Source organism: Streptomyces sp. 11x1 (assembly GCF_032598905.1).
In the GTDB taxonomy this organism is placed as follows: Bacteria; Actinomycetota; Actinomycetes; order Streptomycetales; family Streptomycetaceae; genus Streptomyces.
The window spans coordinates 907993-965096 of the sequence record NZ_CP122458.1 but is presented as its reverse complement, the minus strand read 5'-3'; the positions used below and the strand labels follow the sequence as shown (position 1 = coordinate 965096).

Genomic DNA, 57104 nt, shown 5'->3' with positions numbered 1-57104 from the left:
TTCGCGGCGTCCCCGATGTGCTTGACGGCCAGGCGCTGCACCGCCTGTTCGCCGTTGGGGTTGTCCGAGAACAGGTCGCCGAGGCGGTCGAGCAGGCCGCGCTCCTTGGAGACGGCGTAGGAGTGCTCGGTGTCGAGGGCGGGTTTGCCGAGCTGGGCGTGCGGGAGGTCGATGGTGGCCGAGGTGCGGTCCTCGTTCATCTTCACGTCGTTCTCGCCGACCTTGCCGAGGTCGACATAGGCGTCCACGGTGCCCGCGCCCACGTACAGCGTGCGGGTACCGCGGATCGCGTCCGGCAGGTACTTGGCGTCCTTCTCCAGGTCGACGACCACCTGGAAGTTGCCCGAGGCGGCGTCGTAACGGCTCATGTCCTGGATGGACTTCAGGAGCGTCGGTCCCGAGCGGTCGTGCTCCTCGGTGCCGAACACGTCGTCCAGCCCTCCGAAGACCAGCATCCGCAGCGCGGCCAGCAGCACCACGATGAGGATGACCACGGCGGCGAGCAGCTTGGCCCAGCCGGGCACACGCGTGCGTTTGATGGACGTCGTCATGTCGACGGCCCTCCTTCCTCTTTCAACGAATGCCCTCAAAGACCGTGGAGGAACGCCCAGTTGGTGTTTGTTCGCCTAGCATGAGCCGCGCAACCCGTAATGATCATGTTCATGCGAGGAGCCGACCGTGCGTGACATCGCCGTCTTCACCGGCAGCGCCCACCCCGAACTCGCGGAGGAGGTCTGCGCGCACCTCGGGGTGCCGCTGAGTCCGTCCCGGGTGAGCCGGTTCGCCAACGACTGTCTGGAGGTGCAGCTCCAGGCCAACTGCCGGGAGAAGGACGTCTTTCTGGTCCAGCCGCTGGTCACGCCGGTGCAGGAGCACCTCGTCGAGCTGTTGCTGATGTGCGACGCGGCGCGCGGGGCCTCGGCCGGCCGGATCACCGTGGTCATGCCGCACTACTCGTACGCCCGCTCGGACAAGAAGGACGCGCCGCGGATCTCCATCGGCGGCCGGCTGGTCGCCGATCTGATGGTGTCGGCGGGCGCGGGCCGGGTGCTCGCCATGACGCTGCACTCGCCGCAGGTGCACGGCTTCTTCTCGGTGCCGGTCGATCATCTGCACGCGTTGCGTGAACTGGCCGCGCACTTCCGGCGCTACGACCTGACGCGTACGACGGTGGTCTCCCCGGACCTGGGCAACGCCAAGGAGGCGGCGGCGTTCGCGCGGATGATCGGCGCGCAGGTCGCGGCGGGTGCCAAACAGCGGTTCGCCGACGACCGGGTGAGCATCAGCTCGGTGATCGGCGAGGTCGCCGGACGGGATGTGATCGTCCTGGACGACGAGATCGCCAAGGGCAGTACCGTCCTGGAACTCCTGCAGCGGCTCAGGGAGTTGGGGCCGCGCTCGATCCGGGTGGCCTGCACCCACGGGCTGTTCGCTGCGGGCGCTCTGAAGCGGCTGAGCGAGCAGCCCGACGTGCTGGAGATCGTCTGCACCAACACCGTGCCGGTCCCTGTGGAGGAGCGCACCGACAAGCTGAAGGTGCTCTCCATCGCCCCCGCGCTCGCGGAGGCCGTCCGCCGTATCCACAACGGCGAGTCCGTCAGCGCCCTGTTCGACGCGCCCGTGGGAGGCGAGGGCTGACGGCCGGAGCGGGGTCATAACGTGCCGGACGTGGCCTCCGGCTGTCCCAGGGCCGCGTCCAGGGACGAGGCGGGCGGCAGCAGCCGGGCCAGGCCGGTGACCTTGAGGACGCGCAGGGTGAGCGGATGGGTGCAGACCAGGCGCAGTTCGCCGTCGCGGTCGAGTACCCGCTGCCGAGCCCGGTAGAGCAGTCGCAGCCCGGAGCAGTCGAAGAACTCGACGTGCCGGAGGTCGATCACGATCCGGGCGCCGGGGCGGCCGGTCTCCGTGTCGAGATGCGGAATGATCTCCACGGCCGCCGCGATGTCGATCTCACCGTGCAGTTCGAGCACGCTGTGGCCGCGGTCCGTGCGAACGCGCAGGTACCCGGTCGCGGGCGGTGTGGGGTCGCTCGACACGACGGCATCGCCTCCTACCGGACTCTGTGAGGGTGTGAGGGCAAAACCCTTCCCCGCCCTGCAAGTTACCCTCGTCAGAGTGAATTTCAGCATGTTCGATTGACATATGTCTTCGATTTCTTCGGCATGAAGTCCGGAGTTTTGCGCAGTGCCCCCTACGACAGCGCGTGCCATGCTTTGGACAGTGCCTGCCGGAGCTGGTCGGCCTGGTGCGGGGTGAGGTCGCTGATCATGCGTTCCTCCAGGTCGCGCACGGGCCCCGCGACGCGGGCGAGCAGCTCGCGCCCCTCGTCGGTCAGCAGGATGAGCAGCTCGCGCCGGTTGCGTGGATTGCGCTCCCGGCGCACGAGCCCCCGGTTCTCCAGGCTGCGGACGAGATCCGCGACGGACTGGGCCGTGACGAACGAGTCGCGGGCGAGCTGGGCGGCCGAGAGCCCGTCGTGGCGCTGGAGGACCGTGAGCGAGGTGTACTGCAGCGCCGTGATCCCGGCCGGCTTCACCAGATCGTCCAGGCGGGAGCGGACAACGAGCTCGACCTGCTTGACCATGTAGAGGAGCGAAGGAGGTGCCTTGGTGCCGACCATGCGGTCAGCGTAAAGCATTGACAGGAATCCTGGGCGTGGTGAAACTGCGAACCAACAGGATTCCTGTTGGTTGAAGATTTAGCGATCAAGGCTGGACCAAAGCTGAGGAGTGGGCAATGACGACCACCTTCGAGAGCGAGCCCGGGCGGCTGTTCATCGGTGGGCAGTGGGTCGAGGCGAGTGACGGGGCGCGGACCGACGTGATCGACCCGTCCACGGGCCAGGTGGTCACGACCGTCGCGGAGGCGGGCGCCGCCGACGTGGACGCCGCGGTGCGCGCCGCCCGCGAGGCCTTCGACAGCGGCGGCTGGTCCGGGCTGAGCGGCCGTGAGCGCGGCCGGATCCTGAACCGCGTGGCCCAGCTCATCAGGGAGAACGCCGACGAGATCGCGGCGATCGAGAGCCGCGACGTCGGCAAGCCCATCACGCTGGCCCACGCCGTCGACGTGACGAACGCGGCCAACGACTACGAGTACTACGCCTCCCTCGCCTGGACCCTGGACGGCTCCGCCCGCGACGTCCCGAACAACCGCCTCGCCTACACGAGGCGCGGCCCGATCGGTGTGGTCGGCGCGATCACCCCCTTCAACTTCCCGCTGATCCTGGCCGGTTCGAAGATCGCCCCCGCGCTCGCGGCCGGCAACACGGTCGTCCACAAGCCGGCCGAGGAGACCCCGCTCAGCGCCCTCTACATGGCGGGCCTCCTCAAGGAGGCCGGCGTCCCCGACGGCGTCTACAACGTCGTCACGGGTACGGGCCCGGTCGCGGGCGAGGCGCTGCTGCGCAACCCCGGCGTCGACAAGATCGCCTTCACCGGCTCCACCGCCACCGGCCGGCACGCGGCGAGCGTCGCCGGCGAGGGGCTGAAGCAGGTCACCATGGAGCTGGGCGGCAACGCGGCGCACGTCGTCTTCGAGGACGCCGACATCGAGAAGGCCATCGGCGCCATCATCAAGGGCTTCGTCTTCAACACCGGCCAGTTCTGCATGGGCGGCCCCCGGCTGCTGGTCGCCCGTCCCGTCTACGAGACCGTCCTCGGCATCCTCGCCGACGCGGTGCCCGGCGTGCCCCTCGGCGACCCCCGGCAGCCGGAGACCGTCATCGGCCCGATGGCGGGCGAGCGGCACCTGAAGAAGGTCGAGGAGTACGTCGAGCTGGCCCGCAAGGAGGGCGGCCGCATCGTGTGCGGCGGCGAGCGCCTGGACCTCGACGGCGGCTACTACTACAAGCCGACCGTCATCGCCGACCTCGCCAACGACTCCCGGGTCGTCCAGGAGGAGGTCTTCGGGCCGGTCCTCACCGTGCAGCCCTTCGACTCCGAGGACGAGGCCGTCGAACTGGCCAACTCCACGCCGTACGGCCTGGCCTCCGGCATCCAGACCACGAACCTCACCCGCGCACACAGGGTGGCCGACCGCCTCCAGGCGGGCATCGTCTGGGTCAACGACTGGCCGATGCTCGACCCCGCCGTGCCCTTCGGCGGAGTGAAGGCCTCCGGCTTCGGCCGTGAGTACGGCCCCGAGGCCCTGGAGTCCTACACCAAGGTCAAGTCCGTCGTCGTCTCGCTCGACTGAGCACCTTCCCCGGGATCCCCGGTGAGCCGCGGGACCGATCCGGTGGCTCACCGACGAACAAGGAGTTCATGAGCATGTCCACCACCACACGTGCGGCCGTGGTCGAGTCCGGGGGCGCGCCCTTCACCCTCTCCGAGGTCGTCCTCGACCAGCCCGCGCAGGGCGAGGTCCTGGTCCGGATGGTCGCGGCCGGGCTGTGCCACACCGACCTGGGGGTCGCCAGCGGCGGGCTGCCCTTCCCACTGCCCGGCGTGCTGGGCCACGAGGGCGCCGGTGTCGTCGAGGCCGTCGGCCCGGGCGTCACCGCCGTAGCCCCGGGCGACCACGTCGTCCTGTCCTTCACCTCCTGCGGCGGCTGTCAGAACTGCCGCGACGGTCACCCGGCGTACTGCGCCACCTGGCTGCCGCTGAACCTGCTCGGCGGCCGGCGTGCCGACGGCACCAGCACCATCAGCCGTGACGGCCAGGACCTCGGCGGCCACTTCTTCGGCCAGTCCTCCTTCGCCGAGCGCGCCCTGGTCGACGAGCGCGGCCTCGTCAAGGTCGACCCGGACGTCCCGCTGGACTCCATCGCTCCGCTCGGCTGCGGCGTCCAGACGGGCGTCGGCGCCGTCTGGAACGTGATGGAGCCCCGCCCGGGCAGCGCCGTCGTCGTCCTCGGCGCCGGAGCCGTGGGCCTGTCCGCCGTGATGGCGGCGAACCTGACCCCGGCGACCACGGTCGTCGCCGTGGACAAGGTCGGCGAGCGCCTGGAACTGGCGAAGGAGCTGGGCGCCACCCACACGGTGAACGCCGGCGACGTCGCCGACATCACCGAGGCGATCATGGAGATCACCGGCGGCCGGGGCGCCGACGGCATCGTGGAGACCACCGGCAGCGTCGCCGTGCTCCGCAAGGGCGTCGACGCCCTCGCCGCGCGCGGCACCCTGGTCATCGTGGGCGCCCCGCCGTTCGGCACGGAGGTCTCCCTCGACGTCAACGGCATGCTCGGCGGCAAGCGCGTCGTCGGCCTCACCCTCGGCGACAACGAGATCCAGACCGCCATCCCGGTCCTCGTTCAGCTCGTCAAGGAGGGCAAGCTGCCGCTCGACCGGATGATCAGCCGGTACGAGTTCGAGGACATCGACCGGGCGGTCGCGGACATGAGCGGCGGCCGGAGCATCAAGCCGGTGCTGACCTTCTGACCCGTGGGCCCGCCGGGCGTCCCGACGCCCGCGAGCCCGCCCACCGCCTCCGACAACCGAGAAGCCATCTCCCGCCGGGGCACGTTCTCCCCGCGTGACCTCGGCCCTGTGGGTGACCTGCACGCCAGGTCACCCACAGGGCTGTCGGGGGCATGAGGCATCGGAGCGAGAGAGGGCGGCGTACGCCCGGGGGCGCTCAGCGGCTGCGGTGCAGCGCGACCAGCAGCTGCCACGCCTGGTCGGCGATCTCCCGCGGGGTGCCGTCCAGCAGACCGTGCAGCCAGTCCGCGAGGACCCCCGCGAAGGTGGCCGCCACGGCGGAGGCCACCAGCGGCGCGTCCGCGGCCCCCGCGAGCTCGCGTTCACGCAGGCTGTAGGCGCGCAGGTCCCGGTGCAACACCCGGCCGAGCGGTCCACCGCCGCCGGGCGCGAGCAGCGCGCGGTACAGCGCGGCGTGCGGGGCGAGACCGGCGAAGAACTCCGGCAGGGCGTCCGGCGCCCGCACCGGGTCGGGGCGCCCGCGCCAGGCGTGCAGCGCCTCCACGGCCTCCCGTACGACATCGGCGCAGGCGTCGACCGCCAGCGCCTCCAGGTCCGGGTAGTGCACGTAGAACGTGGCCCGGCCGACCCCCGCCCGGCGGACCAGCGCCGCCACGCTGACCTCGTGCAGGGGGTGCCGGGCGCACTCGTCGAGGAGGGCCTCCCGCAGCCTGGCCCGGGTGCGGGAGGCCCGGGGGTCCTCCGTGCCCCGGGGCTCCTCGGGGGTCATCCGGCGGCGAGGACGGCGGCCAGGGCCAGGGCGCCGGGCAGAGCCTGGGCGACGAGGATGCGGCGGTTGGCGGTGGCGGCGCCGTACACGCCCGCGACGATCACACAGGACAGGAAGAAGACCTGTGCCCGGAAGCCGGTCGGGTCGTCGGCGATCAGGCCCCAGACCAGACCGGCGGCGAGGAAGCCGTTGTAGAGGCCCTGGTTGGCGGCGAGGGAGGCCGTCCGCCGCGCCATCTCGGCGTCCATCCCGTGGAAGGACATCCCCGGCTTCTTCTGCCACAGGAACATCTCCATCACCAGGATGTACGCGTGCAGCAGGGCCACCAGCGCGACCAGCACGTTCGCCAGGATCTCCATGGTCAACAGACTCCGTCGTTCACTCGATGTTTCCCGAACTTCTTGGACAGGTGCCCACTATAGCTGGACGACTGTCCAGGAAGGCCAGTCGGGGAGGCGTCGGCGTCGACCGGTGCCGACGGATTGTCAGAGCCGACCGCTAGGTTCCGGTCCATGAGTGCGCAAGAGGTGATCGTGCGGCGTGCCCGCGCCGAGGACGTACCGGGGATCGTCGTCTCCAGCTCCCTGCTGTTCGCCGAGGACGGCGGGGAGCGGGACCCCGGCCTGAACGTGGACTGGCCGCGCCTGCACGGCGCCGAGGCCTTCACGGCCGCCCTGAAGGACCCCGCCAGGCTGCTGCTGGCCGCCGTGCGCGACGGCGAGGTCGTCGGTCATCTGTCGGGATCGATGTCCGGCCCCACCACCATGCGGCCGGTCGCATCGGCGACCCTCATGGCGCTGTACGTCCGGCCCGAGCACCGGCGTTCCCGGGTCGGGGCCCGCATGGTCGACACCTTCCTGGCGTGGGCGCGGGAGCGGGGCGTGGCGCACGCGGAGGTGACCGCCTCGGCCGCCAACGCCGACGCCATCCGGTTCTACGAGCGCGAGGAGTTCCGTCCCCAGGCGCTCACCCTGCGGCTGAACCTGTAGCCGGCGGGTACCCGGGGAGCGTATGGGCGGCGGCGGACCGTCCCCCGCGCCCGGGATCCCGTACGGAGGAGACATGGCACTGGTACAGGCGGGCCTCGCGGTGCTGGACTGCGCCGAGCCGGAGAAGCCCGCGGTGTTCTACAAGGCACTGCTGGACGCGCGGGAGACGGACGCGACCGCCAACCGCGTCGAGATCGAGGGCGCCTGCGGTGCCCGGATGGCGTTCCGCCGCGACGTCAACGCCACCCCGCCCAGCTGGCCCCGGCCCGAGAACTCCCTCCAGGCCCATCTCGACTTCTACGTCGAGGACCTGGACGAGGCCGAGCGGCTGATCGTCTCCCTGGGCGGGCGCCCGGTCGACACCAAGGAGGCGAGCGGACCCTTCGAGGAGCGCGGCTACTCCGACCCCGCCGGCCACTCCTTCACACTGCGCCGCGAACACCCCACGGCCCCCAAGCAGGGCTAGGCAGGGTCAAGGGCCCGGAAGGAGCTCGGGTGGCCCGTGCGCGGGCCACCCGACCTCTTTGGGAACGTCAGTCCCGGCCCCCCTTCTGGTCGGCCGGCCACACCCCGGTGGACCGCTCGATGGCCTTGGCGCCCGTGCGGTCCACCGCGCTGCGCACGACCGCGAAGATCGCACCCTGGACGGCCGCCGCCAGCAGGATCTCGCCCCAGCCCCGGTCCCGGTCGAGCGCGTCGGGCGCGTCGTCCTCGTGCCGGATCAGCTTCCAGGTCTTGCGGAACGCGGCCGAGGCCACCGCACCGCTCACCCAGCCCAGCGCGAAGCCGAGCGGCTTGTAGGCGACAGGCAGCTTCTTCTTCTTGGACATCTGGTCCTCCTCCTTCGCGTGCGGATGGTCGTGCGGCGACGGCGTCCGGTCAGGGACGACCCCGCGGGGCCACGACCTCGGCGGCGGGCACCGGCCCCGGCGGCGTGCCGTCGCCGAACGGGCTGCCGCCCAGGTCCTCCCGCCCGTGGGGGGCGAGCCAGCCCGCGAGATCGGGCCCCAGCGGCACCACGGCGGTCGGGTTGATGCCCGTGTGCACCTGGTAGTAATGCCGCTTGATGTGGTCGAAGTCGACGGTGTCCCCGAACCCGGGGGTCTGGAAGAGGTCACGGGCGTAGGCCCACAGCACCGGGTCCTCCGCCAGCTTCCAGCGGTTGCACTTGAAGTGACCGTGGTAGACGGGGTCGAAACGCACCAGCGTGGTGAAGAGCCGGATGTCCGCCTCCGTGATCGTCCCGCCGACGAGATAACGCTGCCCCGCCAGCCGCTCCGACAGCGCCTCCAGCCGCCGGAACACCCCGGCGCAGGCCTCCTCGTACTCCTCCTGCCCGGTGGCGAAGCCCGCCCGGTACACGCCGTTGTTGACGTCCTCGTAGACCTCGGCCATCACCGTGTCGATCTCCTCGCGCAGGGCCTCGGGGTACAGGTCGGGCGCGCCCGCGCGGTGCAGATCAGTCCACTCGGTGGCGAGGTCGAGGGTGATCCGCTGGTAGTCGTTGGTGACCAGTTCGCCGCTCGGCACGTCCACGACCGCGGGAACGCTGACCCCGCCCGGGTAGTCGCTCTCCCGGGCGTCGTACGCCTCCTTCAGGAAGCGGATGCCCAGCACCGGATCGCGGCCGCCGGGGTCCAGCGTGAACCGCCAGCTCCGGTCGTCCTGGATCGGGTCGACGACGGCCATCGGCAGGGCGTCCTCCAGCCCCAGCAGCCGCCGGGAGATCACCGCCCGGCTCGCCCACGGGCAGGCACGGCTGACCACCAGCCGGTAGCGGCCCGCCTCCACCGGCCAGCCGTCGCGGCCGTCGGCGGTGATCCGGTCCGCGAAGTGGCTCCTGGACCTTTTGAACGCCTTCCGCCCGTACGCCTCGTTGCCCTCACCGACACTCATGCCGTCCGTCCTCCCGGCCATGTCCGGATACGTCTGCCCTGAGAGGAGTTCCCCGATTTCCGCGCCCCCCACGGTGTGAGCGCGACCGGTCGGGGCAAGCGGCGAAAGTGACCCGGACACCACAAGACACCGAGACGAAGGACGAGCGGGGCGGGGCGGTTCTCGAAGGACCGGGGACCCGGGAACAGAGCGGGACACGGCAACAGGGAGAGACACGGGCCGATCGCAGGACCAGGATCACCGTCCTCGTCGCCCTCGGCGCCAACCTCCTGATCGCCGTGGCCAAGACCGTCGGCGGACTCCTCGCCGGCTCGCCCGCGCTGTTGTCGGAGGCCGCGCACTCGGTCGCCGACAGCCTGAACGAGGTCTTCCTCCTCGCCGCGCTGCGCCGCAGCCGCCGTCCCGCCGACGCCCGGCACCCCTTCGGCTACGGCAAGGAGCGCTTCTTCTGGTCCCTGCTGGCCGCCGTCGGCATCTTCGTGATGGGCGGCTGCTTCTCCTTCTACCAGGCGGTCCACGCCCTGACGGGCGAGAGCACGGACTCCTACGGCGGCTACGTCGCCGGAATCGCCGTGCTCGGCGTGGCCCTCGTCTCCGAGGGCGCCTCACTGCTGAGGGCCCTGCACCAGGTGCGGCGGGAGGGCGGCGTCGACGGACTGCGGGACCCGGCACTGCGCACGGTGGTCGCCGAGGACGGCACGGCGGTCCTCGGGGTGACCCTCGCGATCGCCGGGATGGCCCTGCACATGGTGACCGGCGAGGTGATCTGGGAGGCGTCCGCCTCCTTCGCGATCGGGGCCCTGCTCGTGTACGTCGCCTACTGGCTCGGCCGGGACGCCCGCGAACAGCTCATCGGGGTCGCCGCCGACCCCGAACCCAGCCGGAAGATCCGCTCCCTGCTGGAGGTACAGCCCGAGATCGACACCGTCGAGGCCCTGCTCACCATGCAACTCGGCCTGGAATCGACCCTGGTGGCCGCCCGCGTCGACCTCGTCCCCGGCCTGGACAGCGAGGAGGTCGAGCTGGTCGCCGTCCGTATCAAACGCTCCATCGCCCATGTCGTCCCCGAGGCCGACCAGATCTTCCTCGACGTGACGGAGAAGACGGGCCCCGGAGAGCGGGCAGGAGAAAACCCCGCCGCGACGGGGGAACGCGGCGGGGCCTGAGACACGGGTGCCCGGCCCTTCGGGGAACATGCGTGGCCGGGTGAAGTTTTTGTTTGTCGGGCGCGGGTCCGGTGGGGGCTTCTCGCGCGGTTCCCACCGGACCCGAGAAAGCAGGGCCGCAGCCCCGCTTTCTCGGGTTCCGAAGAGCACGGGGCGCAGCCCCTGCTCTTCAGGGGCGCGGGGAACTGCGCGACCAGCCCCCACCGGACCCGCACCCGCCGACGTGCTCCCCTCACCGCCGACCGGGAACGGTCACCCCTCCACCGGCTCCAGCACGAACACGGGAATCTCCCGGTCCGTCTTCTTCTGGTAGTCCTCGTACGGCGGATACGCCGCGACCGCCCGGTCCCACCACTCGGCCTTCTCGTCCCCGGTGACCTCACGCGCGGTCAGGTCCTGCCGCTTGGGCCCGTCCTGGAGTTCCACCAGCGGGTCGGACTTGATGTTGTGGTACCAGACGGGGTGCTTGGGCGCTCCGCCCTGCGAGGCCACGACCGCGTACCGCCCCTCGTGCTCCACCCGCATCAGCGGGGTCTTGCGGATCTTCCCGCTCTTCGCGCCGCGCGTCGTGAGCACGATGACCGGCAGCCCGGTGTCCAGCAGCGTCGTCCCCTGCGTGCCGCCCGAGCTCTCGTACAACTCGACCTGCTCGCGCACCCATTGGGTGGGGCTGGGCACGTACTCGCCCTCAAGAGGCATGGCAATCGTCCCTTGCTGTCGCGTACAGACTCTTCCCCGCATTCAACACCGGCCCCTCGCGGAATCATCCTCATCGGGCCACGTCCGCACGGGGCTTGTGCGAACGCGGCCCGCCAGGGCGACGGCTATGGCATCAGCACCGCCAGTCCCGCGATCACGGCACTCGACACGAGGCCGGTGAGCAGCCGCCCCCGGTGTCCGGTCAGCGCCCGGCCCAGCAGGGCGCCGCCGCCCGCGAGCAGCAGCTGCCAGCTCGCCGAGGCGAGGAACGCGGCGAGCACGAACACCGCCTGTTCCAGGGCGCTCACGGCCTGTGTGGCGCGGCTGCCGAGCACCAGCGCGGCGAAGTACACCACCGTCGTGGGGTTCAGCAGGGTGATCCCCAGGAGGGCGACGTAGGCGCGCGCGGGTCCGACCGGATTCCGCTGGTCACGGGTGGGCAGGCGCCGGGCGCGGTACTGGCGCACGGCCCCGGTCGCGCCGCGTGCCGCCAGCGCGAGGAGCACCAGGGCGGAGGCCCAGCGCAGCGGTGTCAGCACGGGGTGCAGGGCGTTCGCGAGGGCCGTACCGCCGAGGGCGGCGAACAGGGCGTACAGCCCGTCGGCCGTCGCGACGCCGAGCGCGGCGCACGCTCCGGTCCGGAGGGACGTACGGGCGGTGAGGGAGACGAGGTAGGTCGCGACCGCTCCGACCGGGATGGCGATGCCATAGCCGGCGAGGAGCCCCGCGACGAGCGCGGCCGTCACGACCGGGGCGGTGCCGGCTCCCACGGTCGGCCCGGCTGCTGCTGCCCCCGCACCGGCGAGGCGGTGGCGAAGGACGGCGTCAGGGAGGCGTGATGGCTGAACATGCGCAGATCCTGGGGCCCGGCGCTCCGCCCCCGCAAGCGAATTAGGGCGATGAGGGGCGCCGTGCGCGAGTGATTCGCCGGCGGCCCTTGGTCATGGATTCGACGCCCGCCTGCCTTGTTTGCGCCCAAACGGTGGAGAGGGTGCCGGGGTGGACGGACGGGCGCGTCCGACGCGGAGCCGTCACGCCTTCGGGCGGCGGCCACTGCGCCGGGGCGCGGGCTCAGCGCCGTTCAGCAGGGTGCGGCGGCGCTCCTCGCCGTGCTCCTCGACCTGGAGCACGACACTGCGCAGCCCCTCCGCGAGGCTGCGGCACTCCGCGTCGCTGAGCTGCCCGGTGACGAAGGCCTCCTCTTCGTTGAAGGCCGGGAACACCCGCCGCATCAGTTCCTCGCCCTCGTCGGTGAGGGCCAGCAGCACCAGCCGTCCGTCCGTCGGGTGGTCCGCCCGCCGCACCAGCCCCCGCGACTCCAGCGTCCGGGCGACCCCCGTGAGCGTGCCCTTGGAGATGCCCGCCTCCTCGGCGACGTGCCGGGTCTCGGACTCGCCCCACACCCACACCACCCACAGCACCACGAAGGCCGTCCAGGTCAGGTCGGAACCGCGCAGCACGGAGTTCTCCAGGTGCTGCCGCACCGCCGAGGCGGCCCGGTAGATGTTCGCCACCGCCGTCATCTGGTCCCGGCGGATCGAGAAGTCCCCCAGCTTCGCCGCGGCGAGCTTCTCGACTTCGGTGATGGATCGCTGGCCGGGCACGGGTGCTCCTCTGATCGGTCGCTCGGTCATTCGGGATCAAATTGTACGGAGCAGAGCGAATCCACGATGAGTCCCCCATGAGTACCCCCCCGGCATGCCTCTGGTCCTCAGCGAGACTGGACCCTCACCGGCGACCGGGCCGACCTGCCCGCCGCCGTACGGTGGGCACGCGAGGCCGAGGACGCCGGCTTCGACTCCGTCATGGTCGGCGAACACATCGTGCCCGGCCCCGACGCCGCCGACGGCATCATGGGCACCCCCGCGACTACGCACTCCCCGGCGACCAGGACCCGTACACCCCCTGGCCCCATTTCCTGCTCCTGCTCGCCTCCATCGCGTCCGTCACCGAGCGCCTGCGCTCGGCCGCAGCGGCCCTCCTCGCCCCGCTGCGTCACCCCCGGCTGATGGCCAGGGAACTCGGCACCCCCGACCTGCTCAGCCAGCGGCCAAGCAGCAGCTTCTGCTGGTTGCCGCCGGAGAACGCGGAGGCGGGCAGCCCCCGGCCGCGCGGGTCGCAGCCCGACCGCCTCGGCGAGCGCGCGGAACACCCCCGCTCCGCGCCGAGGCCCCCCGTGCCGGGCGAGCGTCCGCACGCTCGGCAGCAGCACGTTGTCCTGCGCGCTCAGCCCTGCGAACAGGCCCTGCGCGCGCCGTCCCCGCCGGCACCGCGCGATCCCGGCGGGGAGGGCGTCGGCGGGGCGGGCCGGGGAGACGGGACGCTCCCCGGCTTCCCTGCTGTCCGCCCCGAGCGTCCTCGCCGCCCCAAGTCCCGCCCAACTTGACCACCTCGCCTGAGGCTTAACTACGCGGCATTGGTTCTAGCGCCGGGTAGTTGACTAGGGTCGACAGGTGACTGCGACTGCGAACACCGCCGGAGACCGGTCGGGGCGAGGCGGGCCCGGCCGGGGCGAAAGGCCCTTCCTCTACGTCGTCGTCTGCGCGGCCGGCGTCGCCGCCGGGGTCAGCAAGCTCGTCACCGCCGCCCAGGAGCGCGACTGGGAGGTCGGGGTCATCGCGACGCCCGTCGCCATGGGCGGATTCTTCGACACGGCCGCCGTCGAGGCGCAGACCGGGCGCCCGATCCGTTCCGCCTGGCGGCGACCGGGCGACGCCCGCCCCTTCCCGCCGCCGGACGCCGTGGTGGTCGCGCCCGCCACCTTCAACACCGTCAACAAGTGGGCCGCCGGACTGGCCGACACCCTCGCGGTCGGCACGTTGTGCGAGGCATGCGGCCTGGGCGTCCCGATCGCCGTGCTGCCCTGCGTCGCCGACGCCCTCGCCGCCCACCCCGCGTACCGCGCGAGCCTGGAACGCCTGCGCGGCATGGGCGTGAAGTTCGGCGACCCGTATACCGGTGAGGCCGAGGGGGAGGACGGCGGACGCGCCGAGTTCCTGTGGGAACGGGCGCTGGACCTGCTGGAGTCGGACGACGAGGGAGAGGCCCTCACACGCTGAGCTCCGTCGCCGTCCCCATCGACAGCGTCTGCCGCAAGCTCGGCACCGAGAACGGGGCGAGCACGGTCTCCGAGGCGGTCGGGCGCGGGCTGCTCAGACTGTGCTGAGACCCCTGGCCCCGGTCAGTGGGCTCCCACCGGTTCGAACTCCGTGCCGCACGGGCCCGCTCCCTCGCTCTCCGCGAGGGCCACGGGGGCGCCGCTCATCGTCAGCGTCTCGTAGTAGCGGCCGATGCGTTCGGCGGAGCGGCCCACGTAGTGGCCGATGAAGGAACGGCGGAAGCGATCGGCGGTGTGGTTGGGCTGGGAGCCGTGGACCAGGCTGCCGTTGAAGAAGAGGACGTCACCCGGGGACATGTCGACGGGCACGGGGGTCAGACCGGGCGGCGGTGCGACGTACTCGCGGGCGAAGGACACCTCCGAGTCCGCCACCTCCGGACAGAACAGATCCATGCGGTGCGTCCCCGGCACGACCTCCAGACCTCCGTTGTCCCGGTCGATCACGTCGCAGGCGATCCACGCGGCCACACAGGTCCCCGGTTCGACCCGCAGATAGAAGTTGTCCTGGTGCAGCGCCTGCCCCCGGGCCCCCGGCGGCTTGAAGTAGAACATGCTCTGCGCGGCCAGCACCTCCTCGCCGAGCAGGCCCTCCAGGATCTCCCGCAGCCGGGTGTCGAGGAGAACCCGCAGCGACATATCGTCGATGCGGTGCGGATGCATCACCCGGGGGTAGACACGCAGGGGGTCCGCCGGCCCGTCCGCCGGGACCGGGCGCGGTTGGAAGTGACCCGGGACGGGGCCGCCGGCCTGCAGCGCCGCGAACCGGTAGCACAGCTGCTCGATCTCGGTCGGCGAGAACAGCCCCCGCACCACCACATAGCCGTTCTCCTCGAACTCCGTGTTGTCCGTGACTGGCATCCGTGGCACCCCTCTTCGGCGTCGTCCGTGTACTCCAAGCTAGGCACAAGCGCTCTTCCGGAGGATGCCTGTGCGTGCTGACGACCTGCCCGAGACTGCTGCGCCCGTCAATCCGTCTCCGGGCCAGGTGATCATCGGACGCTTCGACCAGCGGCCGCCCTACGCCATGCACCGGGCGCGCGGCGCGGACAGCTGGCTGTTCACCTGGACCACGGGCGGCGGAGGACTGCTGCGGCAGGGCGGCACGCGGGTCCCGGCCGGCCCGGGTGACCTCGTGGTCCTCGGCCCGGGGGTGCCGCAGCACTACACGGTCCGGCCCGGTGCCGGGCACTGGGCGTTCTGGTGGGTGCACTGCCAGGCGCGCCCGTCCTGGACCGCCTGGCTGCGCCCGTACGAGACCGCCGACCGTGTGTACGCCGTGCCCTCGGCCCCCGACGGCATCCGCGAACGGGTCGACGCGGCCTTTTGCCGCATGCTCGCGGACGCCCGCTGGACCGGCGAGGGCTCCCCGCCCGCCCCGCGCACCGACGCCGAGTCGTCGCGGGGAGGCGGCACCTTGTCGACGCCCGGGGCTCTCGCACCCCGTGACGAGGTCGCCGTCGCGCACGGCACGGCGGCCCGTGAACTCGCCCTGTGCTCACTGGAGGAGGTGGTGCTGCTCACCGTCGCCAGGGCCGAGCCGCGCCGGTCGGGGGTGGATCCGAGGATCAGGCGGGCGCAGGACCTGATCACCGCCGACCCCGGCGCCCCGCACACCGTCCGCTCCTTCGCCGAGCGGGTCTCCCTCTCCCCGTCCCGCTTCGCGCACCTGTTCACCGAGCAGCTCGGCCACTCCCCGATGCGGGCCCTCAGCCAGGCCCGCCTGCTGCACGCCGCCCGTCTCCTGGAGGCCACCGAGCTCCCCGTGGAACGGGTCGCAGCCGCCTCCGGGTTCGGCAGCCCGTTCCACTTCAGCCGGGTGTTCCGGCAGCGCTACGGGGTGCCGCCGGGGGAGTACCGGCAGGGGCTCCGGGACCGCGACTGAACGGTCTCGCCCCCGCCGTCACACCGGTCGCGCCAACGACGGCGGCTGGACGGCGGGCCGCCTCAGCCGCCGAAGGCCAGCAGTGACAGCCACAGCGCCACCACCGACGACACCAGGGCCGCCGGGACGGTGAGGAGGCCGAGGCGGGTGAACTCGCCGAGGTCCACGCCGTGGTCGTGCTGGTGGACGATGCGCCGCCACAGCAGGGTGGCCAGGGAACCGGCGTACGTCAGGTTCGGGCCGATGTTGACCCCCAGCAGCACGGCGAGGACGGCGCCCGTGCCCAGCGGGGCGGCCAGCGGGACCAGCACCAGAACCGCGGGCAGGTTGTTGATGACGTTGGAGAGGACGGCGGCCAGGGCGGCGACGCCGAGCAGGGCGAGCAGACCGGTGCCGGACGGCATCACCCGGCCCAGCGCGTCGGCGAGCCCGTTGTCGACCACCGCGCGCACCACGACCCCGAGCGCCAGCACGAAGGCGAGGAAGGGCAGGGAAAGGGAGTGGAAGAGCGCGGCCGGGGACGTGGTCCGGCGGACCAGCGCACGGACCGAGAGCACCAGGGCCCCGGCCAGCGCCGCCCACACCGGCTCGATCCCGAGCACGGACGTCAACACGAACCCGGCGAGCGTGCACACGACCGTGGCCAGCGCGAACATCGGCAGCTCGGGCGCCTCGACGGCCTCTTCGGGCGCGGGTGCCGCCGCGTCCAGATCGGCCGCGAAGAACCGCCGGAACACCAGGTACTCGGCGGCCACGGCCACCGCCCACGGGGCCGCCATCAGCAGCGCGAACCGGGTGAAGGTCAGCCCGCTGGCGGTGAACGCCAGCAGGTTGGTGAGGTTGGACACGGGCAGCAGCAGCGAGGCCGTGTTCGACAGGTGCGCGGTGGCGTACAGATGAGGTTTGGGGCGGGCGCCCAGCCGGGCCACGGTCGCGAACACCACCGGAGTCAGCAGCACGACCGTCGCGTCCAGGCTGAGCACCGCCGTGATGCCGGAGGCCAGCGCGAACGTCGCCCCCAGCAGCCGACGGGGCCGGCCCGCCGACGCGCGCGCCATCCACGCCCCGCAGGCCTGGAAGAGCCCCTCGTCGTCGCAGAGCTTGGCCAGCACGAGCACGGCGGCCAGGAACCCGAGCACCGGGCCCAGCAGCTCGGCCTCGGCGCGGGCGTGGTCCAGGGAGACGGCACCGACGGCCACGGCGATCCCGGCGGCCGGTACGGCGACCACCGCTTCAGGCAGTCCGAAGGGGCGGGCGACCGCACAGCCGAGGACGACGACGAGCAGGACTACGGACAGGACCTCGGCGGGGGCGGTGTTCACGGCAGGGTTTTCGGGGCGTTCTTCGGCGGGGGGGGGAGGGGGAGCCAGGGCGCTCGACGGCGCCGAGACTGGTGCACCCTACAGCTGCCCGGCGACACTCGACGAACACACGTGTGACCGTGAGGTGAGATCCGGCTCACCTCAACGAGGCCGTGCTCACTCCTCCGACAGGGCCAGGTCCGCCCAGATCGTCTTGCCGTCCTCGGTGTGCCGGCTGCCCCAGCGCTGCGTCAGCTGGGCCACCAGCAGCAGACCGCGTCCCCCCTCGTCGAAGGTCTTGGCCCGGCGCAGATGCGGGGCGGTGCCACTGCCGTCCGACACCTCGCAGATGAGGGTGGTGTCGTCGTGGATCAGGCGCAGCTGGATGGGCGGGGCGCCGTGCCGGATGGCGTTGGTCACCAGCTCGCTCACCACCAGCTCCGCCGTGAACGCCGACTCGCTGATGCCCCACAGCGCCATCTGCGTCAGCACGTACTGACGGGTCCGGGCGACGAACGCGGGGTCGGCGGGTATCGACCAGGTCGCCACCCGCTCCGCCCGGAGCCCCCTGGTGCGGGCCAGCAGCAACGCCACGTCGTCGGGGGCGCCGTTCGCGGGGAGCAGGGACTGCACGACGTCCTGGCAGATGTCGTCCAGCGAGCCCTTGCGGCCGGACAGCGCCTCCGCCAGCAGCTCCTGACCGGTGTCGATGTCCCGGTCCCGGGTCTCGATCAGGCCGTCGGTGTAGAGGGCGATGACCGTGCCCTCGGGCAGTTCGAGTTCGGCGGACTCGAAGGGCAGTCCGCCGAGGCCCAGGGGCTGTCCCGACGGCACTTCGACCTCCATGGGCCGTCCGTCCGGGTCCAGCACCACCGGCGGTGGGTGCCCGGCACGGGCGAAGGTGCAGCGCCGGGTCACCGGGTCGTAGACGGCGTACAGACAGGTGGCGCCCACCTCACCGGTGACCCCTTCGCTGCCGGCCTCGGCGGACAGCCGTACGACGAGGTCGTCGAGGTGGGTGAGCAGCTCGTCGGGGGCGAGGTCGACATCGGCCAGGGTGCGTACGGCGGTCCGCAGGCGGCCCATGGTTGCGGAGGCCTGGACGCCGTGGCCGACGACGTCGCCGACGACCATGGCCACCCGCATCCCGGACAGCGGGATGACGTCGAACCAGTCTCCGCCGACCCCGGCCTGCGCTGCCGGGAGGTAGCGGGAGGCGGCCTCCAGGGCGGGCATGCACGGGAGGGTCTGGGGGAGGAGGCTGCGCTGGAGGGCGAGGGCGGTCTCGCGTTCGCGGGAGTACCGGCGGGCGTTGTCGATGCAGACGGCGGCGCGGGCCGTCACCTCCTCCGCCAGCAGCTCGTCGTCGGGGGTGAACGGGTCGAGCCGCTTGAAGCGGGTCAGGACGGCCACGCCGAGGGTGGTGCCGCGGGCCCGGATCGGCACCGACATCGTGGTGTGGACGCCCAGTTCCTTGACCCGCTGGCTGCGCACCGGGTCCCAGGCGAGCCAGTCCGAGAGGGTGTTGGCGGGGTCCGTCGCCACGATGGTGTGGCCGACGGAGAGGGACGCCGCCTGCGGGGAGGTGGCCGGGTACACATCGGTGTGGCCCACCTCGACCACCGCCTCGGGGCAGCCGGGGGTCACCGACTGGTGGGCGGCGCGGCGCAGCGTGAAGGGCGCGGACAGCGGGCCCTCGTGGGGTTCGTCGCCGTGGTCGAGGGACTGCATGAGGTCGACGCTGACGAAGTCGGCGAGGACGGGGACGCACACGTCGGCCAGCTCCTGGGCGGTCCGCCGCACGTCGAGGGTGGTGCCGATGCGGATGCTCGCCTCGTTGACCAGCTGCAGCCGCTGCCGCGCCAGGTACTGCTCGGTGATGTCGTGCCCGGTGACACAGACCCCGATCGGCACCCCCGAATCGTCGGCCAGCGGGGCGATCGCCGCCGACCAGGCGTGGGCCCGGTCCTCGTCGGCCGCCCGGAGGAAGGTCTGCACGTCCTTGCGGCGGCCCAGGGCCAGCACCTCGCGCAGGTGCTGCTCCAGCTTCTCGCCCTGGCGGCCGCCGAGGATCTCGGACATGTGCAGACCCCGGAGGTTGTCCTCGGGCATCCCCACGGCGTCCGCCATCACCTCGTTGATGCCGCGCAGTCGGAGGCGGTCGTCGAAGACGGCCATGGCGCACGGCGACTGGAACATGACGGCCGCCGCGAGCGGATCGTCCCGCACGAGCGGACCGGGATCGTCCAGCGGACAGAGAACCAGCCAGCTGCCGTTGCCGTCGGCACTCCGCAGGCCCCGGTGGTGGGCGAGCAGCCACGCCGTCACCGTGCGCCCGTCGCGGTGACGCAGCGCGAGCGTGCCGTTCCAGCTGCGGCTGCCCGGAGGGGGCGGCATGAAGGAACCCCCGGGGGCCAGCAACTCCTCTGCGGGACGGCCTACGATCTCCGTCGCGTGCCAGCCCAGCAGACGCCTGGCGCCCTCGTTCCACTCGACGATCGTGCCGTCGCCGTCCATGGCCGCCCGCGCGGTGGCGGCACCGTCCAGGGCATACGCAGGGGTGTCACCGTGCGTAACCTTGCGGCTCCTCATCGTCGCGTGTTCCATTCCGCCGGACCGAACGGGCTTACGGGCGAATTCCAGCCTATGCGCTCCGCCGGGAAAGCGGACGGGAAACCGTACCCCCGCGCGATTTGCTGAACCCGTGTTCGCCCAGTGGTGCGAGGGGCTCTGGACGTCCCTGGGGGCGGGTCGTCAGATTTTGTTCGGTCACGATCTGTTCGGTCGCGATCGCCCGTGATGGCTTGTGGGGCCTTGCGCTCCACCGGCTCCCCCGGAACGTTCCCGCGCACCGGAAGGTGACGTGCGGGCCACCCCGTAGCGCGGCAGGTCGACGCCCCGGCTGCCGCGTTCGAGCCCGACCGCCCGGCCGCTGTCATCCACCCGCACACCGACGCCGGTTGCTCCGGCCGCCCCGGCGACCTGCCCGTCGGCGTCGGGGTCGAGGTGTGGGGCGGCGGACGGTACGTCCCTGTGGAGGGGCCACGATCGACTGGGCCGCCGCCTCCGACGCCCCACGGCGACCACGTTCACCCCGGTGCGCGGCTCCCACGTGCGGAGCCGCCGCTTCGGTCCGGACGGAAAACCAGTCCTGTCCGGACCGTTGACGGGCTGTCATGTCTCTAACAGCATGGCCGGTGTCCGCATCTGGGAGCGCTCCCACGCGCTTACCCGTCCCCGTGCCACCCGTCACCGACTGCGCCCCCACCTCCCCCGAGGAGCCCAGACGTGAAACGACGCAGAACCACCCTGCTCGCCCTGACGACCCTCCTCGCGGCCGCGCTCACCGCGCTGCCCGGCGGCCCCGCCCAGGCCGACGAGGTCGAACAGGTCAAGAACGGCACCTTCGACACCACCACCGCCCCCTGGTGGACGACCGCCAACGTCACCGCCGGCCTCACCGACGGCCGCCTCTGCGCCGAGATCCCCGGCGGCACCACCAACCGCTGGGACGCCGCCGTCGGCCAGAACGACATCACCCTGGTCAAGGGCGAGTCGTACCGCTTCAGCTTCTCCGCCTCCGGCACGCCCCAGGGCAACGTCCTGCGGGCCATCGTCGGCCTGTCGGCGGCCCCCTACGACACCTACTTCGAGGTCAGCCCGCAGCTGAACGTCTCGGGCGACCGCTACTCGTACACCTTCACCTCGCCCGTCGACACCACACAGGGCCAGGTGGGCTTCCAGGTCGGCGGCAACGCGGACCCGTTCACCTTCTGCATGGACGACGTGTCGCTGCTCGGCGGGGTGCCGCCGGAGGTGTACGAGCCCGACACCGGGCCCCGGGTGCGGGTCAACCAGGTCGCCTATCTGCCCGCCGGACCGAAGAACGCCACCCTGGTGACCGACGCCGCCGCGAAGCTGCCCTGGCAGTTGAAGAACGCCTCGGGCGCCGTGGTCGCCCACGGGCAGAGCACCCCGCGCGGCCTCGACGCCTCCTCCGGGCAGCGCGTCCACTCGATCGACTTCGGCGCCTACCGCAAGCGCGGCACCGGCTTCACCCTGGTCGTCGACGGCGAGACCAGCCGCCCGTTCGACATCGACCCGGCCGCCTACGAACGCCTGCGCCTGGACTCGTTGAAGTACTACTACACGCAGCGCAGCGGCACCCCGATCCGCGACGACCTGCGCCCCGGCTACGGCCGCGCCGCCGGCCACGTCGACGTGGCGCCCAACCAGGGCGACGGCGACGTGCCCTGCCAGCCGGGTGTCTGCGACTACCGGCTCGACGTCACCGGCGGCTGGTACGACGCCGGCGACCACGGCAAGTACGTCGTCAACGGCGGCATCTCCACCTGGGAGGTGCTGAGCACCTACGAACGCGCGCTGCACGCCCGTACGGGTAAGGCCGGCAAGCTCGGCGACGGCTCGCTGAACATCCCGGAGAGCGGCAACAAGGTGCCCGACCTGCTGGACGAGGTCCGCTGGGAGCTGGACTTCCTGCTCAAGATGCAGGTGCCGAAGGGCAAGCCCCTCGCGGGCATGGCCCACCACAAGATCCACGACGAGCAGTGGACCGGTCTGCCGCTGATGCCCGCCGACGACCCGCAGAAGCGCGAACTGCATCCGCCGAGCACCGCCGCGACCCTGAACCTGGCGGCCACCGCCGCACAGGCGGCCCGCCTGTACCGCCCCTATGACCCCGCGTTCGCGGCCAGGGCGCTGAGGGCGGCCCGCACGGCGTGGACGGCGGCCCTGGAGCACCCGGCCGTGTACGCCTCCGAGAGCGACGGCATCGGCGGGGGCACCTACGCCGACAACAACGTCACCGACGAGTTCTACTGGGCGGCCGCCCAGTTGTACCTCACCACCGGTGAGAAGGCGTTCCGGGACCACGTCCTCGCCTCACCCGTGCACACCGCCGACATCTTCGGACCCATCGGCTTCGACTGGGCCCGCACGGCCGCCGCGGGCCGCCTCGACCTCGCGACCGTGCCGAACAGGCTGCCGGGCCGTGACAAGGTCCGCCAGTCCGTTCTCAAGGCCGCCGACCGCTACCTGGCCACACTGAAGGCCCACCCGTACGGCATGCCGTACGCGCCGGAGAACAACCTCTACGACTGGGGCTCCAACCACCAGATCCTCAACAACGCGGTCGTCGTCGCCACGGCCTACGACATCAGCGGTGCGTCCAAGTACCGTGAGGGCGCGCTCCAGAGCATGGACTACCTCTTCGGCCGCAACGCCCTCAACATCTCCTACATCACCGGTTACGGCGAGGTCGACGCCCGCAACCAGCACAGCCGCTGGTACGCCCATCAGCTCGACCCGGACCAGCCCAACCCGCCGGCCGGCACCCTCGCGGGCGGCCCGAACTCGGGCATCCAGGACCCCTTCGCGCAGAGCAAACTCCAGGGTTGCGTCGGCCAGTTCTGCTACATCGACGACATCCAGTCCTGGTCGACCAACGAACACACGATCAACTGGAACGCGGCGCTGGCCCGTATGGCGTCGTTCGTCGCAGACCAGGTCTGAACCCTCGCACCACCCTTCGGTACCGCGCGGAAGCGCCCGTGAGCTGCGGTTATTTACGGGTAAGTACCCGCGCGGTACCGTGGGCGCATGCCAGCTCTGAATGTGGAGTTCAGCGACCGCGAGCTAGAGGACCTGCGGCAGATGGCCAAGGAACGCGGTACGTCGATGAAGGCGCTCGTGCGCGAGGCGGCCGCGGCTGACATCGTGCGGCACCGGGCGCTGAAGGAGGGCGCGGAGGCCTTCCGGGAGTTCTTCACCGCGCACGCCGCCGAGTTCGCCGCCGCCTTCCCGGACGACGAACCCGCCGCCGAGGCGAAGGGACGGGTCGGCTGACCGATGGCCCCCGTCATCCACATCGATGTGCCCTGGCTGCTCCAGCGACACGAAGAGGTCATGCCCGAGCAGCCCACCGTCAACGACTTCTCGGCGCTCGTCGCCGCCGTGGCCCGGCACCGCGTCGACCCGCCCCGCCTCGGTGTGGACTCCGACCCGGCCTGGCGGGCCGCCGCGCTGCTGCACACCCTCGCCGTGCTCAAGCCCCTGCCCGCCGCCAACGCCCGTTTCGCCTGTGCGACGGCCTTGGCCTACATGTTCGTCAGCGGCGTCGGCATCGACCCGCCCTACGGGGCCCTGGTGGATCTCGCGCGTGACCTGATCTCCGGGAAGACCGATGTCTACGGGGCGGCGGACCGGCTGCGGTCCTGGCAGATCTGAGCGGGCGAAGACCTCGTCGAGCCGGTGCGGGAGGGATACGCGCCGCTTCCCCCGGGGCCGCCGACCGAGGGCGGGAGGATCAAGGTCGGCGGCCGTTTCGCGCGGGAGAGCCGCCGTTCCGCGCGGGGCCTTCCGAGGTGGCCGGGTCCAGTGAACAACGAACCATCGGCGCGCCGGGAGCGTGCGCGGACCACCGGGGTGTGCGTACGGTTCACACGGGGTGCTTGAATCCTCGAGTGAATTGGAAGCGGAAGGGTTCGTTCTGTGAAGCGGAAGCATCGGGGCCGGTCATCTGACCTGCTTTTAGTGATGCGGATGTTGCACGAGTGCCTTGTTAGCCATGAGTAACTTGTGCAAGGGTGACCTTCCCGCGCAGGGCAATGGCCCGGCCGGAAAGGCCACTTGACTTTCCCGGTAGCCCAAGGGCCCAAAAGGCTCAAGGGGGACGGCTGTCGTGTGGCTCGTTTCCGGCCGCTCTCCCGGCGCCCGCCAAAAAGGTACGCACCAATCCAGGGCCCTTTTCGGCGGTCACAACTCCGTGTGCCATCTTCTGCCTTGGAAGGAACCCGCTCTGTGCACACCCCCCACCCTCCCCGCCCCACTTTTCCGCCCGCGCCCGGCCCGGTGCCCGGAGAGTCCGACGAGACCCTCGCCGCCCGGCTGAGGGGATGGCCGGAGGGCGGCACCGGCGATCCCGTCGCCCTGCTGATGGCGCGGCACTGGCAGTCGACCCACGACTACGCGGCGATCTGTCTCGCCACCCCGTCGCAGGTCGCCTCGATGGTCACCGCGACCGCCTTCCACCGGGTGCTCGACGGGCTGATGCGGGGCGAGTCGGGTGTGGCCCTGCGGCCGCGGCTGTTGGTGGCGGCCCGCGACACCGTCAAGGAATGGTCCGCGGAAGGGGGTGTCTCCGGCGCGCTGTCGGATCTGCGCAAGCCCGCCGGCGGGCGCGGTATGCGGGCGGCGAAGTCCATGACGCCGGAAAACCGCAAGCTCATCGAGCGCTCATTCCAGGCCCTCCCGGCGGTCGCCCAGTGCCTGCTGTGGCACACTGAGGTAGAAGCTGAAACGATAACCATACCCACTGGTCTGCTGGGGCTGGACGCCGACAGCGCGGAGGCCACCCTGGAGCAGGCCCGCGACAAATTCCGTGAGGGCTGTGTCCGCGCTCACCGGGAACTCGCGCCGTCCAAGGACTGCCGCTTCTACAACCGGCTGCTGGACGTGCCCATTCGCCGCGGTGGCGCTCTGCTGCCGGACGTCCAGCAGCATCTGCTGGAGTGCCGCTACTGCCGTTACGCGGCCGAACAACTCAGCCATTTCGAGGGCGGACTCGGCGGGGTCATCGCCGAAGCCGTACTCGGCTGGGGTGCCCGGCGCTACCTCGACTCCCGGCCCGGCCGGATGCCGCAGAAGGGCGCGTCGAGACGTCCGGGGAGCGGCGGACGCCACCGACTGCTCTCCCAGATCCCCGCGCAGCGCCGCCGCCTCACCTCCGGAGCGCGCAACCCCCGGGCCCTGATCACCGTCGGCGTCTCCTCCGGCGCCCTGCTCGCGGCCGTCCTGGGTGCCGCGTTCCTCTCGGACGACGGCAGCGGCGCGGACCCCACCGCCTCGACCAGCGCCACCGGGGGCGTCGCCACCGCGCCGGACACCGGCAACGAGGCCACCAGGGGCGGCGCTTCGCCGACCTCGCCGTCCTCGGCCGGACAGCCCACGGCCCCCCAGCAGACCCGGCTGCGCAACCAGGCCGCCGACCTGTGCCTCGACATCCAGGGCGGCAAGGCGGTCAAGGGCGCCTCGACCGAACTCGCGGTGTGCGACTCGGGCTGGACCCAGAAGTGGTCCTACGAGGAGGACGGGCTGCTGCGCAGTGTCGCCAACCCCGAACTCTGCCTGGACTCCCAGGTGGACGCCGGTGTCGTCGTCCTCGGCAACTGCGCGGACGAGGACTCCGGGCGGGCCGACGACGTGCGCTACGACTTCAGTGTCCAGGGCGAGTTGCTGCCCCGCTGGGGCGAGGGGCTCGCCATGGCCCCCATCGCCACCGAGCCCAAGGCGGACATCGTCGTCAAGGTCCGGGACGGCTCCACCACACAGCGCTGGCTCACCGACGGGGTGACCGCCAGCCCCGAGTCCCTCTCGGTCTCCGGCTCCGAGGCACCCACGCCCGAGACCGAGCCGGTCTCCGAGGAACCGGACACGGCCGCCTCCCCGGTCCCGGAATCGAAGAAGTCCGACACACCGTCGCCGTACACGCCGCCGGAGGCCGAGGCGGAGCAGGGCGGTTCGATCATGTCGGTGGGCGACGACGGGAACGCGGACGGTTCGGAGCCGGGGGCGCAGTTGACGTCCGCGGACGTCCCGGCGCTTCTGACCGGCCTCGGCCTGTAGGAAGGGGCTGGGGGCTTCTCGCGCAGTTCCCCGCGCCCCTGAAAAGCAGGGGCTGAGCCCCGTACTTTTCGCCCCTGAGTGGCCGCAGGCCCTCAAGGGGCGCGGGGAACTGCGCGAGAAGCCCCACCGGAGGGACGCGTGGGGGTCGAAGGGGCGCAGCCCCTTCGTGGGGGCACCTCCCGCTCAAGCGAAGCCGAGAGTGGGGAGGGGACGGGTAGGGGCGGCGGGGGCGAGAAAGCCGTCAGGCACCCCCGGCGAGGCTGTCGCGCCCCACAGACCCCGGCCCCCGATGCCCGGCCAACGCCAACGTCAGATCGAACTCGGCGAGCAGACACCGAATGACATGCTCCACCCCCACCTGCCCGTCGAGCGCCAACCCGTACACATACGGCCGCCCCACCAACACGGCGGCAGCCCCCAGCGCCAACGCCTTGAAGACGTCATCACCCGTACGCACCCCACTGTCGAAGAGCACGGTCATCCGCTCACCCACGGCCCGGACCACCCCCGGTAGCGCGTCCGCGGCCCCGACACCCCCCGCCACCTGCCGCCCCCCATGGTTGGACACGACCACCCCGTCCATCCCCGCGTCCGCGGCGAGCCGCGCGTCGTCCGGGTGGAGCACACCCTTCAACACGATCGGCCCGGCCCAGTGTTCACGCAGGAACGCCAGGTCGGGCCATGTCTTGCCGGGATCGCCGAACATGCCCGCGAAGTGCAGCACAGCCGCGTTCGGATCCTCGTGGACCGGCTTGGCGAGCCCCGCCCGGAACGCCGGGTCGGTGAAGTAGTTGGCGGTGCCGACGCCGTGCAGGAACGGCAGATACGCCCGGTCCAGATCGCGGGGCCGCCAGCCGAGCAACGGCGTGTCGAGGGTGACGACGAGCACGGAGTACCCGGCGGCCTTCGCCCGCTCCAGGAAGCTTCGAGTGACCTCACGGTCCTTCGCCCAGTACAGCTGGAACCAGCGCTCCGCGTCCCCCATGGCTTCCGCGACCTGCTCCAGGGGCGTGCTGGACGCCGAGGACAGGATGTACGGCACGCCCTGCGCGGCGGCGGCCCGCGCAGCCGCCGGCTCCGCCCCCGGGTGCACGATCGACAGCACACCCACCGGGGCGAGCGCCACCGGCGCCGGCAGCGCACGGCCCAACACCTCCACGGACAGATCGCGTTCGCCCACGTCCCGCAGCAGCCGGGGGACGATGCGGTGCCGCTCCAGCGCCTCCCGGTTGGCGCGGGCCGTGCTGCCGTTGCCCGCGCTGCCCGCCACATAGCCGACGGGGCCGGCACCGAGCCGGTGTGCGGCCAGCTCCTCCAGCCGGGTCAGGTCGGTGGGCAGCCGGGGCACGGTCCCGCCCATTCCGCCCAGGTAGATCTCGTACTGGAAGTCCGCCCAGTGCTTCGCCATGCGTCGGCCCTGCCCATCACCGTCGAGAACGCCCCATGTCGCCGACGATCCTGGCGACCCGAACACGCGCCGTCCACCGTTCCGCACGCTTGATGGTCGCCCGGCCCAGGCCCGTTCGGGCGGTTGTCGTGAGCCGAAGCGGAATGTTTCAGGCCGATTGCCGAGCCGTGGAGATCCGGCCATTCATGATCATGGGGCGATCGAGAACCGCTCAGAATCGGGGTTTGCATGTTCGAATTCTGTGACTTCGAGCCACTGATTCAACACTCAAAGTTACCGAAACCTGTGGGGTCGATGTGTGTTCCGGCCGGGGACCCGGCAGACTCGCGCTCGCCGAACCGGCACCGTCCGGGCCGGCTTCGTACACGCGACCGATGTGGCGGAGCCGTCCGGGCATTCCTGCAGAGCGGAAGGATGCACACCATGCCGAAGACCGCGCGCCTGGCAGCGACTCTCACCCTGACGGCCGCCGCTGTCTGCGGCCCCTTCGCGGGGCCCGCGCTCGCGGACCCCGCGCCCGTGGCGAAGAGTCTCTACGCCCCGTCGGCCCTGGTGCTGACCGTGGGCCATGGCGAGGACTCGGCCGCCGTCACCCCCGAACGCGCGGTCACCCTGAGCTGCGCGCCGAAGCCCGGCGGCACCCATCCGGCGCCCGTCGACGCCTGCGCCGAACTCCGCGACAGCGGCGGTGACTTCGACGCCCTGAGCGCCAACGCCGGGGCGATGTGCACCAAGCAGTACGACCCGGTGATCGTCACCGTGCACGGCGTCTGGCAGGGCAAGCGCGTCGCGTACGAGCGCACCTTCGCCAACGAGTGTCTGAAGGACTCCGCCGCGAGCGTTCTCTACTCCTTCTGAACCCCCGTACGGCCTGTAGCTCTCGTACGACCTGAACCTCGTACGACCTGTACCTCCCGTACGACGTGAACGTCCCGTAGGACACGGTCGCCGACGGCGGCCGAGAGACCGGGGTTGTGTGGCCCCGTGAGTGATGAGCGAGGGCTCGTGGCTGGGGAGCGCGAGCCCTGTCACGGAGTGTCACGCGATCCCCGTTCGGGGGCCGGCCGAAGCGGAGTGGGGCCGCGGGCCGGCCCCCGGCATCATGCCCGGGGGCCGACCGTCACTCGGCGGTGACGGTCCAGCGGCCGACCTCCTGGTGGCCGGAGTCGTACAGGGGCTGTCCGTCCCCGGGGCCGATCTCGCAGTGTCGGAGGTTGCCGCCCCAGTAGCGCAGGATGCGCTCCAACTCCTGCACGGTGGTGGCCTCGTCCCAGGCCGTGCTGTCCAGGTCGACTTCGAGAAGGAACTTCACTTCGCGCGTCTCCACTTCTGTGTCGCTCGGATTCCGCGCCGGTGTCCGCCGGAACGGTGTGTGCCCGCCGCAGGTCCTTCAATCGTTTCATTGAACCGCTAGTTGAGACTTGGCCGTCGCGGAGGCGGGGGAGCGGGCGGGATGTCCGGTAAGGGCGGGAAGCGGCCCAACAGGCCTGCGCCGCGCAGCAGTTGGCGTATCCGGGGCTGGTCGGAGACAAGGCGGAGTCGCCCGCCGCGCGACCTGGCCGTGGCTTCCGCCCTGCACAGCACGCGCAGCCCCGAGCAGTCGAAGAAGGAGACGTGGCGCAGGTCGACGAGCACGTCCGGCGGGGCTGCCCCGGTCACGGCGGCCATCAAGTGCTCGGCGAGGGACCCCGCCGACGCCAGGTCGATCTCGCCCGAGACCTCGATGACGGCGAAGGGGCCGATCCGTCGGGCGCGGGCGTAGGGATTGTCCGCCACGGCCCCGGGCGCGGCCCCGGCTCCGGACTCGGGGGCCGTGTCCTCGGGATGAGGGGCGGCACGGTCATGGGCATCCGGCGTCATGGCGGCTCCACCTTGTCAGGGGTAGGGCGCATCGGATCCGGTTAGCTACCCCGGCGCGGGGCGCGCCATCCCTTTCGCGCCCGGCGCAAGATCTACGACACTCGAAAAGGTGAATTGCTGCCAGCGGTATTGACATTCAGCCGGGGGTTGCTGTCGACAGCGCCCCCGGCGCTCCCGTGGGGCGTACTAGTCGTGCTGGGAGGATTCCTCCTGGGCCCGCTCGTTGGGTGTGATCGCGTCGCCCGCCTCCCCGTCGTGGCGGCGCCGCTCGGCGCCGGTGACGTCCGTCTCGGCCCGCTCCGCCTCGCGCAGGACCTCGTCGAGTGCAGTGTCGGGCTCGTTCCTCCCGCCGCGCCGGTCGTGCTCACTGTGCTTACCGTGCTTGCTGTGCTTGCTGTGCTTGCCGTGCTGGTCACGCGTGTGGTCCGGGTTCTGCTCGTCGTGGTGGTTCATGGAGGGCTCCTTTCGGCGCGGCGAGGGGATGAGGTGGAGCGAGGCGGGTGAGCCGAGATGCGGCCGGGCCGGCCGGGTCGGCCGGGTGCGGTCAGCGGGCCGGGGCCGCGATGCGCAGGGGCACCGCGCCCGGCGTGCTCGCACCGGCCGACCTGGTGGCTTCGACGTCCCGAGTCACCTCCGACCACCACGCCGGGCCGTCCTCGATGTGCCGCAGCAGAACGCCCTCGCGGATCGCCCAGGGGCAGATCGTCACGCTCTTCAAGCCGGCGAGCTTCATCGTGGTGTGCCCGACCAGTGCCCCGGCGAGGCTCTGTGTCGCCCGAGGTGCGGAGATGCCCGGCAGGGCGGATCGCTGGGCCGCGGGCAGGGCGGCGAGCCGGGTGATGGCTTCGCCGAGGTCCGCACACCGCAACTCCCGTTCCACGAAGGGGCCATGGCGGCCCGGCGCGGATCCGCACAGCCGGGAGAGCTGCTGGAAGGTGCGCGAGGTGGCCACGGCGGTGCGCGGTCCCTCCCAACGGATACGGGCCGAGACGTCCCGGAGTTGATGACGGACCTTGCGGCGCAGGGCCTTGATGCTCTCCACCGACGGCGGGTCCTGCCCGTGGAAGAACTCGTGCGTCAGCCGGTTCGCCCCCAGCGGTAGCGAGGCCACGAAGTCCGGCAGTCGCCCCCGCCCGAAGGCCACCTCCAGCGAGCCGCCCCCGATGTCCAGCAGGGCCAGCGGCCCCGACCGCCAGCCCATCCACCGCCGCGCCCCGAGGAAGGTGAGTTCGGCCTCCACCTCGCCGGGCAGGGTGCAGATCGGCACGCCGGTCTCCGCGCGCACCGTGCGCAGCACCTTTCGGCAGTTCGGCGCGGACCGCACCACGGCGGTCGCGAACGCCAGCGGCGTCGCCGCCCCCCATCTCTCCGCGGTCCGCGCCGCGGCCGCTACCGCCCGGCAGAGCCGCTGCACGGCCTCGTCGGGCACATCACCCCCGGGCGGAACCTGCTCGGACAGCCGCAGGCGCCACTTGGCGGTGTGCACCGGCAGCGGCACACCCCCCTCGGCGTCCGCCACCACGAGCCGTACGGTGTTCGATCCCACATCCACCACGCTCATCCGCATGACCTCCGGAGTACCCGGTAGTGGCCTCAACACGCCTGTCCCGTACGGCGGCCGGTGGCACACCGTCGCATCCAGGCCGCCCGCGCGCCGCAGGGCACCACCCCGTCCGAAGGGTGGCGACCCGAACCCCTGATCGGAATGATCCGGCTTATTGCATATAATGTGCAGGTGCATGACTATGACATCAGGGTGGCTGGGCCCGAAGAACTCGACGGCGCGCGGGCGGTGATGCTCGACACCGTCTACCGGGACTTCGGCACGGGCTATGTGCCGCGCTGCCACGGCGACATCATCGATCTGCGGGCGGCGTACGTCGCCCCCGACCGGCATGTGCTCCTGGTGGCGGTCGACGAGCGGGACGGCGCGGTCGTCGCCACGGGCGCGCTGGACTCCCGCGGGCCCGCCCATCCGCCCAACCCCCGTTGGCTGGCCGAGCGTTACCCGTCCGGGGAGACCGCCCAACTGCGCCGGGTGTACGTCCGTGCCGAGCACCGGCGCCGTGGGCTGGCCCGGCGGCTGGTCTCCGCGCTGCTGGACTTCGCGGCCGCCGACGGCGGTTACCGCTCCGTCTACCTGCACACCGACCCCGGGGTGCCCGGCGCCGAGGACTTCTGGCGCTCGCAGGGTGCGGCCGTGTGCGACGAGCGCGAGACGACCGGGGAACGGGTGGTGCACTTCGAGGTGCCGGTGCCGGTGCGAGGTCCCGCACCCGTCTCCGCGCCCGTCTCCGTGCCCGGGCCCGCGCCCGTGGCGGTCGGCCCCCCGTCCATCAGATGAAAATCATTGTCATGTAATCCGCGTCGCGGACCATCCCGTCGCTCCGCGTCCCGTCGCCCGCCCCCTACAGAGAACCAAGGACATGCGCTCTCCCCGCCGCCGCCGCGCCGCCGCCGGCCTGCTCATCGCCCCCCTGCTGACCGGCTGCTTCGCCTCGGACGGGGGGAGCGCGGACGACGCGTCCGGTGACGGCGCACGACTGCGCGTGGCCCTCGCCTTCCCGCCCGCCGAGAACTTCTCGCCCTACGGCGCCGACGCCACCCTCCTCAGCCGCCTCGGCGTCACCGAAGGCCTCACCAAGCTGGACGCCAACGGCATCGCGGCCCCCGCGCTCGCCGAGTCCTGGACCCGCGAGAACGACCGGAACTGGCTTTTCACGTTGCGTGAGGCCACCTTCCAGGACGGCACCGAGGTCACTCCGGTCACCGTCGCCGCCGCCCTCACCCGCGCCACCGAGGCCGAGCCCGTGACCGCCGCGCTCTCCGGCACCGCACTCACCGCGAAGGCCGACAGCGACCGCCGCGTGCGCGTCACCACCGAGGACCCCGACCCCGCACTGCCGTTGCGGCTCACCAGCCCCGGCCTTGCGATCCTGTCCGCCAAGGCCTACCGCGACACACGCGTGAACCCGGTCGGCACGGCCACCGGCCCCTTCGAGATCACCAAGGTCACCGGCACCACCGCCGCCACCCTGGACCGCTTCGACGCCTACTGGGGCGGCCGCGCCCAGGCCACCGGCATCGACGCCAGGTTCATCGCCGACGGCTCCGCCCGCACCAACGCGCTGCGCACCGACCAGGTCGACATCGCCGAGGCCGTCCCCGTGTCGCAGGCATCCACCCTCGACAAGGGCACCCGCCGCGAGACGGCCACCACCCGCACCACCAGCCTCCTGCTCAACACCGAGTCCGGCGCCTTCAAGGACCCGAAGCTGCGGGCCGCCGCCCGCGGTGCCGTCGACGGCTCCCTCCTCGCCGACGACGTGTACGAGGGCCACGCCGACGCCGGAGTCGGCATCTTCGGCCCCGCCGTGACCTGGGCCGCCGCCCAGCGCGTCGAACCGGCAGGCCGCGCGAAGGCCGGCGACCCCGACGGCACCTCCGTCACCCTCGCCACGTACGACAACCGGCCCGAACTGCCCGAGGTCGCCCAGGTGCTGCAACAGCAGCTCAGGGAAGCCGGGTTCGAGGTGAAACTGGAGGCCCGCGAGTACTCGCGGCTGGAGAGCGACGCCCTCGCCGGCAAGTTCGACGCCTTCGTCGGCGCCCGCAACTCCCTGCTCGACACCGGCGACCCCGTCTCCATCCTCGCCAGCGACTTCACCTGCGACGGCAGCTACAACCTCGCGCTGCTCTGCGACAAGAAAGTCGACCGGGCCGTCGCCGCCGCCGAGAAGGAGTCGGACACCGCGCAGCGGCAGCGGGTGGCGATGAACGCCGAGGCCGCGATCCTCGGCACCGACGCCACCGTCCCGCTCGTCCACCAGCGGATCATCACCGGCGTCGGCGCATCGGTGCGGGGCGTGATCCTCGACCCGTACGAGCGCACGCTGGTCGGAACGGGGACCCGGCGCTGACACGGGCACTCTGGCGGACCTTGCTCGCCGCGGGACTGCTGTGCGGCATCGGCCTGCTGCCCTGGCTGTCGAGTACCGACCCGGCGCTCACCGTCCTCAAGGCACGCTCCGCCGAACGCGACCCGACGCCGGAGGTCCTGGCGGCCGTACGCGACGAACTCGGCCTCGATGCGGGCCCCTTGCGACTCCTGGGGGTGTGGTTCGGCGGACTGGCCCGGGGCGACGCGGGCCGGTCGTGGATCTCCGGCGCCGAGGTCACCCCCTCCGTCCTCCAGGCACTCGGCGTCTCCCTGCTGCTGATGGCCGCCGCGCTCGTCGTCGCGGCGGCCACCGCCGCGGCGGTCTGCGCCCGTACCCTGTGGCTCGGCGCGCACCGCCGCCTCGACGACCGCCGGGGCGGCGGTAGCGGCGCCGCGCTGCTCGCCGCGCTGCCCGAGTTCCTCACCGCCTCCGTGCTCGCCGTCGTCGTCGGCGTGCACCTCGGCTGGCTGCCCGCGCTCGGCTGGTACGGGCCGCAGTGGACGGTGCTGCCCGCCCTGGCCCTCGGCCTGCCCGCCGGCGCGCTGCTCGGCCGGATGCTCGACGACCTGCTGCCCGGCGCCTTCGCCGAACCCTGGGCACTGGCCGCCGCCGCACGAGGCATACCGGGGCGGGCCACCGCCCGCCACGCCGTACGCCGCTGTCTGCCCGGACTGCTGCCCAACCTCGGCCTGTTCGTGGTCGGCCTCACCGGCGGGGCCGTCACCGTCGAGCAGGTCTTCGACATACCCGGCCTCGGCCGCACCACCCTCCAGGCCGCCCTCGCCCAGGACCTCCCCGTCCTCCAGGCAGGCACCCTCGCCCTCGTCCTGCTCGCCGCCGCGGCCGGTGCCCTCGCCCGTCTCGCCGCCCGCCTCCTTATCGGCCCCGCCCTCCGCGACGGCGCGCTCCACTCCTTGCACCGCCCCGTGCCACCGGCCCCGAGCCGCGCCCCCCTGCTGCACGGCGCCCTCCTGCTGACGGTCGTCGCGCTCGGTCTGGCCCGCGACCCACTGGCCCTCGACACCGGCGCCCGGCTCCGACCACCCTCCTGGGCACACCCGTTGGGCACCGACGCACTCGGCCGCGATCTCCTCGCCCGCATCGGCCACGGCGCCTTCACCACCCTCGCCCTGGCCGTCACGATCAGCGCCTCCGCGCTGCTGACGGGCCTCCTGCTCGGGCTGCTGCCGCGCCTGTCCGGGCCCCTCGTCGACACCGTCAACGCCGTCCCCGCGGTCCTCGCGGGTCTCCTCGTCGCCGGAGCGGCGGGCGGCGGAGCGGCGACACCCGCGCTGGCCGTGGCCGCCGTCGCCTGGGTGCCCCTGGCCGCGCACACCACGGCCCTGCTCGAACAGGAACGGGCCACGACCCACATCACGGCCACGAAAGGGCTCGGCGCGGACGACACCTACCTGCTCCGCCGCGAACTGCTTCCCGCCGTACTGCCACCCGTCGCCCGGCACGCCCTGCTCCGGCTGCCCGGCGTGGCCCTCGCCCTGACCTCGCTCGGCTTCCTCGGCCTGGGCGTGCAGCCGCCGGACCCCGAATGGGGCCTCCTCCTCGCCGAGAACCTGCCCTACGCCGAACGCGCCCCCTGGGCCGTCCTCGCCCCCGCCGGCGCGCTCGCCCTCCTCGGCGCCCTCGCGGTCACGGCGGCGGGCGGGGTGCGGTGGCCGCGCCGTCCGCGAGCCGGAGCCGTACACCGCCGACCGAAGCCCACCGCCGCCCCCACCGTCGGAGAGACCGGATGACCGAACCCGCACAGCACCCGCCCGCGACGCCCCCGGGGCGAACGACCGGAGAGAGGACGCAGAGAGAGGAAGGAACGCGCACGGCGGCCGGCGGCGCGGCCGCAACGGTGTCGCGGCGCGGTACCTGGGCGAAGCTCAGCCCGCTCCTGCGGCTGCTCATCCTCACCCAACTCGCCTTCAACGTCGGCTTCTTCGCGGTGCTGCCGTTCCTCGCCGAACACCTCGGCACGGCGATAGGCATGGCCGGCTGGATGGTCGGCTTCGTGCTCGGACTGCGCACCTTCAGCCAGCAGGGGCTGTTCGTGGTCGGCGGAGCGCTCGCCGACCGGTACGGCGTACGGCCCGTGGTGCTGGCCGGGTGCGCGTTGCGGATCGCCGGGTTCGCGTGGCTCGGGTACGCGGACGAGGACTGGTCGGTCATCGCGTCCGTCCTCCTGATCGGCTTCGCCGCCGCCCTCTTCTCCCCGGCCGTCGAGTCCGAGGTCGCCCGGCAGGCGGTGGTCTGGGAGGAATCGGGCGGCGAGCCCCGTACCGGCGTGCTCGCGCTGTTCACGGTGGCGGGGCAGGCCGGGGCCTTCGTCGGGCCGCTCATCGGGGCGTTGCTCCTGGCCGTCGACTTCCGGGTGGTCTGCCTCGCGGGCGCCGGCGTCTTCGCCCTCGTCCTCGCCGGGCATCACCTGCTGCTGCCACAGCACATTCCGGGCCGGGAACGGGTCGAGGTGCGGGGCGGCCTCGGCGGACTGCTGCGCAACCGGCGGTTCCTGGCGCTGTGCTGCGCGTACGGCGCGTACCTGCTGGCCTACAACCAGCTGTATCTGCTCCTTCCCGACGAGGTGGAGCGGGCGACGGGCTCCCAGTCCGCGCTGGCCTGGCTCTTCGGGCTGTCCTCGCTACTGGTCGTGGCGGCGCAGCTGCCGGTGACGCGGTGGGCGGCCGGGCGGCTCGATCTACGGCGATCCATGGCCTGGGGGCTGCTCCTGATCGCCTCGGGGTTCGGGGTGGTGGGCCTGGCGCGGCCCGCCGAGTGGACCGGCACGGCGGGATTGCTGCCCGCCGCCGGGTTCGTGGTGCTGCTGACGGTGGGCCAGATGCTGGTGGCTCCGGCGGCACGCGCATGGGTGCCCGACCTCGCCGTGAAGGGCCGCCTGGGGCTCTACACCGGGGCGATGTCCTCCGTTTCCGGCCTGATCGTGCTGGTGGGAAGCGCGGCGGCGGGCGCCCTGATGGACGCGAACCTGCCCGCCCCCGTCCCATGGCTCGCACTCGCCGCCGTGCCGGTCGCCTCGGTCCTCCTCGTCCCGGGGCCGGTGCCCACCGCGCGCAAGAAATCAGCTGTCCTCGGCACGCCCTCCGGCTAGGGTCGCGCGATGCCCGAGTTGCAGCGGCTGCGTGCCGAACACGCCACGGCGGTCCTGGATTTCGAACTGGCCAACCGTGCCTGGTTCGCCGCCTCGGTCCCCGACCGCGGCGATGCCTTCTTCGACCGGTTCACCGACCGGTACGACGCCCTGCTGGCCGAACAGGAGGCGGGCGTCTGCGCCTTCCATGTACTCGTCGCCGAGGACGGCTCGGTACTCGGCAGATTCAACCTGGTCGACATCGAGAACGGTTCCGCACAACTCGGCTATCGGGTCGCCCAGCACGTCGCCGGCCACGGCGTGGCGACCGCGACCGTACGGCAGCTGTGCCGGTCGGCGGCGGACCGCTACGGCCTGCGCACCCTGCGGGGGGCCGTGGCCCACCGCAACGCCGCCTCCCGGAAGGTGCTGATCAAAGCCGGGTTCGTTCCCGTCGGTGCGGCCGCCCCGGACGACCTGAGCGGTGAACCGGGCACCTGGTACGAGCGCGACCTGTCGCACTGACCGGCAAGAAATCCGGGGCGGAGCCCCGGAAACGGGACGGGCAGGGAGGGCCTAGGCCATCTGACGACGAACCAGCTCGTGCAGGCGCCCGGCCGGGTTCGCCAGCAGTTCGGCCGGTGCTCCCACCTCCGCCACCTTGCCGTCCTCCATCACCACCACCCGGTCCGCGTCCATCACCGTGGACAGCCGGTGGGCGATGACGATCCGTGTCGCGTTCAGGGCCCTCGTGCTCTCGATGACCGTGCGCTGGGTCTCGTTGTCGAGGGCGCTCGTGGCCTCGTCGAAGAAGAGGATGCGGGGCCGGCGGATCAACGCCTGCGCGATCATCAGACGTTGCCGCTGTCCGCCGGAGATCGCGCCGTTGCCCTGGACGATGGTGTGCAGACCCATCGGCATGCGCTGGATGTCCTCCGCCAGGCCCGCCATCGCGGCGGCCGCCATCGCCTCCTCGGGCGTGTACGGCTCGGTGCCGCAGATGACGTCCAGGATCGATCCGGTGAACGGCTGGGCGTGCTGGAGCACGACACCGCACTGACGGCGTACGGCGGACTGGTCCAGTGCGCCGAGGTCCTGGCCGTCGTACAGGACGCTCCCGGAGACCGGTTTGTCGAAACCGATCAGCAGGCGCAGCAGGGTCGACTTCCCGCAACCGCTGGGGCCGACGATCGCCACGAACTCCCCGGGCCGGACGGCGAAGGACACGTCGTCCAGCACCAGCGGGCCGTCGTCCGCGTAGCGGAAGGAGACCCGGCGGGCCTCCAGGGCGCCGGACAGCACACCCGGCCGGGTGCTCGCCGTACGGACCTCCGGCGTCGCCTCCAGCACCGGCTTGATCTCCTCGAACAGCGGCAGCACGGCCACCGCCGACACGAAGGCGCCGGTCAGCTGGGTGACCGACGTCAGCAGCATCGTCACCGAGGTGTTGAAGGTCAGGAACTCGGCCGCCGACATCGAACCGCGTGCCGGGCCCGCCAGCAGCATGAACATCAGCAGGGTGCACAGGGGCAGGTACACCGAGCCCAGCACCGTGTTGAGGTTCTTGATGCCACCGACTTTCTGCTGGAGCTCCCGACTGCGCGCGAACTCGCCTGCCCAGGCCGCGTACGCGTAGTTCTCGGCGGCCGCCACCCGGAGCTTCGGCAGCCCCCGCAGGGTCTGGAAGGCCTGGTTGTTCAGCTTGTTGCCCAGCACCACCAGACGGCGCTGCCAGCGGACCTGCCACAGACCGAGGCCCAGGAAGACCGTCGCCACCACGACCAGCATGCCGATCGCCGCCAGCGCCATCGGAACGCTGTACCAGAGCAGCAGGGCGAGGTTCACCGCGCCGACGGTCACCGACTGGGCGACCACCGGGCCGACGCCGGCCAGCGTGCGGCGGATCGCGCTGATGCCCATGGCGGCACTGGCCAGTTCGCCCGTGGAACGCGAGGTGAAGAACTTCGTCGGGAGCCGCAGCAGACGGTCCCAGACCGCCGGCTGGAGGGTGGCCTCGATACGGCCCTCCAGACGCAGGATCGTCAGGTTCTGCAGCAGCAGGAACGCTGCCGACACCACACTCGCGAGCATGATCGCCAGACAGACCTGCACGATCAGGTCCTCCTGCGCCTTCGGCACGTACTCGCCGAGGATCCTGCCCGTGGCGATCGGCACGAGCGAGCCGAGCACGACCGTCACCAGCCCGCTGAGCAGCAGGCCCGTCATGTCACTGCTCGTCCCGTGCAGGCTGAACCGCATCAGCCGCAGCGGGCTCGGCACCCGCTCGGGCAGCGGGCGGTAGAACATCACGGCACGCGGCTCGAACTCGGCCGCGTTCGCCTTCTCGATCGGTGTCTCCCGGCCGGACGACGGCTGGACGGCCACATAGCCGCCGCGCCGCCACAGCAGTGCCACCGGCGCACCGGACAGCGCCCGGTGCCCCACCAGCGGGCCTACGTTCTCCCGCCACCAGCTCCCGGTGAGGCGGACGGCACGGACCCGGACCCGGGAGGCGAGCGCGATGCGCTCCACCGGGTCGAGCCGGTCGCTCTCGGTGCCGCTCTGCGCCGGCTCGGAGAGCGAGATCCCCGCAGCCCGGGCGACCAGCCCGCAGGCAGCGTACGTGGCGTCCGCGTCGGCCGCCGTCGTACGCCGCTGCGCGGAGGACTTGCCGATGGAGGCGAGCAGCGTGCGGTCGGCCTGGGCGCGTACGGCCTCACCGGCCTTGATCCCGGCGGCCGCACGGTCCTCGTGGGTGCGCTCCAGCTGCTCGATCCAGCGGTCCAGCGTGGCCAGCAGTCGGTACTGCTGGTCGACCATGCTCTGCCAGACCCCCGGGTCCATCAGCAGATCGGCCGCCGCCTCCGCCCCGTACAGCGCGCCGTACTGGACGCTGCCGGGCGGCACCCGCATCCAGAACACGTCGTCGTCGGTGGGCGCGGCGGCCTGCTCGGTGGCCATCGGCGCCTGGAAGAGGATGGACAGGCCCCGGCCGACGCCCAGGGCGAGGGCGTATTCGAGGGGGCTCGTCTGCGGGGGCACGAGCTGCGGGTTGCCCCATTCGTCGTACGACCAGGTCTCGGTGCCCGCCCGCTGGTACAGCTCACGCAGGCCGATGCGCCGAACCACGCAGTCGCGCAACGGGCGGGCGACCAGCGTGTGCTGGGGCCCGGTGACCGGACCGAGCAGCAGCGAACCCGCTTCCAGGCGGCCCAGATGGTGCCAGTGGCCCTGCTGGACGGCGTCCACCGCGAACAGGTCCAGCGCACCGGAGGCCACCAGCCACAGCGTCTGCGGCCCTTCGAGGTCCAGACGGGTGTGGCCGGCGCAGTCGAGGGGGGTGCCCATCCCGCCGAGCGCGCCGAGGACGACGTCGCCGTCGTAGCCGCCCTGACCGCCTTGGCCCTCGTGCACGGAGGTCATCTCATCGCTCCCTGACCAGCTGGGCGTACGCGTCGCCGCGTGCCACCAGCTCCTCGTGCCGGCCGCGCTCCACGATCGTGCCGTGCTGCAGGACCACGATCTCGTCGCTGTCGCGGACCGTGCTGAGCCGGTGGGCGATCACCACACAGGCGCAGCCGCGCTTGCGCAGGTTGTCCATGACGGTCAGCTCGGTCTCCGCGTCCAGCGCGCTGGTCACCTCGTCGAGGACCAGGATGCTGGGCCTGCGGACCAACGCACGGGCGATCTCCAGGCGTTGGCGCTGCCCACCGGAGAAGTTGCGGCCGTCCTGCTCGACCCTGCTGTGGATGCCGCCCGGGCGACGCGTCACCACGTCGTACAGGGCCGCGTCGCGCAGCGCCTCCACCACGGCCTCGTCGGGGATCGAGGGGTCCCACAGGGCCACGTTGTCGCGGACGGTGCCCTCGAAGAGGAACACCTCCTGGTCGACGAAGGAGACGGAGGCGGCGAGGGCACCCCGGGGGATGTCCTCCAGACGGCGGCCGTCGATGCGGATCACGCCCTCCCACGGGGTGTACAGGCCCGAGATCAGCCTCGACACCGTCGACTTGCCACTGCCGGAGCCGCCGACCAGCGCCACCTGCTGCCCCGGGCCCACGGTGAGGTCGAAGCCGGTGAGCAGGGGCTTGTCGAGGGGGCTGTAGCCGAAGGTGATGTTCTCCAGCTCGACGTGGCCGTTCAGCCGACGCGTGGACTCGGCGGCGTCCGGGCGGGCGTACAACGGGTCGGCCTGGAAGTTCTCCACGTCCTTCAGCCGGGCCACGTCGGCCGCGAAGTCCTGGATACGGCCCGCCACCCCGTTGAGGCGGGTGAGCGGCGCCGTGAACCGGGTGACCAGCGCCTGGAAGGCGACCAGCAGACCCACGGATATATGGCCCTCGACCGCCCGCATACCGCCGATCCACAGGATGAGCGCGCTGTTGAGCGTGGCCAGGGTCGGGGCGACGACCCCCAGCCAGGCGCTCGGCACCCCGAGTCGCTGCTGTTCCTCCAGCGTGGTGGCGTGCTGCCCGGCCCACTTGCGGAAGTAGCCCTCCTCGCCGCCGGTCGCCTTCATCGTCTCGATCAGCTGGAGCCCGGTGTACGCCGTGTTGGTCAACCGCGCGTTGTCCGCGCGCAGCTTCGCCGTACGGGTCGCGCGCAGCCGGATCACCACCCGCATCGCCACCACGTTCAGCAGGGCCACCGCGACGCCGACGGCGGTGAGTTGCGGGTCGTACGTATAGAGGAGCACGGCGTAGAGGACGACCACGACCGCGTCGACACCGGCCGCCGCGAGGTCCCGGGCGAGGGTCTCGGCGACCGCGTCGTTGGACTGGAGGCGCTGGACGAGGTCCGCGGGGCTGCGCTGCGAGAAGAAGGTGACCGGCAGACGCAGCAGGTGCCGCAGGAAGCGGGCGCTGGAGAGCGTGGAGGAGATCAGCCGGCCGCGCAGCAGGTTGGCCTGTTGCAGCCAGGTCAGCAGGACGGTCAGCAGCACGCACGCGCCCATGGACGCGAACAGCACACCCAGCAGGGAGGTCTGGCCGCCGATCAGGAACATGTCGATGTAGGTGCGGCTCAGCGCGGGGACGGCCGCGCCGACCGCCACCAGCAGCAGGCTGGCGAGGACGGCGGCGGGCAGGGTGCCGGAGGTGCCGCGCATCCGGGCGGGCATGGCGCCGAGCACACCGGGCTTGCGGCCGCCCTTCTCGAACTCGTCGCCCGGCTCCATGACGAGGACGACACCGGTGAAACTGGCGTCGAAGTCCTCCATCGGCACGAACCGGCGGCCCTTGCCGGGGTCGTTGATGTGGACGCCCCGCCTGCCGAAGCGGCGGCCCATGCCGTCGTAGACGACGTAGTGGTTGAACTCCCAGAACAGGACCGCCGGTGCCGTCACCTCGGCGAGGGCGGCCACGTCCATCTGCATGCCCTTGGCGGTCAGGCCGTAACTGCGAGCCGCCTTCAGCAGGTTACTGGCGCGCGAGCCGTCCCGGGACACGCCGCAGGCGATGCGGAGCTCCTCCAGCGGGATGTGCCGTCCGTAGTGGCCGAGCACCATGGCGAGGGACGCGGCGCCGCACTCCACGGCCTCCATCTGCAGGACGGTCGGCGTGCGGACGGTCCTCCGCCTGCCCTTGGGCACCGGGCGCTTCGGCGGCGCCGCCTTGCGTCTGCCGCGCGTGGGCGGCCGGGCGGTGTCCTGGGACGCGGTCACGGGAGCAGCCAATCGATCGGACGCTCGTCGGCCAACCGGATCGACGCCGTCGCCATGGTCATGGAGGTCAGCTCGAAGGGCGGCCCGTCCTGCGAGGACCACCGGTAGCCCGACTCGGTCGACGCCGAGCGGTCCAGTCGTACGGTGACGGCCACCGGCCGGCCCTTCTTGGTGAACTGCTCGCCCAGCTGGGTGTCGCCGAGGAACGCGCCGATGGACTGTGGGGTCTGCGCGGTGCGGTCCACCTTCTTCACATGGCCGCGCAGCACGCCGTAGCGCTGGGTGGGCGCCGACTGCACGGTCAGGTCCACCTCGGCGTCCTTCGGGATCGAGGCCGCGTTCTCGGCGGGGACGTACACGGTCGCGTAGAGCGGATCGTCGGCGTCGGCGACCTTCTCGACGGCCGCGACGTTCGCACCGGTCTGGATGATCTGGCCGATCGTGGCGGCGAGGGCGGAGACCCGGCCGGCCGCGACGGAACGCACGACCTGCTCGCCGTCGGCGGTGGCGACCTTGAGGACGGGGGCCCTGGCGGGCAGCCGCTCGCCCTGCTTCGCGAGGACGGCGGTGACCTGGCCGGCGACCGGGCTCTGGAGCACGTAACTGCCCTGCCCATGGGTGAGGACGGCAGGCGCGCCGACCGTGGAGGCGACGGAACCCGTGACGGCCCACACGGAGGCGGCGGCCATCGCGACCACCGTCACGGACAGCACCAGCCAGCCCTGGGGGCGGGCGAAGCGCACCGGGAGGTCGAGTTCCTCGGGCGACTGGAGCTTGGCGAGGGCCTGTTGGCGGAACTGCACGGGACTTCCCTTGTAGGGCTTCAGCCTTGTAGGACTTCAGGGCACCCCGAGAGTCCCGGAACCTGTCAGGCGGTTCCGGGACTCAGCGGCACTGGGGGTCGATCAGAGACCGGCGACCAGGCTGGTGACCGGGGCGGTGTTCAGACCGGTGACACCCTCGACAGTGCCGACGGCGGTGTTGACCAGGCCGGAGACCGGGGCGACGCCGTCCACCAGGCCGGTGACGGTGCCGACGGCGTTGACCGAGAGGCCACCGGAGACGGCGTCGAGGGCGGCGTCCGAGATCTCGGCGGTCTCAACCTGGGGGGTGGAGTTCATGATGGAACTTCCCTTCGTATAGCTATTCATAAGGGGGGAGCGGCCCCCTTCTGGGGGACAGAACGACGGCCGCGCACGTGGGTGCCCGCTTCTCGATCCGGAGAGCTGGCTGCTTCCGTCTCCGAGAGCTCGGCGGCCCCCGCGGTGCGATGGATATAAGCAGATCGCCGCCGCGCACATCCAATCAACATGGCCTCCCACCAGCGCACTTGGTGACCATGACGGTTCATTGGTGCAGGCTTGCGCACGGCTTGGGGGCGACTTCTTCACATGGATAGCGGGATCGTCATACGCCCTTCATTGCCTGCAGGAAAACGAATTGGACAGTCCCGCCTCAAAGGCACGGCACGCGAATCGCGCCTGTGCAGAACTTCCGTCGCCCGTGACCCCGCTGAGTATTCGGTGTGGAGATTCCCCGCAGCCGGTTTCCCGATCACCGGCGTCGACGGACCGCCACCGAGCGGTAGCCGACGGTGTCGACGCGGAGCCGAGGAGGGGGTGGGCCGCCGGTGCAACAAGGCCCCCACGGGGCGCGCGGGCGGGAAGTCGTGAAATGGCAGGCCAACGAGGGGCGTGGCGTGCTTTGCGAAATGGAAGATCGGAATCATTCCGTGGAGCGTTGAACGCCCCCTCGGAACCATCCGTACCAACTGGCAACCAGGCGCCCCCAGTTCACCCGCCGGACGGCGGTACGGACCCCGTCCCCAGGAGGTCAAGAGTTGAGTCACAAACGAGCCACCAAGCGCAAGGCGTTCATAGCCGCAGGCGGTGTGGCGGCGCTCGGCGCGGCAGCCCTCGTCCTGCCGAACGCGATGGCGTCGCAGACGGACGCCAAGGGCGCCGCCCCCAAGACGCTCGCCGCGAGTGACGCCTCGGATCTCGCCTCCCGGCTCCAGGACCTGCTCGGTGAAGCGTTCGCAGGCGCGTACTACGACTCGGGCGAGCAGCGCCTCATCATCAACGTCATCGACGGCCTTCAGATCGAGGGCGACGACAACAACGTGATCATCCAGGCCCAGGAGGCCGGCGCGGAGGTCCGTGAGGTCGAGAACAGCTGGTCCGAGCTGTTGAAGGGCGCGGCCACGCTGAAGGAGGAGGCCACCGTCCCGGGCACCGCCTGGGCGATCGACCCCCGCACGAACAAGCTCCAGGTCACCGCCGACTCCACGGTCACGGGCGAGAACTGGGACACCATCGAGTCGACGGTAAAGTCGCTCGGCGCCGGCATGGCGACCATCAAGAAGTCCGCCGGGACCTTCAAGCCCTTCCTGGAGGGCGGCGACGCCATCTTCGGTGGCGGCGCCCGCTGTTCGGCCGGCTTCAACGTCGTCAACGCCGAGGGCGCCCCGGCCTTCCTGACCGCCGGTCACTGCGGTGTCGCGGAGGCCGAGTGGTCCGAGGAGGAGAACGGCGCGCCGATCGGCACCGTCGACGCGGCGACTGCCACGTTCCCCGGCGCCGGCGACTTCGCCCTGGTCAACTACAACGACCCGGCGACGCAGGCGGCCAGCACGGTCGACCTCGGCAACGGCCGGACGGTCGACATCAACGCGGTCGGCGAGGCGGCGGTCGGTCTCCAGGTCTTCCGCATGGGCAGCACCACCGGGCTCGCCGACGGCCAGGTCACCGGCCTCGAAGCCACGGTGAACTACCCCGAGGGCACCGTCACCGGTCTCATCCAGACCAACGTCTGCGCCGAGCCCGGCGACAGCGGCGGCTCGCTCTTCACCGAGGACGGCCAGGCCATCGGCCTGACCTCCGGCGGCAGCGGCGACTGCACCGTCGGTGGCGAGACCTTCTTCCAGCCGGTCACCACCGCCCTCGCGGCCACGGGTGCCACCCTCGGCGACGGCGGCGCGGGCGCCGGCGAGGAAGCCGCCGGCGGTGCCGGTGACGCCGCGGGCGCCGGCGAGGAGGCAGACGGCGGAGCCGCCGCCGGTGCCGGTCAGGAAGAGGGCGCCGCGGGCGCGGGCGAGGAAGAGGGCGCCGCAGCGGCCGGTGCCGGTGACGAGGCCGGTGCGGGTGAGGAAGCCGCCGCCGGCGCGGGCCAGGAGCACGAGCAGGGTGTCGGCGACCAGGGCGTCGACGAGCAGGGTGTCGACGAGCAGGGCGTCCACCAGTAGGCGAACGCCACCGCATACGTGGGCGACGGCCCGGGGATCAGCGGCCACTGACCCCGCCCGTCGCCCCACGACCCATCCGCCGGCTCACCCACAGCGGTTCCGGCCGGCAGATGGCACGGTCCGGCCCTCCGGCGGGAGGGCCGGACCGCTTCGTCGCCCGCCACGACACATCCGCACCCGACGAAGAACCCCACGACAAGGGCGGCGTCACCCCGCGGAGCGTCCCGTGGCCCGGAGCAGCAGCAGCGCCACGTCGTCCGCCCGCTCCTCCGCCGCCTCGGTCTCCCGTACGAGATCGTCGGCCAGCGCGTCCAACGGCCGCTCCCCGGTCATCGACAGCCGCTCCCCGAGATCCGCCAGCGCGTCCTCGATGTCGACGCCCGGCGACTCGATCAGCCCGTCCGTGTACAGGACCAGCACCGAACCCTCCGTCAGCGCCACCTCCGTCGTCGGGTACGTGGCCGCCGCGTCGATCCCCAGCAGCGGACCGCCCGCGAGGTCGAGCACCCGCACCTTCCCGTCCGGCCGGCGCAGCAACGGCGGCGGATGCCCGGCCCGCGTCATGACGGCCGTTCCGTGCTCCGGGTCCAGCCGCAGATACAGACAGCTGGCGAACAGTTCCGAACCCAGGTCGATCAGCAGCCGGTTGGTGCTGCTCATCACCTCCTCCGGCGTCTGCCCGACGGTCGTGTACGCGCGCACGGCCGTACGGATCTGCCCCATCAGCCCCGCCGCCGTCACGTTGTGCCCCTGTACGTCGCCGATGACGGCCGACGCCCTCCCGTGCGAGAGGACCAGGTCGAAGAAGTCGCCGCCGATGTCCATGCCACGGGTGGCCGGCAGATAGCGGGAGGCAGACTCGATGCCCGGGATGGAGGGCAGCGAGTGCGGCAACAGCGCCTTCTGGAGGCCGTGCGCCACCTGGTGCTTGGCGTCGTACAGCAGAGCCCGCTCCAGTGCCTGGGCGATGAGGCCGCTGAGGCTGGTCAGCACCGCGCGCTCCTCGGCCGGGAACGGATGTGGCTCCGCGTACCCGAGGACCCAGGTGCCCACCGGCCGCCCCGAGGCGATCAGCGGGATGTACGCCCAGGCGCCCAGCCCGTCCGGGGTCTCCTTCCGCAGCGGATACAGGTGCTCCAGCTGTTGCCGGGACTCGAAGAACGCGGGCACCCCGGTGGCCAGGGCGTGTGCCCCGGGCATCGCCGCGGTGAGCGGCATCCCGTCGAAACGCTCCACGAGCTGCGGGTCGGCGTAGCCGCGGTGCCCGAGCACATGCAGGCGCCCGGCGCGTGAGCCGAGCATCACCAGGGCCTGGCTGCCGATGGCCGGAGCGATCTCGTCGGCCACCAGCTCCACCACGTCCTGCACCCCGACCGCCTCGGTGAGCGCGCTCGCCAGCGCCAGCACGTGGTGGATGGTCACCAGCCGGCCCGGTCCGTGGTCCTCCTCCCGCGTCGCGTGCTCGGGCTCGGCGACCGCCCGGGCCCGGGAGATCCGTACGCTCAGCCCGTTGGTCCCCGGATACAGCCGGAAGGACAGCCAGTCGCTCGGCGGCCTCAGCGCCACGAACGACGTCACGTGCTGGCTCATCAGGGCCGCCCGGTACCGGTCCTCGTACGCGGGATCGTTGAGCCACGGCACGGACGCCCACAGCTGGGTGCCCAGCAGGCCGCTCACCGGGATGCCGAGCAGTTCGGCGGTGGCCGCGTTGGCGAAGGTGATCCGCCCGTGCAGATCGAGCGCGCACATCCCGTACGGCAGCCGCGCCACCATCCGCGCCGCCTCCACCGTGCCGAGCGTCCCCGCGACCGTGGTCGTCGACGGCGCAGACAGGTCCGGCTCCGGCCGCACCGGGCGGCCCTCCTCCTCGGCGCGCCGCAGCCGCATCGCGAGCCGGTCGCAGGCCGAGGTCAGCTGCTCCCGCTCGCGCTCGCTGAGTTCGGGCGGGTGGGAGCCGGGCCAGGTCAGGAAGACCGCGCCGTAGGTGGTGTCGCGGGTCGCCACCGGCAGGGCGGCCAGGGCGAACGGGTAGGGCAGGACCACGGCGATCCGGGGATAGCGGCGGGCCATCTGTTCCTCGCCGTTGACCCACACCAGCCGCCGTCCCCGTACGGCCTCGGAGACCGGGACCGGTGAGTTGAGTCCCACCCGTTCCCAGGGCGCGGCGAACGATCTCGGCAACCCCGCCATCACGGCCATCTCCAGGACCGGCTCGTCCGGCGTCAGCAGATACACGGCGCCGGAGTGGGCCTGGACGTCGTCCATCATCGCGGCCAGCGCCAGCGACAGCAGCGGATGGCCGACGCGTCCCGTCTCGACGGTCGTCCGCGCTCCTGACGCGTGGACGTCGGACATGCCGACCACCTCCTCGCACGATCGTGCGACTGACCCCAGGGTCAAGGCTCCTCCCTGAGGGCCGCCCGCGCACGGCGAGCGGCGGCCGCGGACCCTCCGCCGTACCCCCTCTCGCCCACGCCATGCCCCCGCGCTGATGCGCGGCATCGCGCACGGGCGCCGCCAGTGCGCCCCCACGCACCCCGATGGCTGGTTCTTCGCGCCCGGGCGTGGTGGGGGGCGCCAACAATGGGCACGCGCTGAGCGGAGGACATCAGTGGCCGGCAGGCGGAGGGGCGAACGTGATCCGGGTACTTCTCGTGCATGACGAGTGTCTGGTCAGATCGGTGCTGGCGGAGTGGCTCCGCCGGGAACCCGACCTGACGGTGTTCCACGCGTCCTGGCGCGCCGCGCCGGGGCGGGTGCGGACCCTGCGGCCCGAGGTCTGCGCCGCGGACCTGGACTGCGCGGACGCGGTCGGCATCCCGCCGCTCGCCGATCTGCGCGGCGCGGGCGGCCCGGCCCCCGGTCTGCTGGTCCTCGCGCACGCGGGCAGACCCGGCCTGCTCAAGCGCGCGGCGGAGGCAGGTGCCCTCGGCTACGTGGACAAGGAGGGCTCCCCGCAGCGGCTGGTGTCCGCGATCCGCGAGGTCGCCCGGGGGAGACGCTTCGTCGACGACTCCCTCGGCTTCGGCTTCCTCAAGGCCGCCGAGATGCCGCTGACACGGCGGGAGTTGAGCGTGTTATCCCTGGCTGCCGAGGGTGCCTCCGTCGCGGAGATCGCCGGCAGCCTGCACCTCTCCCACGGGACCGTGCGCAACTACATGGCCGCGATCACCCGCAAGACGGGGGCGCGCAACAGGATCGACGCGATCAGGATCTCGCAGGGGGAGGGGTGGCTCTGAAACGCCGGAGGAGCTCACCGGCGTAAGAACCGGGGACCAGGCACCGACCAGGTCCCGGTACAGCGGTGAGCGGGCCAGGAGTCCGTCATGGTCCCCGTACGCGACGGACCGTCCGTCCATGACCAGCACCCGGTCCGCGCGGCGGGCCGAGCTGAGGCGGTGCGCGACGACCACGAGGGTCGTGCCCGGCCGCCTCGCGAAGGCCCGCTCCGCGCGTTCCTCCGCCTCCGCGTCCAGGTGACAGGTCGCCTCGTCGAGGATCACGACCTCCGCGTACGACAGGTACGCCCGCGCCAGCGCGACGAGTTGCCGCTCCCCGGCGGACAGCGCGCCCGGGTCGACCTCTCCGGCCGGGCCGCCCAGCCGGACCATCACCTCGGTGAGCCCCACGGCCTCCGCGGCGGCCCACAACTCGTCCTCGGGCACGGGTTTCGGCCGTAGCTCGCCGAGGTTTTCCGCGAGGGATCCCCCGAAGACGTACGCCTCCTGCGGGATGAGCACCCGGTGTGCGCGGGATGTGGCGCCGGGTACCGGCCGCCCACACAAGTGGACGGTGCCGTGCCGGGGGCGCAGGAGACCGGCGACGATCCCGGTGAGCGTGGACTTGCCGACGCCGCTGGGGCCGACGACGGCCAGGTGCGTGCCGTGGGGGAGGCGGAGGTCGAGGCCGTCGAGGACGGGGGTGCCGGAGGAGCCGTAGGCGAAGGTGACGGAGGCGAGGGAGAGGGCGTCGTCGGAGGCCGCCTCGTGCGGGCCGGCCGCGTGGTCGGCGGCGTCGCCGGGGACGGTGGAGTGCGTCGGCGACGGGGTGCGCGTCGAGGGCCGCGGGGTGTCCTCCGGGGGCCGAGGGGCGGGTGCCGGGGCCAGTCTGCGGAGCACCACCGCGAGTCGGGAGCCGCTGGTGCCCAGGCCGTGGACCAGGTTCTGCAGGGCGGGGAGGAGGGACTGGGTGACGTAGGCGAGGGCGCCGATCAGGGCGCCCGGCGTCACCCCCTGGTCCAGGAGCCGAGGGGTGGCCACCAGGAGCAGTACGACGGGCAGTTGGCCACCGATCGCGAGGGAGGCGACCCGTGCGACGCCCCAGCGGGCCAGGGAGCGCGCGGCCCGGAACTCCGCGTCGACGCACCGGCCGGTGTCGGCGGCGACCGTGTCCTCCGCGCCGGCCGCCGTGATGTCCCGCAGCCCCGGGCAGACGGCGCCGAGCCGGTCGGCGAGGGCTTCGTCGGCGACCAGGAAGCGCTCCTGGCGGCGGGCCAGGGGCCTGAGCGTCACCAGGAAGAGGGTCACGCCGGTGACCAGCGGGGGGCCGACGACCAGCAGCAGCGGCGGGGCCAGCGAGAAGAGGCCGACGAGCGCCCCGGCGGAGGTGAACAGGAACGAGCGGGACACCATGACGAGTCCGGCGAAGGTGTCCCGGGCGATCTCCACCTGCTGGGTCAGCCCCGACAGGGCCCCACCGTCCGCCTCCCGGACCCCCCGGTCGACCACCCCGCGCACCAGCCGGTCCCGCAACGCTTCCACGAGCCCCGCCACGCACGCGTACACCCGCCAGGTGCCCAGCGCCCCGAGCACCACCGCCCCGGCTGCGGCCCCGAGCCAGCCCAGGCCGACGCCCGCCCGCCCCGCGAGGAAACCGTCGTCGAGGGCTCGCGCGAGGGCGTACCCCATGAGAAAGGTCTGCCCCGTCTCCAGCACGGACCACAGCACCAGCCGCACGACGACCCACCCCCGCCGCCGAAGAAACCGGAGACCCCGGCGGATGAGCCCCGGCGGATCGACGTACGGTCGCGCCGCCCCGACGGCGTGCCCGGTCTCCCGCGGCCCGGTCCCCGTCGCGCGGGCGGTGAGCCTGGCCCCCGCCGGTCCGCCTTCGTGCCCGGTTCGGGTTGTGCCGGTGGCGGGCCCGGTCCCGGTCGTTCCGTCGGCGGGCCTGGTTCGGGTGATGTCGGTGCCGGGCCTGGTTCGGGTGGTCTCGGTCGCCGGGCCGGGCTTCGTCGCTTCGTCGACATGCCCGGCTTGGTTCGTGCCGCCATCGTGCCGGGGGCGCCGCGCGCCGGTTCCGGGGCCCCCGGCGGGCCCTCGTCCTCCCTCGGTCTTCTTCACCGGCCCCCTCCGCCCGGCGCGCCCTGCGCCGAGGTGTCGTCGTGAGCCGCGGTGTCGCCCCGGTCCTTGTCGGTCGGGGCCCGTGTTCCGAACAGTTCCCGGTACTCCGTGGTGCGCCACAGCTCCGTGTGCGGTCCCACCGCCCGCACTCTCCCCTTCTCCAGCCACACCACGGTGTCCGCGCGGGCGGCCGTGGTGACGCGGTGGGCGACGAGCAGCCGGCTGCCACCGTTCGTGGGGCGAAGAAGCGCGTCGGTGATGTCGTGCTCGGTGAGGGTGTCCAGGCTGGAGAGGGCGTCGTCGAGCACGAGGAGATGACACTCGCGGGCGAACGCGCGGGCCAGGCCCAGGCGTTGGGCCTCACCACCGGACAACGGGGCGTCGGCACAGGGCGTGGCGTAGCCGTCGGGAAGACGGCGGACGAAACCGTCGGCGTGCGCGGCGCGGGCGGCCCCCCGGATCCGGGCGGGGGAGGGGCGGCCGGCGCCGAAGGCGATGGTGTCCTCCACCGACCCACCCAGCAGGGCCGGGCGTTCGAAGGCGTGGACGACCGCCCGGCGCAGCTCACGGCGGTCCAACTCCGGCAGGGGTACCCCGTCGAGCAGCACCTCTCCGTCGTCCGGATCCGTCAGCCGCCCGGCCACCGCCGCGAGCAGTGACTTGCCCGCACCGGACCGGCCCACGACGGCGAACGTGGCACCGCCCGGCACCACCAGATCGACGTGGTCCAGCACGGCACGCCCACCCCGGCGGACGGTCACGGAGCGCAGCTCCAGCCGCCCCGTCCCGCCGGGCGGCAGCGCGCGCGTCCCGTACTCGGTCGCGGGCTCGCTCCGTATCTCGTCCAGGCGCCGGGCCGCCGTCCGCGCGCGGACCAGGCCCGAGAGCTGCCCGACCAGGACGCCGACGCCCGCGGCCAGCACGGCGTAGCGGGACGCGGCCAGCAACTCGCCCACGGACAGGTGCTGTCGGGTGAGCAGGACCCCGGCACCGGCCACGACGGCGAGCTGCAGGAGCGGGGCCACGGTGGCCGCGCGGGCGGCGGCGCGACCCTGGACGTGCCACATGCGGTGCCCTTGGCGGGAGAGTTCGGGCAGTGGGCGCAGGACACGGGAGATCGTGCGGTCGGCCGTTCCGGCGGCCGCGATCGTGCGGTGTCCGGCGACGGCCTCGGCCAGACCCCCCGCGATACGGCCCTGGGCCCGCTGGTAGCGCGCCGCGCAGTCGGAGGAGTCCCGCGCGAGGGCACGCAGTACCAGGGCGAGCGGCGGGGCGCCGACCAGGAAGACCGCCGCGAGCCTCGGGTCGATCAGCGCGAGGGCCACCACCGCGCCCAGGGGCCCGGCGAGCGCGGCGACGAGCGCGGCGCCGGTCGCGGGGGCCGTGCCCGCCTGGGCCGCGTTCCCGACGAGCCGGGCCACCAGGTCCCCCGGGCCGAACCGGGAGCCGGCCCGTGGCCCCACGGCCAGGAGGTGCCGGACGAGTCGGTGGCGCAGCCATGCGGCCGCCCGGGCGTTCGTGGTGCCGCCGAGCACGGTCTCGACCGCGTCGAGGACGGCCGCCGCGAGGACGAGCGCCGCGCACCGCAGCACCCAGGCCGAGCCGTCCGGGTCGCCCGCCAGCAGCAGGTCCAGGGCCCGGCCCAGCGCGACCGGCAGCAACAGGTTCGCCCCCGTCGCGGCCATGGACACGAGCGCCAGGGCCGTACAACGGGGGCCGGAGTGCCGGACGGTCGAACGCAGCAGGGGGACGGACACGGCCGCCGGGCCGCGGGCACCGCCTTCGGTGAGGGTCGTCATACCCGTCCTGACGTGGGACGACCGGATGAACGGCCGGATGAAGGAAAGACGGATGGAGGACGGATGGATGGAGGACGGACGGATGAGCTCCGGAAGGCCCCTCCCCGGACAGTGGGGAGAGGAGCCGTCCGGAGCCGTCGGCGCGGCTCAGCCGCCGTGCCGGTCCGACGGGCGCCCAGGGTGGCCGGGACGCCCCGCTCGGATCAGAGGCAGAGCGTGATGCTGGCCGCGCTCACACAGGACAGCACGCTCAGGGAGCTGGGGCCGCCGGTGCCGGTCGTCTCGTCGGCTTCCATCGTCTGCAGGTCGAGAAGTGCCATGTCGATTCCTTTCGATCGATGGCCCGCGAACGGGCCCTTGTGGGGACGGGGTGGTGCGTCACGACTCCGCCGGACGGCGAAGCCGCGTCAATGGGGCCGTCGTCGCGGCGGCGGCAGGAACGGAAGGTGCGCCGTGGCGTCGGTGTCGGCGGCGGCCTGGGCCGCGCCGAGTGCCAGCAGGCACCCCGCCGTTCCGGTGGCGAGGTCCGTGGAGAGCCGCATCAAGTGGCTGCCGGGGAAGGCCAGTTGTCCCTGGTAGGGCATCGAGTGCCAGCCGAGGGCGGCGACCTGTTCCGCCAGCCGCTCGCGCGGGGCGCCCGACCGGGCGAGGTGCAGGATCATCCCGGCGCGGCCCTCGAACAGCCCCGGCTGCGCGTAGAAGCGATAGGTCGCGGCGGTCAGGACACCGGCCCGGACCCGGGCGTACTCGTCCGGCAGGGGGCCCGTGCCGGTGGCCGTGTCCGTGCCTGCGCCCGTGTTCGTGGCCGTGCCTGGGCCGGTGGGCGTGCCGGTGTCGGTGAGACCGCACGCCGTCAGGTGGTCGTCGAGCACCATCGCGACGCCCACGCTCCCGTCGCCGAGGTACGGCATGGTCCGCCACCCCTCGTCGACGGCCAGCCCGCCGTTCTTCTGCTCGACGAGGCACTGCAGGTCCTGCGACAGCGCCTCGCCCGCCGCGTCGAGCCACGCGCGCTCGCCCGTCGCCTCGTACCGGCGCAGCAGGAACAGCGCGGGTCCGCTCGCGCCGCGCAGCAGGCCGGCTCGGCGGCGGGGCGGTGCGGGCCGGGGCTCGGCGAGACGGTGCACGAGGAGGTCGGCCGCCCGTGCCGCGTGGTCGCGCAGCGCGGACTCACCGGTCGTCCGCGCCAGTTCGTCGAGGACCAGACCGAGCCCGGCGAGCCCGCCGCGCAGGTCGGTCGAGAGCTTGTGCCACTGCTCGCCGAGGACCTGCTCCACCAGGTCCAGGGCCCGCTGCCGGTGCCCCAGCCGCTCCAGGGTGTGGGCGACGCCCGCGAGACCGTCGTACAGACCGAGCGGGGTGCCGATCGGCACCGGGTCGGTGTGGTCGAGCAGCCAGCGCTCGCCCTCCTCGTAGCGCTCGGCGCCGACCTCCGCGAGCGCGTACAGCACCCCCGCCGCGCCGTGCGCCAGCCCGAGACCGCCGCCGTCGGAGAACTGGGCGACGTCGCCGGGGAAGAGCCGGTCGTCGCGCTCCGGTGTCGCGGAGGCCAAAATCGCCTTGACCATGGAGTCACGGCTGTAGGGCCAGTCGCCGGGCTCTGCGAGGGACCAGCCGGCCTCCACACCGGCCGCCACGGCAGCCCCGGTCGCGGGGGCCCGGGTCCGCGCCACCGGTGCGGGCGTCGGCGCACCGGTGCGGGTGCGGGTGCCGGTGCTGATACCTAGGTCGGTGTCACGGGTGATCTCCGCCACCGCCTCGTCCAGGAAGGCGCGCGGCACCTGCGGGAACTGCTCCGCGATCACCGCCGCCAGATGCGAGGCCTTCTCCCGCTCCACCACCAGCAGCGAGGTGACCGGCAGGAAAAGCGCGAGGCGCAGGCAGGCGAGGGCGTAGCGGTCGACGTCCGGGCCCGTGCGGTCCGGGGGCGCCAGGAATCCGGGGTGGGCGACGACCTGGCGGCCGTTCTCCTCGGCGGGCGCCGCCGCCTCGAAGTCCAGCAGCGACACCGAGTGCTCGTCGGGGGCGACCATGATGTTGAAGACGTGCAGGTCGTTGAAGACGATCCCGCGTGCGTGCACGGCCTCGACCGCCTCCTCGACGGCCTGGTGGACCCGTAACGCCCACACCGTGTACGCGGCGACCGCGCCCGGTTCGGGGTCGGCGGCGAGCAGAGGGTGCCGTTCGGCGACGTAGGAGTTGAGCGGGCGGCCCTCGACGAAGTCCATGACCAGGAAGCGGTGGTCGCCCAGGGTGAACCAGTCGCGGACCTCGGGCACGACCCCCAGGCCGGCCAGCCGTTCCAGGGCGGCCTTCTCCCGCTCCAGCCGGGTGACCGCGTCGGCCCCGTCGGCGGCCAGCCCGGCGTGCGGGCGGCCCTCCTTGAGGACGACCCGGCGCCCGTCGCGGGTGTCGGTGCCGACGTACACGCCGCCGCCGTTGGAGAAGTGCAGCGCCTTCTCGATGCGGTACGGCAGCTCGCCGACCGTGGTCGTGTTGCGTGCCGCCAGCTGCGGCTCCAGGAACGCGGGCAGGGTCACCCAGTCGGGGACGTGGAACGTCGGCTTGCGCTGGTCCGGCACCAGGGTGCCCGAACCGTCGCGGACGGCCGGGACGAGCGTGCCGCGTTCGTCGACGACGAAAGAGCGGGCGAAGGCGCCGTAACGGACGTACAGCGGTCCGTCGTTCCAGCGCAGGTCGGTGAGGATGTACGGCCCCTCGAAGCCCTCCAGGAGCGCCCCGAGCTCGCGCAGGACGAGGTGCAGCTGCTCCTCGTCGGCCGGGTAGACGGTCACGAACTTGCCGCTGGTGTCGCGGGCCGCGTACTTCGCGTTGCGCAGGTGCAGCAGATGAGGGCCCGGCACGAACTTGAACGGGATCCGGCGGGGCACGCAGTAGTCCCACACGATCGCCGCGACGCGGTCCGCGTTCCCCCGGGTGGCGGAGGCGTGCACTTTCCATCCCTGGGTGGGCCCGGGACGGGGCCGCCCGCCGTCGTCGACCGGGGTCAGCGTCAGCCAGTCCCCGATCCGGGCGGCCCGCCAGCCCTCGGGGACCGCGCGCCCGGCCGTCTCGTAGCCCGGCGCCGTGGTGCCGGCGCGGTCACCGGCCGACAGCCGGTCGGGTGTCTCGTAGAAGTGTCGGTCGGCCAGCGCATACGCCTCGTACCGCTTGTCCATGCGTGTCCCCCGGGTCGTGTGCCGTCACTGCCGTCGCCCCCTGGGCCGGGTGATGACGAGCCTTCCAGCCCGGCCTGGTCCCCGACAGTCACGGCTGTCACGAGTGACCCGTCACGGCTGTCACGCGACCACTGTGCGGAACGCACGCGTAAAGATCTGTTCGGCTTCCTTCGAACCCTGGGGGCCTTCTCGCGGCAGGCCCCCGGACTGGCGGAACGGTCCCAGGGGCTGCGCGAGCGTGCCGGAAGCGCTGTAATTACGGACGTGGTCAGTGAGGGCGCTGCGGAACAGGGAACGAGGACGCTGCGTGCCGAACTCGCGCTCAAGACGCTCGGCGGCGATCTCGATCCGCGCGAGCGGCTGCACGCCATCCTCGAACAGGTGCTCGTGTTCACCAGTGCGGCCGTCGCCGCCGTGTATCTCCCGGACGGTGAGGGCGAGGCGCTCTCCCTCACCGCCTCCGCCGGCGTGCCGAGGAACCTGTACGGGCTCTCCGACACCTATCCGGCCTCGGGCACCGCTCCCGTCGCCGAGACGTGCCGCTCGGGCCGCCCGCGCTGGCTCGTCTCCACCGCCCCGCACCAGAACGGCGACCTGCTCCAGAACGCCGACCTGCTCCGGGACGCCGATGTCCCCGAGGGTGCCGGTGTCTCGGAGGGCACCGACGTCCCCGAAGGCGCCGGTGTCTCGGAGGGCGCCGGTGTGTCCGAGGGCGCCGACGTCCCCCAAGGCACCGAGGGCCCTGGCCTTCCCAAGGGTGCCGACCTCCCCGAGGACGCCGACCTCCGCCGTGTCCACCCCGAGGGGTTCTCGCTGGGCGTGCTGCCGCTGCGCGAGCGCGGCTGTCTGGTGGCCGTCGGTGACGGCACGGACGCCTTCGACGCCGAGGACCGGCGCTGCCTCGGTCTGCTCGCCGAGGCGGCCGCCGGAGTCACCCCCGCCCCGCCCGCCGGACACGGGGCCTCGTTCGACCTCGTCATGGACACCGGGCGGGTCGAGGTCGACGACGGGCTGCTGGACCTGTTCGGCATCGGCCGGGACGACTTCGACGGCCGGGTCGAGACCCTGATCGCGCTGACCGTGCCCGAGGACCTGCCGGCGCTGATGTCCGTCGTGGAGGCGGACCACATGTCCATCGGGGACCGGGAGCTGGAGTTCCGCATCCTCCAGCCCTCCGGCGAGCAGAAGTGGCTCCGGCTGCGCGGCCGGATCCTGCCCGGCGGCGAGAACCGGCCCGGCGGCGAGAACCGACCCGCCCGTCTCGTCGGCACCGTCGCCGACGCCTCCACCCTGCTTACCGGGCGCGGCGACGTGGCCCGCATCCAGCGCCTCGCCGCCGCCCTCGCCACCGCCGGCACGGTCCGGGACGTCAGCCAGGCGGTGGTGACCGCCCTGCGCAAACCGCTCCTGGCCGACCGGATGGCCCTCGCCGAGCTGGAGGGCGACCGCCTGGTCGTCACCGTCCTCGACCCGCCGCAGTCGGAGTTCTGGCCCGAGGTGTGGCGCGCCGAGTGGCGCTCCGAGTGGCCGGACGCGCCCGTACGCACCATGCCGACCCTCGCCGCCGCGCTGCGCGAGGGACGCGCCGGGATCTGGCCCGCCGGAGCCGATCTGGAGCCCGCCCTGGCCGACGTCGGCCCCGGCGGTCTCGCCGTCCTCCCGCTGCCCGCCGGCGGCCGGATGGCGGGGGCCTGCCTGATCGGCTGGGACAACCCCCACGACTTCGGCCCCGAGGAACGC

The 57104-nt window shown here is 72.5% G+C and carries 48 protein-coding genes and 1 pseudogene (2 of these 49 only partly in view); 22 read left to right on the top strand and 27 right to left on the bottom strand.

From position 1 onward, the window contains the following. Window positions 1–551, bottom strand: the 5' portion of a protein-coding gene (locus tag P8T65_RS04630; protein ID WP_184902648.1) for a DUF4230 domain-containing protein. Its footprint begins 106 nt before the window's first position; the window shows 551 of its 657 coding nt (coding positions 1–551); its start codon is at window positions 549–551; its stop codon lies off the left edge, out of view. A 127-nt stretch (window positions 552–678) separates the two neighbouring features. Between P8T65_RS04630 and P8T65_RS04625 the strand changes: the two genes are divergently transcribed. Further along, on the top strand, window positions 679–1638 hold the full coding sequence (locus P8T65_RS04625; protein WP_316724119.1) for a ribose-phosphate pyrophosphokinase: 960 nt from the start codon (window positions 679–681) through the stop codon (window positions 1636–1638). A gap of 14 nt (window positions 1639–1652) precedes the next feature. Here the strand turns inward: P8T65_RS04625 and P8T65_RS04620 are convergent, their stop codons facing one another. Next, window positions 1653–2036, bottom strand: coding sequence for an anti-sigma factor antagonist (locus tag P8T65_RS04620; protein ID WP_316724118.1), 384 nt, complete (start codon window positions 2034–2036; stop codon window positions 1653–1655). A 155-nt stretch (window positions 2037–2191) separates the two neighbouring features. After that, window positions 2192–2620, bottom strand: coding sequence for a MarR family winged helix-turn-helix transcriptional regulator (locus tag P8T65_RS04615; protein WP_316724117.1), 429 nt, complete (start codon window positions 2618–2620; stop codon window positions 2192–2194). Between the two features lie 116 nt (window positions 2621–2736). On the opposite strand from P8T65_RS04615, the gene P8T65_RS04610 reads away from it, so the two are divergent. Next, window positions 2737–4194, top strand: coding sequence for an aldehyde dehydrogenase family protein (locus tag P8T65_RS04610; protein WP_316724116.1), 1458 nt, complete (start codon window positions 2737–2739; stop codon window positions 4192–4194). Window positions 4195–4268: 74 nt separating this feature from the next. Continuing rightward, entirely contained in the window at window positions 4269–5378 is a 1110-nt protein-coding gene (locus P8T65_RS04605) for an NAD(P)-dependent alcohol dehydrogenase (protein ID WP_316724115.1), read from the top strand. A gap of 196 nt (window positions 5379–5574) precedes the next feature. On the opposite strand, the gene P8T65_RS04600 is transcribed toward P8T65_RS04605, so the two are convergent. Both P8T65_RS04600 and P8T65_RS04595 read right to left on the bottom strand, forming a co-directional pair. Continuing rightward, the gene (locus P8T65_RS04600; protein ID WP_316724114.1) at window positions 5575–6147 is read right to left on the bottom strand and encodes a TetR/AcrR family transcriptional regulator; all 573 of its coding nucleotides are present in this window, start codon (window positions 6145–6147) and stop codon (window positions 5575–5577) included. After that, window positions 6144–6506, bottom strand: coding sequence for a DUF1304 domain-containing protein (locus tag P8T65_RS04595; protein WP_184904046.1), 363 nt, complete (start codon window positions 6504–6506; stop codon window positions 6144–6146). The genes P8T65_RS04600 and P8T65_RS04595 overlap by 4 nt, the downstream gene beginning before the upstream one ends. Window positions 6507–6659: 153 nt before the next feature. Between P8T65_RS04595 and P8T65_RS04590 the strand changes: the two genes are divergently transcribed. Beyond that, complete coding sequence (locus P8T65_RS04590) at window positions 6660–7136, top strand: GNAT family N-acetyltransferase (RefSeq protein ID WP_316724113.1); 477 nt, start codon at window positions 6660–6662, stop codon at window positions 7134–7136. A 73-nt stretch (window positions 7137–7209) separates the two neighbouring features. Then, window positions 7210–7602, top strand: coding sequence for a VOC family protein (locus P8T65_RS04585; protein ID WP_316724112.1), 393 nt, complete (start codon window positions 7210–7212; stop codon window positions 7600–7602). A gap of 67 nt (window positions 7603–7669) precedes the next feature. Here P8T65_RS04585 and P8T65_RS04580 read toward each other — a convergent pair whose 3' ends face one another. Together P8T65_RS04580 and P8T65_RS04575 are read right to left on the bottom strand one after the other, a co-directional pair. After that, a complete protein-coding gene (locus P8T65_RS04580) occupies window positions 7670–7966 on the bottom strand; it encodes a DUF4235 domain-containing protein (RefSeq protein WP_316724111.1) in 297 nt (98 codons plus the stop codon). Between the two features lie 49 nt (window positions 7967–8015). Further along, window positions 8016–9032 (bottom strand): glutathione S-transferase C-terminal domain-containing protein, encoded by a 1017-nt coding sequence (locus P8T65_RS04575; RefSeq protein WP_316724110.1) that lies wholly within the window; start codon window positions 9030–9032, stop codon window positions 8016–8018. Between the two features lie 107 nt (window positions 9033–9139). Here P8T65_RS04575 and P8T65_RS04570 point away from each other — a divergent pair, with 107 nt between their 5' ends. Continuing rightward, window positions 9140–10198: a cation diffusion facilitator family transporter gene (locus tag P8T65_RS04570; protein ID WP_316724109.1), complete on the top strand. Its 1059-nt coding sequence runs from the start codon at window positions 9140–9142 to the stop codon at window positions 10196–10198. 252 nt (window positions 10199–10450) lie between these two features. Here the strand turns inward: P8T65_RS04570 and P8T65_RS04565 are convergent, their stop codons facing one another. The 3 genes from P8T65_RS04565 to P8T65_RS04555 all read right to left on the bottom strand — a co-directional run bounded on the left by P8T65_RS04565 (window position 10451) and on the right by P8T65_RS04555 (window position 12501). Then, window positions 10451–10897: a nitroreductase family deazaflavin-dependent oxidoreductase gene (locus P8T65_RS04565; RefSeq protein WP_184902673.1), complete on the bottom strand. Its 447-nt coding sequence runs from the start codon at window positions 10895–10897 to the stop codon at window positions 10451–10453. Between the two features lie 125 nt (window positions 10898–11022). After that, window positions 11023–11643 carry a LysE family transporter gene (locus P8T65_RS04560; protein ID WP_316731477.1) on the bottom strand — a complete coding sequence of 207 codons (621 nt, stop codon included), beginning with the start codon at window positions 11641–11643 and terminating at the stop codon, window positions 11023–11025. Window positions 11644–11928: 285 nt separating this feature from the next. Then, window positions 11929–12501 (bottom strand): MarR family transcriptional regulator, encoded by a 573-nt coding sequence (locus tag P8T65_RS04555; protein WP_316724108.1) that lies wholly within the window; start codon window positions 12499–12501, stop codon window positions 11929–11931. Between the two features lie 404 nt (window positions 12502–12905). Between P8T65_RS04555 and P8T65_RS04550 the strand changes: the two genes are divergently transcribed. Next, on the top strand, window positions 12906–13283 hold the full coding sequence (locus P8T65_RS04550) for a hypothetical protein (protein ID WP_316724107.1): 378 nt from the start codon (window positions 12906–12908) through the stop codon (window positions 13281–13283). Window positions 13284–13350: 67 nt separating this feature from the next. Continuing rightward, entirely contained in the window at window positions 13351–13956 is a 606-nt protein-coding gene (locus P8T65_RS04545; RefSeq protein WP_316724106.1) for a flavoprotein, read from the top strand. A 122-nt stretch (window positions 13957–14078) separates the two neighbouring features. Here P8T65_RS04545 and P8T65_RS04540 read toward each other — a convergent pair whose 3' ends face one another. Then, window positions 14079–14873, bottom strand: coding sequence for a phytanoyl-CoA dioxygenase family protein (locus tag P8T65_RS04540; protein WP_316724105.1), 795 nt, complete (start codon window positions 14871–14873; stop codon window positions 14079–14081). A gap of 64 nt (window positions 14874–14937) precedes the next feature. On the opposite strand from P8T65_RS04540, the gene P8T65_RS04535 reads away from it, so the two are divergent. After that, entirely contained in the window at window positions 14938–15897 is a 960-nt protein-coding gene (locus P8T65_RS04535; protein ID WP_316724104.1) for a helix-turn-helix domain-containing protein, read from the top strand. 62 nt (window positions 15898–15959) lie between these two features. Here the strand turns inward: P8T65_RS04535 and P8T65_RS04530 are convergent, their stop codons facing one another. Both P8T65_RS04530 and P8T65_RS04525 read right to left on the bottom strand, forming a co-directional pair. After that, complete coding sequence (locus P8T65_RS04530; protein WP_316724103.1) at window positions 15960–17219, bottom strand: SLC13 family permease; 1260 nt, start codon at window positions 17217–17219, stop codon at window positions 15960–15962. 156 nt (window positions 17220–17375) lie between these two features. Beyond that, window positions 17376–19790: a SpoIIE family protein phosphatase gene (locus P8T65_RS04525; RefSeq protein ID WP_316724102.1), complete on the bottom strand. Its 2415-nt coding sequence runs from the start codon at window positions 19788–19790 to the stop codon at window positions 17376–17378. Window positions 19791–20486: 696 nt separating this feature from the next. Here P8T65_RS04525 and P8T65_RS04520 point away from each other — a divergent pair. The 4 genes from P8T65_RS04520 to P8T65_RS04505 all read left to right on the top strand — a co-directional run bounded on the left by P8T65_RS04520 (window position 20487) and on the right by P8T65_RS04505 (window position 25841). Beyond that, window positions 20487–22730 carry a glycoside hydrolase family 9 protein gene (locus P8T65_RS04520; protein ID WP_316724101.1) on the top strand — a complete coding sequence of 748 codons (2244 nt, stop codon included), beginning with the start codon at window positions 20487–20489 and terminating at the stop codon, window positions 22728–22730. An 87-nt stretch (window positions 22731–22817) separates the two neighbouring features. Next, a complete protein-coding gene (locus P8T65_RS04515) occupies window positions 22818–23063 on the top strand; it encodes a hypothetical protein (RefSeq protein WP_316724100.1) in 246 nt (81 codons plus the stop codon). 3 nt (window positions 23064–23066) lie between these two features. Beyond that, on the top strand, window positions 23067–23444 hold the full coding sequence (locus P8T65_RS04510; protein WP_184902697.1) for a toxin Doc: 378 nt from the start codon (window positions 23067–23069) through the stop codon (window positions 23442–23444). A gap of 573 nt (window positions 23445–24017) precedes the next feature. Further along, window positions 24018–25841, top strand: coding sequence for an RICIN domain-containing protein (locus P8T65_RS04505; RefSeq protein WP_316724099.1), 1824 nt, complete (start codon window positions 24018–24020; stop codon window positions 25839–25841). A 241-nt stretch (window positions 25842–26082) separates the two neighbouring features. On the opposite strand, the gene P8T65_RS04500 is transcribed toward P8T65_RS04505, so the two are convergent. Next, window positions 26083–27249 carry a lactate 2-monooxygenase gene (locus tag P8T65_RS04500; RefSeq protein ID WP_316724098.1) on the bottom strand — a complete coding sequence of 389 codons (1167 nt, stop codon included), beginning with the start codon at window positions 27247–27249 and terminating at the stop codon, window positions 26083–26085. A gap of 423 nt (window positions 27250–27672) precedes the next feature. On the opposite strand from P8T65_RS04500, the gene P8T65_RS04495 reads away from it, so the two are divergent. After that, complete coding sequence (locus P8T65_RS04495; RefSeq protein WP_316724097.1) at window positions 27673–28107, top strand: protease inhibitor; 435 nt, start codon at window positions 27673–27675, stop codon at window positions 28105–28107. Window positions 28108–28369: 262 nt separating this feature from the next. On the opposite strand, the gene P8T65_RS04490 is transcribed toward P8T65_RS04495, so the two are convergent. The 4 genes from P8T65_RS04490 to P8T65_RS04475 form a co-directional block, all read right to left on the bottom strand. Beyond that, window positions 28370–28561, bottom strand: a complete 192-nt coding sequence (locus tag P8T65_RS04490) for a hypothetical protein (protein ID WP_316724096.1) — start codon at window positions 28559–28561, stop codon at window positions 28370–28372. 98 nt (window positions 28562–28659) lie between these two features. After that, the gene (locus P8T65_RS04485) at window positions 28660–29109 is read right to left on the bottom strand and encodes an STAS domain-containing protein (protein WP_316724095.1); all 450 of its coding nucleotides are present in this window, start codon (window positions 29107–29109) and stop codon (window positions 28660–28662) included. Window positions 29110–29295: 186 nt separating this feature from the next. Next, the gene (locus P8T65_RS04480) at window positions 29296–29562 is read right to left on the bottom strand and encodes a hypothetical protein (RefSeq protein WP_316731957.1); all 267 of its coding nucleotides are present in this window, start codon (window positions 29560–29562) and stop codon (window positions 29296–29298) included. A gap of 91 nt (window positions 29563–29653) precedes the next feature. Further along, window positions 29654–30676 (bottom strand): Ppx/GppA family phosphatase, encoded by a 1023-nt coding sequence (locus P8T65_RS04475; protein WP_316724094.1) that lies wholly within the window; start codon window positions 30674–30676, stop codon window positions 29654–29656. Window positions 30677–30844: 168 nt separating this feature from the next. On the opposite strand from P8T65_RS04475, the gene P8T65_RS04470 reads away from it, so the two are divergent. The 5 genes from P8T65_RS04470 to P8T65_RS04450 all read left to right on the top strand — a co-directional run bounded on the left by P8T65_RS04470 (window position 30845) and on the right by P8T65_RS04450 (window position 36663). Then, entirely contained in the window at window positions 30845–31453 is a 609-nt protein-coding gene (locus P8T65_RS04470) for a GNAT family N-acetyltransferase (RefSeq protein WP_316724093.1), read from the top strand. Window positions 31454–31535: 82 nt separating this feature from the next. Continuing rightward, window positions 31536–33029, top strand: a complete 1494-nt coding sequence (locus P8T65_RS04465) for an ABC transporter substrate-binding protein (RefSeq protein WP_316724092.1) — start codon at window positions 31536–31538, stop codon at window positions 33027–33029. A gap of 299 nt (window positions 33030–33328) precedes the next feature. Further along, on the top strand, window positions 33329–34801 hold the full coding sequence (locus P8T65_RS04460) for an ABC transporter permease subunit (protein WP_316731476.1): 1473 nt from the start codon (window positions 33329–33331) through the stop codon (window positions 34799–34801). Beyond that, window positions 34798–36159 (top strand): MFS transporter, encoded by a 1362-nt coding sequence (locus P8T65_RS04455; RefSeq protein ID WP_316724091.1) that lies wholly within the window; start codon window positions 34798–34800, stop codon window positions 36157–36159. The genes P8T65_RS04460 and P8T65_RS04455 overlap by 4 nt, the downstream gene beginning before the upstream one ends. A gap of 9 nt (window positions 36160–36168) precedes the next feature. Then, window positions 36169–36663, top strand: coding sequence for a GNAT family protein (locus tag P8T65_RS04450; protein WP_316724090.1), 495 nt, complete (start codon window positions 36169–36171; stop codon window positions 36661–36663). A 51-nt stretch (window positions 36664–36714) separates the two neighbouring features. Here the strand turns inward: P8T65_RS04450 and P8T65_RS04445 are convergent, their stop codons facing one another. From P8T65_RS04445 to P8T65_RS04430, 4 genes are all read right to left on the bottom strand, one after another. After that, window positions 36715–39561, bottom strand: coding sequence for an NHLP bacteriocin export ABC transporter permease/ATPase subunit (locus P8T65_RS04445; protein WP_316724089.1), 2847 nt, complete (start codon window positions 39559–39561; stop codon window positions 36715–36717). A gap of 1 nt (window position 39562) precedes the next feature. Continuing rightward, entirely contained in the window at window positions 39563–41728 is a 2166-nt protein-coding gene (locus tag P8T65_RS04440; RefSeq protein ID WP_316731475.1) for an NHLP family bacteriocin export ABC transporter peptidase/permease/ATPase subunit, read from the bottom strand. 68 nt (window positions 41729–41796) lie between these two features. Then, window positions 41797–42603, bottom strand: coding sequence for an HlyD family efflux transporter periplasmic adaptor subunit (locus P8T65_RS04435; protein ID WP_316724088.1), 807 nt, complete (start codon window positions 42601–42603; stop codon window positions 41797–41799). A gap of 102 nt (window positions 42604–42705) precedes the next feature. Next, window positions 42706–42921: a hypothetical protein gene (locus P8T65_RS04430; RefSeq protein ID WP_005484006.1), complete on the bottom strand. Its 216-nt coding sequence runs from the start codon at window positions 42919–42921 to the stop codon at window positions 42706–42708. 719 nt (window positions 42922–43640) lie between these two features. On the opposite strand from P8T65_RS04430, the gene P8T65_RS04425 reads away from it, so the two are divergent. Then, entirely contained in the window at window positions 43641–45044 is a 1404-nt protein-coding gene (locus tag P8T65_RS04425) for a S1 family peptidase (protein ID WP_316724087.1), read from the top strand. A 207-nt stretch (window positions 45045–45251) separates the two neighbouring features. Here P8T65_RS04425 and P8T65_RS04420 read toward each other — a convergent pair whose 3' ends face one another. After that, on the bottom strand, window positions 45252–47399 hold the full coding sequence (locus tag P8T65_RS04420; RefSeq protein WP_316724086.1) for a SpoIIE family protein phosphatase: 2148 nt from the start codon (window positions 47397–47399) through the stop codon (window positions 45252–45254). A 185-nt stretch (window positions 47400–47584) separates the two neighbouring features. On the opposite strand from P8T65_RS04420, the pseudogene P8T65_RS04415 reads away from it, so the two are divergent. After that, window positions 47585–48199 (top strand): annotated as a pseudogene (locus tag P8T65_RS04415) (LuxR C-terminal-related transcriptional regulator); the annotation flags it as partial. Here the strand turns inward: P8T65_RS04415 and P8T65_RS47175 are convergent. The 4 genes from P8T65_RS47175 to lanKC all read right to left on the bottom strand — a co-directional run bounded on the left by P8T65_RS47175 (window position 48122) and on the right by lanKC (window position 55364). Further along, on the bottom strand, window positions 48122–49990 hold the full coding sequence (locus tag P8T65_RS47175) for an ATP-binding cassette domain-containing protein (protein ID WP_399102966.1): 1869 nt from the start codon (window positions 49988–49990) through the stop codon (window positions 48122–48124). The pseudogene P8T65_RS04415 and the gene P8T65_RS47175 overlap by 78 nt on opposite strands. Window positions 49991–50382: 392 nt before the next feature. Further along, window positions 50383–52185, bottom strand: coding sequence for an ABC transporter ATP-binding protein (locus P8T65_RS04405; protein WP_316724084.1), 1803 nt, complete (start codon window positions 52183–52185; stop codon window positions 50383–50385). 203 nt (window positions 52186–52388) lie between these two features. After that, complete coding sequence (locus tag P8T65_RS04400; protein WP_005483995.1) at window positions 52389–52505, bottom strand: SapB/AmfS family lanthipeptide; 117 nt, start codon at window positions 52503–52505, stop codon at window positions 52389–52391. 87 nt (window positions 52506–52592) lie between these two features. Further along, window positions 52593–55364, bottom strand: a complete 2772-nt coding sequence (gene lanKC / locus P8T65_RS04395) for a class III lanthionine synthetase LanKC (protein ID WP_316724083.1) — start codon at window positions 55362–55364, stop codon at window positions 52593–52595. Between the two features lie 264 nt (window positions 55365–55628). Between lanKC and P8T65_RS04390 the strand changes: the two genes are divergently transcribed. Next, window positions 55629–57104 carry the 5' portion of a SpoIIE family protein phosphatase gene (locus P8T65_RS04390; protein WP_316724082.1) on the top strand. Its footprint extends 1152 nt past the window's final position, so the window shows 1476 of its 2628 coding nt (coding positions 1–1476); it begins with the start codon at window positions 55629–55631; its stop codon lies beyond the right edge, outside the window.

Coding starts and splice junctions, on each gene's coding strand:
- P8T65_RS04615 (WP_316724117.1), bottom strand. CDS start 2,620: ATGGTCGGCACCAAGGCACCTCCTTCGCTCCTCTACATGGTCAAGCAG.
- P8T65_RS04610 (WP_316724116.1), top strand. CDS start 2,737: ATGACGACCACCTTCGAGAGCGAGCCCGGGCGGCTGTTCATCGGTGGG.
- P8T65_RS04605 (WP_316724115.1), top strand. CDS start 4,269: ATGTCCACCACCACACGTGCGGCCGTGGTCGAGTCCGGGGGCGCGCCC.
- P8T65_RS04600 (WP_316724114.1), bottom strand. CDS start 6,147: ATGACCCCCGAGGAGCCCCGGGGCACGGAGGACCCCCGGGCCTCCCGC.
- P8T65_RS04595 (WP_184904046.1), bottom strand. CDS start 6,506: ATGGAGATCCTGGCGAACGTGCTGGTCGCGCTGGTGGCCCTGCTGCAC.
- P8T65_RS04590 (WP_316724113.1), top strand. CDS start 6,660: ATGAGTGCGCAAGAGGTGATCGTGCGGCGTGCCCGCGCCGAGGACGTA.
- P8T65_RS04585 (WP_316724112.1), top strand. CDS start 7,210: ATGGCACTGGTACAGGCGGGCCTCGCGGTGCTGGACTGCGCCGAGCCG.
- P8T65_RS04580 (WP_316724111.1), bottom strand. CDS start 7,966: ATGTCCAAGAAGAAGAAGCTGCCTGTCGCCTACAAGCCGCTCGGCTTC.
- P8T65_RS04575 (WP_316724110.1), bottom strand. CDS start 9,032: ATGAGTGTCGGTGAGGGCAACGAGGCGTACGGGCGGAAGGCGTTCAAA.
- P8T65_RS04565 (WP_184902673.1), bottom strand. CDS start 10,897: ATGCCTCTTGAGGGCGAGTACGTGCCCAGCCCCACCCAATGGGTGCGC.
- P8T65_RS04550 (WP_316724107.1), top strand. CDS start 12,906: ATGGCCAGGGAACTCGGCACCCCCGACCTGCTCAGCCAGCGGCCAAGC.
- P8T65_RS04540 (WP_316724105.1), bottom strand. CDS start 14,873: ATGCCAGTCACGGACAACACGGAGTTCGAGGAGAACGGCTATGTGGTG.
- P8T65_RS04535 (WP_316724104.1), top strand. CDS start 14,938: ATGCCTGTGCGTGCTGACGACCTGCCCGAGACTGCTGCGCCCGTCAAT.
- P8T65_RS04525 (WP_316724102.1), bottom strand. CDS start 19,790: ATGAGGAGCCGCAAGGTTACGCACGGTGACACCCCTGCGTATGCCCTG.
- P8T65_RS04515 (WP_316724100.1), top strand. CDS start 22,818: ATGCCAGCTCTGAATGTGGAGTTCAGCGACCGCGAGCTAGAGGACCTG.
- P8T65_RS04510 (WP_184902697.1), top strand. CDS start 23,067: ATGGCCCCCGTCATCCACATCGATGTGCCCTGGCTGCTCCAGCGACAC.
- P8T65_RS04500 (WP_316724098.1), bottom strand. CDS start 27,249: ATGGCGAAGCACTGGGCGGACTTCCAGTACGAGATCTACCTGGGCGGA.
- P8T65_RS04495 (WP_316724097.1), top strand. CDS start 27,673: ATGCCGAAGACCGCGCGCCTGGCAGCGACTCTCACCCTGACGGCCGCC.
- P8T65_RS04485 (WP_316724095.1), bottom strand. CDS start 29,109: ATGACGCCGGATGCCCATGACCGTGCCGCCCCTCATCCCGAGGACACG.
- P8T65_RS04480 (WP_316731957.1), bottom strand. CDS start 29,562: ATGAACCACCACGACGAGCAGAACCCGGACCACACGCGTGACCAGCAC.
- P8T65_RS04475 (WP_316724094.1), bottom strand. CDS start 30,676: ATGCGGATGAGCGTGGTGGATGTGGGATCGAACACCGTACGGCTCGTG.
- P8T65_RS04465 (WP_316724092.1), top strand. CDS start 31,536: ATGCGCTCTCCCCGCCGCCGCCGCGCCGCCGCCGGCCTGCTCATCGCC.
- P8T65_RS04460 (WP_316731476.1), top strand. CDS start 33,329: ATGGCCGCCGCGCTCGTCGTCGCGGCGGCCACCGCCGCGGCGGTCTGC.
- P8T65_RS04455 (WP_316724091.1), top strand. CDS start 34,798: ATGACCGAACCCGCACAGCACCCGCCCGCGACGCCCCCGGGGCGAACG.
- P8T65_RS04450 (WP_316724090.1), top strand. CDS start 36,169: ATGCCCGAGTTGCAGCGGCTGCGTGCCGAACACGCCACGGCGGTCCTG.
- P8T65_RS04445 (WP_316724089.1), bottom strand. CDS start 39,561: ATGACCTCCGTGCACGAGGGCCAAGGCGGTCAGGGCGGCTACGACGGC.
- P8T65_RS04430 (WP_005484006.1), bottom strand. CDS start 42,921: ATGAACTCCACCCCCCAGGTTGAGACCGCCGAGATCTCGGACGCCGCC.
- P8T65_RS04420 (WP_316724086.1), bottom strand. CDS start 47,399: ATGTCCGACGTCCACGCGTCAGGAGCGCGGACGACCGTCGAGACGGGA.
- P8T65_RS04405 (WP_316724084.1), bottom strand. CDS start 52,185: ATGACGACCCTCACCGAAGGCGGTGCCCGCGGCCCGGCGGCCGTGTCC.
- P8T65_RS04400 (WP_005483995.1), bottom strand. CDS start 52,505: ATGGCACTTCTCGACCTGCAGACGATGGAAGCCGACGAGACGACCGGC.
- lanKC (WP_316724083.1), bottom strand. CDS start 55,364: ATGGACAAGCGGTACGAGGCGTATGCGCTGGCCGACCGACACTTCTAC.